Source organism: Mesorhizobium xinjiangense, assembly GCF_009749525.1.
Taxonomy (GTDB): domain Bacteria; phylum Pseudomonadota; class Alphaproteobacteria; order Rhizobiales; family Rhizobiaceae; genus Mangrovimarina; species Mangrovimarina xinjiangensis.
In genome coordinates this window covers 1-55,065 of sequence record NZ_WOAC01000017.1, presented here as the reverse complement: position 1 = coordinate 55,065, position 55,065 = coordinate 1, and the positions used below count along the sequence as shown (strand labels likewise).

Annotated in this window: 55 protein-coding genes and 1 riboswitch (1 of these 56 only partly in view); of the genes, 30 read left to right on the top strand and 25 right to left on the bottom strand. The window is 64.3% G+C overall.

Annotated elements, in window-relative coordinates:
• Positions 1–526: the 3' portion of a GNAT family N-acetyltransferase gene (locus tag GM909_RS18125; protein ID WP_157018437.1), read on the top strand. The gene continues 65 nt to the left of window position 1, outside the view; 526 of the gene's 591 nt are visible here — the last part of the coding sequence; the start codon falls outside the window, past its left edge; it ends in the stop codon at positions 524–526.
• A gap of 51 nt (positions 527–577) precedes the next feature.
• Here the strand turns inward: GM909_RS18125 and GM909_RS18120 are convergent, their stop codons facing one another.
• Entirely contained in the window at positions 578–1,444 is an 867-nt protein-coding gene (locus GM909_RS18120) for an endonuclease/exonuclease/phosphatase family protein (protein WP_157018435.1), read from the bottom strand.
• 122 nt (positions 1,445–1,566) lie between these two features.
• On the opposite strand from GM909_RS18120, the gene obgE reads away from it, so the two are divergent.
• From obgE to GM909_RS18070, 10 genes are all read left to right on the top strand, one after another.
• On the top strand, positions 1,567–2,616 hold the full coding sequence (gene obgE / locus GM909_RS18115; RefSeq protein ID WP_157018433.1) for a GTPase ObgE: 1,050 nt from the start codon (positions 1,567–1,569) through the stop codon (positions 2,614–2,616).
• Positions 2,617–2,633: 17 nt separating this feature from the next.
• Positions 2,634–3,782: a glutamate 5-kinase gene (gene proB, locus GM909_RS18110; RefSeq protein WP_157018431.1), complete on the top strand. Its 1,149-nt coding sequence runs from the start codon at positions 2,634–2,636 to the stop codon at positions 3,780–3,782.
• 3 nt (positions 3,783–3,785) lie between these two features.
• Positions 3,786–5,072, top strand: a complete 1,287-nt coding sequence (locus GM909_RS18105) for a glutamate-5-semialdehyde dehydrogenase (RefSeq protein WP_157018429.1) — start codon at positions 3,786–3,788, stop codon at positions 5,070–5,072.
• A gap of 47 nt (positions 5,073–5,119) precedes the next feature.
• Entirely contained in the window at positions 5,120–5,803 is a 684-nt protein-coding gene (locus GM909_RS18100) for a nicotinate-nucleotide adenylyltransferase (protein WP_157018541.1), read from the top strand.
• A gap of 122 nt (positions 5,804–5,925) precedes the next feature.
• Entirely contained in the window at positions 5,926–6,300 is a 375-nt protein-coding gene (gene rsfS / locus GM909_RS18095) for a ribosome silencing factor (protein WP_157018427.1), read from the top strand.
• A 17-nt stretch (positions 6,301–6,317) separates the two neighbouring features.
• Positions 6,318–6,800, top strand: coding sequence for a 23S rRNA (pseudouridine(1915)-N(3))-methyltransferase RlmH (gene rlmH, locus GM909_RS18090; RefSeq protein WP_157018425.1), 483 nt, complete (start codon positions 6,318–6,320; stop codon positions 6,798–6,800).
• A 146-nt stretch (positions 6,801–6,946) separates the two neighbouring features.
• Positions 6,947–8,290 carry a murein hydrolase activator EnvC family protein gene (locus GM909_RS18085; protein ID WP_157018423.1) on the top strand — a complete coding sequence of 448 codons (1,344 nt, stop codon included), beginning with the start codon at positions 6,947–6,949 and terminating at the stop codon, positions 8,288–8,290.
• A complete protein-coding gene (locus GM909_RS18080) occupies positions 8,280–9,605 on the top strand; it encodes a S41 family peptidase (RefSeq protein WP_157018421.1) in 1,326 nt (441 codons plus the stop codon). The genes GM909_RS18085 and GM909_RS18080 overlap by 11 nt, the downstream gene beginning before the upstream one ends.
• 71 nt (positions 9,606–9,676) lie before the next feature.
• Positions 9,677–10,822, top strand: a complete 1,146-nt coding sequence (locus tag GM909_RS18075; RefSeq protein ID WP_157018419.1) for a divergent polysaccharide deacetylase family protein — start codon at positions 9,677–9,679, stop codon at positions 10,820–10,822.
• A gap of 2 nt (positions 10,823–10,824) precedes the next feature.
• On the top strand, positions 10,825–11,340 hold the full coding sequence (locus GM909_RS18070) for an RNA pyrophosphohydrolase (RefSeq protein WP_157018417.1): 516 nt from the start codon (positions 10,825–10,827) through the stop codon (positions 11,338–11,340).
• A gap of 189 nt (positions 11,341–11,529) precedes the next feature.
• On the opposite strand, the gene GM909_RS18065 is transcribed toward GM909_RS18070, so the two are convergent.
• The 3 genes from GM909_RS18065 to GM909_RS18055 all read right to left on the bottom strand — a co-directional run bounded on the left by GM909_RS18065 (position 11,530) and on the right by GM909_RS18055 (position 14,682).
• A complete protein-coding gene (locus GM909_RS18065; RefSeq protein WP_157018539.1) occupies positions 11,530–13,191 on the bottom strand; it encodes an alpha/beta hydrolase in 1,662 nt (553 codons plus the stop codon).
• Positions 13,192–13,358: 167 nt separating this feature from the next.
• Complete coding sequence (locus GM909_RS18060) at positions 13,359–13,715, bottom strand: ArsC family reductase (protein ID WP_157018536.1); 357 nt, start codon at positions 13,713–13,715, stop codon at positions 13,359–13,361.
• 88 nt (positions 13,716–13,803) lie between these two features.
• Positions 13,804–14,682 (bottom strand): LysR family transcriptional regulator, encoded by an 879-nt coding sequence (locus GM909_RS18055; RefSeq protein ID WP_157018415.1) that lies wholly within the window; start codon positions 14,680–14,682, stop codon positions 13,804–13,806.
• Positions 14,683–14,791: 109 nt separating this feature from the next.
• Between GM909_RS18055 and GM909_RS18050 the strand changes: the two genes are divergently transcribed.
• On the top strand, positions 14,792–15,337 hold the full coding sequence (locus GM909_RS18050) for a hypothetical protein (protein ID WP_157018413.1): 546 nt from the start codon (positions 14,792–14,794) through the stop codon (positions 15,335–15,337).
• Between the two features lie 34 nt (positions 15,338–15,371).
• Here GM909_RS18050 and GM909_RS18045 read toward each other — a convergent pair whose 3' ends face one another.
• Entirely contained in the window at positions 15,372–15,725 is a 354-nt protein-coding gene (locus GM909_RS18045; protein WP_157018411.1) for a DUF423 domain-containing protein, read from the bottom strand.
• 148 nt (positions 15,726–15,873) lie between these two features.
• On the opposite strand from GM909_RS18045, the gene GM909_RS18040 reads away from it, so the two are divergent.
• Entirely contained in the window at positions 15,874–16,443 is a 570-nt protein-coding gene (locus GM909_RS18040; RefSeq protein ID WP_157018409.1) for an AAA family ATPase, read from the top strand.
• A 31-nt stretch (positions 16,444–16,474) separates the two neighbouring features.
• On the opposite strand, the gene GM909_RS18035 is transcribed toward GM909_RS18040, so the two are convergent.
• The 8 genes from GM909_RS18035 to GM909_RS18000 form a co-directional block, all read right to left on the bottom strand.
• Positions 16,475–16,882 (bottom strand): F0F1 ATP synthase subunit epsilon, encoded by a 408-nt coding sequence (locus GM909_RS18035; protein ID WP_157018407.1) that lies wholly within the window; start codon positions 16,880–16,882, stop codon positions 16,475–16,477.
• A 120-nt stretch (positions 16,883–17,002) separates the two neighbouring features.
• A complete protein-coding gene (gene atpD / locus GM909_RS18030; protein WP_157018405.1) occupies positions 17,003–18,580 on the bottom strand; it encodes a F0F1 ATP synthase subunit beta in 1,578 nt (525 codons plus the stop codon).
• 22 nt (positions 18,581–18,602) lie between these two features.
• Complete coding sequence (locus GM909_RS18025; RefSeq protein ID WP_157018403.1) at positions 18,603–19,487, bottom strand: F0F1 ATP synthase subunit gamma; 885 nt, start codon at positions 19,485–19,487, stop codon at positions 18,603–18,605.
• Between the two features lie 24 nt (positions 19,488–19,511).
• Positions 19,512–21,041: a F0F1 ATP synthase subunit alpha gene (gene atpA, locus GM909_RS18020; protein WP_157018402.1), complete on the bottom strand. Its 1,530-nt coding sequence runs from the start codon at positions 21,039–21,041 to the stop codon at positions 19,512–19,514.
• On the bottom strand, positions 21,041–21,601 hold the full coding sequence (locus GM909_RS18015) for a F0F1 ATP synthase subunit delta (RefSeq protein WP_157018400.1): 561 nt from the start codon (positions 21,599–21,601) through the stop codon (positions 21,041–21,043). Before GM909_RS18015 ends, atpA begins: the two co-directional genes overlap by 1 nt.
• Positions 21,602–21,809: 208 nt before the next feature.
• Positions 21,810–22,205, bottom strand: a complete 396-nt coding sequence (locus GM909_RS18010; RefSeq protein ID WP_157018398.1) for an AGROH133_08824 family phage infection protein — start codon at positions 22,203–22,205, stop codon at positions 21,810–21,812.
• Positions 22,206–22,450: 245 nt separating this feature from the next.
• Positions 22,451–22,804 (bottom strand): DUF1428 domain-containing protein, encoded by a 354-nt coding sequence (locus tag GM909_RS18005; RefSeq protein ID WP_157018396.1) that lies wholly within the window; start codon positions 22,802–22,804, stop codon positions 22,451–22,453.
• 127 nt (positions 22,805–22,931) lie between these two features.
• On the bottom strand, positions 22,932–25,115 hold the full coding sequence (locus tag GM909_RS18000) for a primosomal protein N' (protein ID WP_157018395.1): 2,184 nt from the start codon (positions 25,113–25,115) through the stop codon (positions 22,932–22,934).
• Between the two features lie 90 nt (positions 25,116–25,205).
• Here GM909_RS18000 and fsa point away from each other — a divergent pair, with 90 nt between their 5' ends.
• Positions 25,206–25,859 (top strand): fructose-6-phosphate aldolase, encoded by a 654-nt coding sequence (gene fsa, locus GM909_RS17995; protein ID WP_157018393.1) that lies wholly within the window; start codon positions 25,206–25,208, stop codon positions 25,857–25,859.
• Between the two features lie 56 nt (positions 25,860–25,915).
• Here fsa and GM909_RS17990 read toward each other — a convergent pair whose 3' ends face one another.
• From GM909_RS17990 to leuS, 3 genes are all read right to left on the bottom strand, one after another.
• Positions 25,916–26,827, bottom strand: coding sequence for a GNAT family N-acetyltransferase (locus GM909_RS17990; protein WP_157018391.1), 912 nt, complete (start codon positions 26,825–26,827; stop codon positions 25,916–25,918).
• 99 nt (positions 26,828–26,926) lie between these two features.
• A complete protein-coding gene (lptE, locus tag GM909_RS17985; protein ID WP_235911964.1) occupies positions 26,927–27,442 on the bottom strand; it encodes an LPS assembly lipoprotein LptE in 516 nt (171 codons plus the stop codon).
• 46 nt (positions 27,443–27,488) lie between these two features.
• Positions 27,489–30,107 (bottom strand): leucine--tRNA ligase, encoded by a 2,619-nt coding sequence (leuS, locus tag GM909_RS17980; RefSeq protein ID WP_157018387.1) that lies wholly within the window; start codon positions 30,105–30,107, stop codon positions 27,489–27,491.
• Between the two features lie 136 nt (positions 30,108–30,243).
• Here leuS and GM909_RS17975 point away from each other — a divergent pair, with 136 nt between their 5' ends.
• The 5 genes from GM909_RS17975 to GM909_RS17955 all read left to right on the top strand — a co-directional run bounded on the left by GM909_RS17975 (position 30,244) and on the right by GM909_RS17955 (position 35,328).
• Positions 30,244–30,906 (top strand): YggS family pyridoxal phosphate-dependent enzyme, encoded by a 663-nt coding sequence (locus GM909_RS17975; RefSeq protein ID WP_157018385.1) that lies wholly within the window; start codon positions 30,244–30,246, stop codon positions 30,904–30,906.
• Positions 30,907–31,120: 214 nt separating this feature from the next.
• The gene (gene ugpB, locus GM909_RS17970) at positions 31,121–32,443 is read left to right on the top strand and encodes a sn-glycerol-3-phosphate ABC transporter substrate-binding protein UgpB (RefSeq protein ID WP_157018383.1); all 1,323 of its coding nucleotides are present in this window, start codon (positions 31,121–31,123) and stop codon (positions 32,441–32,443) included.
• A 62-nt stretch (positions 32,444–32,505) separates the two neighbouring features.
• Positions 32,506–33,387: a sn-glycerol-3-phosphate ABC transporter permease UgpA gene (gene ugpA / locus GM909_RS17965; protein ID WP_157018380.1), complete on the top strand. Its 882-nt coding sequence runs from the start codon at positions 32,506–32,508 to the stop codon at positions 33,385–33,387.
• Between the two features lie 10 nt (positions 33,388–33,397).
• Positions 33,398–34,234, top strand: coding sequence for a sn-glycerol-3-phosphate ABC transporter permease UgpE (gene ugpE, locus GM909_RS17960; RefSeq protein WP_157018378.1), 837 nt, complete (start codon positions 33,398–33,400; stop codon positions 34,232–34,234).
• A 17-nt stretch (positions 34,235–34,251) separates the two neighbouring features.
• The gene (locus GM909_RS17955; protein ID WP_157018376.1) at positions 34,252–35,328 is read left to right on the top strand and encodes a sn-glycerol-3-phosphate import ATP-binding protein UgpC; all 1,077 of its coding nucleotides are present in this window, start codon (positions 34,252–34,254) and stop codon (positions 35,326–35,328) included.
• A 6-nt stretch (positions 35,329–35,334) separates the two neighbouring features.
• On the opposite strand, the gene GM909_RS17950 is transcribed toward GM909_RS17955, so the two are convergent.
• Positions 35,335–36,315, bottom strand: a complete 981-nt coding sequence (locus GM909_RS17950) for a LysR family transcriptional regulator (protein ID WP_157018374.1) — start codon at positions 36,313–36,315, stop codon at positions 35,335–35,337.
• 137 nt (positions 36,316–36,452) lie between these two features.
• Between GM909_RS17950 and GM909_RS17945 the strand changes: the two genes are divergently transcribed.
• Together GM909_RS17945 and GM909_RS17940 are read left to right on the top strand one after the other, a co-directional pair.
• Positions 36,453–37,649: an MFS transporter gene (locus GM909_RS17945; protein ID WP_157018372.1), complete on the top strand. Its 1,197-nt coding sequence runs from the start codon at positions 36,453–36,455 to the stop codon at positions 37,647–37,649.
• Between the two features lie 28 nt (positions 37,650–37,677).
• Positions 37,678–38,712, top strand: coding sequence for an aldo/keto reductase (locus GM909_RS17940; protein WP_157018370.1), 1,035 nt, complete (start codon positions 37,678–37,680; stop codon positions 38,710–38,712).
• Between the two features lie 57 nt (positions 38,713–38,769).
• Here GM909_RS17940 and GM909_RS17935 read toward each other — a convergent pair whose 3' ends face one another.
• Together GM909_RS17935 and GM909_RS17930 are read right to left on the bottom strand one after the other, a co-directional pair.
• Positions 38,770–39,054, bottom strand: coding sequence for an usg protein (locus GM909_RS17935; RefSeq protein ID WP_157018368.1), 285 nt, complete (start codon positions 39,052–39,054; stop codon positions 38,770–38,772).
• Between the two features lie 144 nt (positions 39,055–39,198).
• Positions 39,199–39,471: a hypothetical protein gene (locus tag GM909_RS17930; protein WP_157018366.1), complete on the bottom strand. Its 273-nt coding sequence runs from the start codon at positions 39,469–39,471 to the stop codon at positions 39,199–39,201.
• A 232-nt stretch (positions 39,472–39,703) separates the two neighbouring features.
• Here GM909_RS17930 and acs point away from each other — a divergent pair, with 232 nt between their 5' ends.
• A complete protein-coding gene (acs, locus tag GM909_RS17925) occupies positions 39,704–41,659 on the top strand; it encodes an acetate--CoA ligase (RefSeq protein WP_157018364.1) in 1,956 nt (651 codons plus the stop codon).
• Positions 41,660–41,895: 236 nt separating this feature from the next.
• Here acs and GM909_RS17920 read toward each other — a convergent pair whose 3' ends face one another.
• The 4 genes from GM909_RS17920 to thiB form a co-directional block, all read right to left on the bottom strand.
• Complete coding sequence (locus GM909_RS17920; RefSeq protein ID WP_157018362.1) at positions 41,896–43,353, bottom strand: M48 family metalloprotease; 1,458 nt, start codon at positions 43,351–43,353, stop codon at positions 41,896–41,898.
• Between the two features lie 216 nt (positions 43,354–43,569).
• Positions 43,570–44,331, bottom strand: coding sequence for a thiamine ABC transporter ATP-binding protein (thiQ, locus tag GM909_RS17915; RefSeq protein WP_268890781.1), 762 nt, complete (start codon positions 44,329–44,331; stop codon positions 43,570–43,572).
• On the bottom strand, positions 44,328–45,962 hold the full coding sequence (gene thiP / locus GM909_RS17910; protein ID WP_157018360.1) for a thiamine/thiamine pyrophosphate ABC transporter permease: 1,635 nt from the start codon (positions 45,960–45,962) through the stop codon (positions 44,328–44,330). The genes thiQ and thiP overlap by 4 nt, the downstream gene beginning before the upstream one ends.
• Positions 45,938–46,933 (bottom strand): thiamine ABC transporter substrate binding subunit, encoded by a 996-nt coding sequence (gene thiB, locus GM909_RS17905; RefSeq protein ID WP_157018358.1) that lies wholly within the window; start codon positions 46,931–46,933, stop codon positions 45,938–45,940. The genes thiP and thiB overlap by 25 nt, the downstream gene beginning before the upstream one ends.
• A gap of 40 nt (positions 46,934–46,973) precedes the next feature.
• Positions 46,974–47,089: riboswitch (TPP riboswitch) on the bottom strand.
• A gap of 296 nt (positions 47,090–47,385) precedes the next feature.
• Here thiB and GM909_RS17900 point away from each other — a divergent pair.
• The 6 genes from GM909_RS17900 (at position 47,386) to GM909_RS17875 (ending at position 51,411) form a co-directional block, all read left to right on the top strand.
• Complete coding sequence (locus GM909_RS17900; protein WP_157018356.1) at positions 47,386–48,030, top strand: thiamine diphosphokinase; 645 nt, start codon at positions 47,386–47,388, stop codon at positions 48,028–48,030.
• Between the two features lie 9 nt (positions 48,031–48,039).
• Positions 48,040–49,869 (top strand): ABC-F family ATP-binding cassette domain-containing protein, encoded by a 1,830-nt coding sequence (locus tag GM909_RS17895; protein WP_157018354.1) that lies wholly within the window; start codon positions 48,040–48,042, stop codon positions 49,867–49,869.
• Positions 49,824–50,354, top strand: coding sequence for a GNAT family N-acetyltransferase (locus GM909_RS17890; RefSeq protein ID WP_157018352.1), 531 nt, complete (start codon positions 49,824–49,826; stop codon positions 50,352–50,354). The genes GM909_RS17895 and GM909_RS17890 overlap by 46 nt, the downstream gene beginning before the upstream one ends.
• A gap of 135 nt (positions 50,355–50,489) precedes the next feature.
• Complete coding sequence (locus GM909_RS17885; protein ID WP_157018350.1) at positions 50,490–50,744, top strand: hypothetical protein; 255 nt, start codon at positions 50,490–50,492, stop codon at positions 50,742–50,744.
• A gap of 97 nt (positions 50,745–50,841) precedes the next feature.
• Positions 50,842–51,093 (top strand): type VI secretion system-associated protein TagO, encoded by a 252-nt coding sequence (locus GM909_RS26505; RefSeq protein WP_157018348.1) that lies wholly within the window; start codon positions 50,842–50,844, stop codon positions 51,091–51,093.
• A gap of 21 nt (positions 51,094–51,114) precedes the next feature.
• On the top strand, positions 51,115–51,411 hold the full coding sequence (locus tag GM909_RS17875) for a hypothetical protein (RefSeq protein ID WP_157018346.1): 297 nt from the start codon (positions 51,115–51,117) through the stop codon (positions 51,409–51,411).
• 82 nt (positions 51,412–51,493) lie between these two features.
• Here the strand turns inward: GM909_RS17875 and GM909_RS17870 are convergent, their stop codons facing one another.
• Both GM909_RS17870 and GM909_RS17865 read right to left on the bottom strand, forming a co-directional pair.
• On the bottom strand, positions 51,494–51,817 hold the full coding sequence (locus GM909_RS17870) for a DUF1244 domain-containing protein (RefSeq protein WP_157018344.1): 324 nt from the start codon (positions 51,815–51,817) through the stop codon (positions 51,494–51,496).
• A gap of 10 nt (positions 51,818–51,827) precedes the next feature.
• Positions 51,828–52,625 carry an N-formylglutamate amidohydrolase gene (locus tag GM909_RS17865; RefSeq protein WP_157018342.1) on the bottom strand — a complete coding sequence of 266 codons (798 nt, stop codon included), beginning with the start codon at positions 52,623–52,625 and terminating at the stop codon, positions 51,828–51,830.
• A gap of 223 nt (positions 52,626–52,848) precedes the next feature.
• Here GM909_RS17865 and GM909_RS17860 point away from each other — a divergent pair, with 223 nt between their 5' ends.
• Together GM909_RS17860 and pyk are read left to right on the top strand one after the other, a co-directional pair.
• Positions 52,849–53,337, top strand: coding sequence for a DUF1036 domain-containing protein (locus tag GM909_RS17860; protein ID WP_157018340.1), 489 nt, complete (start codon positions 52,849–52,851; stop codon positions 53,335–53,337).
• A complete protein-coding gene (gene pyk, locus GM909_RS17855; protein ID WP_157018338.1) occupies positions 53,334–54,770 on the top strand; it encodes a pyruvate kinase in 1,437 nt (478 codons plus the stop codon). The genes GM909_RS17860 and pyk overlap by 4 nt, the downstream gene beginning before the upstream one ends.
• The last annotated feature ends 295 nt before the right edge of the window (positions 54,771–55,065 follow it).

The window sequence follows — 55,065 nt, the reverse complement described above, 5'->3', positions numbered from 1 at the left end:
CGAGCGACTGGTCCTGCGCCCTCCGCACGCGGACGACATGGCCGAACTCGTCGAACTGGCCAATGACAGGCGCATCGCCGAGATGCTGGGGCGCCTGCCGCACCCTTATGACGAGAACGATGCGCGCAGCTTCATTGCCGGCGTCCGAAATCGTCATGCGCCGGGCTGTGCCTATGCGATCACCAATTCCGACACCGGCGCCTTCATCGGCTGCGCCGGCCTGAACGCGACGCCGCGCGGGCTGGAGGTCGGCTACTGGATCGGCCAGCCCTACTGGGGACGCGGCTATGCCACGGAGGCGGCCCACGCACTGGTCGACCTGGCGTTCCGGGCCACCGCCATCGACGTGCTGCATGCCTCCTGCCGCGTCATCAACACGGCCTCGCGCCGTGTCATCCACAAATGCGGATTCCAGTATGCCGGACAGGGCATGCTGAATTCGCTGGCCGCCGGGCGCGTACCGGTGGAGCGCTATCGCCTCGACCGCAAGACCTGGGTCAGCCTTCGCACATGGGGCCAGAGCTGAAATGGGGCCAGGGCTGAAAATGTGAGTGCGGGTGGTGCCCGCCATTCGCACTCATTCGAGCTCCAGCCATACCGGGCGATGGTCGGAGCCGACGGCTGCCGTGTCGATCCAGCACGCCTTCACGTGCAGAGCGAGCCCCGCATGGACGAAGCAATAGTCGAGGCAGCGCCGGCGCGCCGGATCGTCAGGTTTCCGTATGTCGATCCAGGTGACGCGCTCGTCGGCGGCGCCGGCAAGCCGTGCCGCATCCACCGGCAGGCGCGTGCGCAACGTGACGCCGAATTCGGCATCGACCGGCCCCGTCATCTCGACATATTCGGGCGAGCCCGGCTGCATGTTGAAGTCGCCCATCAGGACGAAGCCTTCCGGCAGCGGCGGCTCGGGATAGCCATGCTCGGAAACGCCCGTCACCGCGCCGCCCTCGACCGGATAGGCGAGCGCCTTGTCGACCAGGAAGCGCACTTGCGCCATGCGCTCGGCCGGACTGGTATGGTCGAGATGGACCGAATAGAAGCGCAGCGGACCGAACGGCGTGTCGATCATCGCCTCGAGCGCCCCGCGCTGCAGGTTGAGGCGGTCGAAGGTGCGCATGCGCGGCAGGAGAAGGTTGCGCGAGGACAGGATCGGCGTTTTCGCCAGCACCATGTTGCCGAACTGGAAATGGCGGTTGACGGCGCGCCCATCCTCCACCGCCGAGCCCATATCGACCCTGAACGGCGCGTCGTAGACGAAGAAATAGTCCGGCAGCAGGTCTGCGATCTCGGCCACCATGTCACGGCCGCCATTGTCGGGGCCGTTGCGGGTGACCTCCTGAAGCGCGATGACGTCGGCGCCGCGCACGGCATCGGTGATGCGCGCCAGATCGTATTTGCCGTCGAGCCCGATGCCGTACTGGATGTTGTAGGTCACGCATCTCATGCCGTGAGGTCCCGCTTCCTGGACAAAGATTCTTTTCTCGCACTCCACCAGCCGATGCGATAGGAGGAGCACCACGTGACTTACACCGACCAGATGACTAACACTGGAATGACGTCGGTCCCATGAAATTTCTCGACCAGGCAAAAGTCTATATCCGTTCCGGCGACGGGGGCGCAGGCAGCGTCTCCTTCCGTCATGAGAAATACCTCGAATTCGGCGGTCCCGACGGCGGCGACGGTGGACGTGGCGGCGACGTGTGGGTCGAGGCCGTCGACGGTCTCAACACGCTGATCGACTACCGCTACCAGCAGCATTTCCGGGCCAAGACGGGCGTGCACGGCATGGGCCGCAACCGCACCGGCGCCAAGGCCGCCGACATCGTCTTGAAGGTGCCGGTGGGAACGCAGGTCTTCGAGGAAGACAACGAGACGCTGATCTATGACCTCACCGAGATCGGGCAGCGTTTTCGGCTCGCCGCCGGCGGCAATGGCGGCTTCGGCAACACGCATTTCAAGTCCTCGACCAACCGGGCGCCGCGGCGCGCCAATCCCGGCCTGCCCGGCGTGGAGATGACCGTCTGGCTGCGCCTGAAGCTGATCGCCGATGCCGGCCTTGTCGGCCTGCCCAATGCCGGCAAGTCGACATTCCTGGCAACCGTTACCGCCGCCAAGCCCAAGATCGCCGACTACCCCTTCACCACGCTGCATCCGGGTCTCGGCGTGGTGCGCATCGACGCGCGCGAATTTGTCCTCGCCGACATTCCGGGCCTGATCGAGGGCGCGCATGAGGGTGCCGGCATCGGCGACCGCTTTCTCGGCCATGTCGAGCGCACGCGCGTCATCCTGCATCTGGTCTCGGCGCGCGAGGACGACCCCGCCCTGGCCTACCGGACGATCCGCGGCGAGCTCGAGGCGTATGGCCACGGCATCGCCGAAAAGCCTGAGATCGTGGCGCTCAGCCAGGTCGACACGGTGGACGAGACGGAACGGCGGGAAAAGGCCGCCGCGCTCGCCGGGGCCGCCGGCACGGAGCCGCTGCTTCTTGCCTCAGCCACGCGCCAGGGCGTGGAAGACGTCCTGCGCGCGCTGATGGCGGTGATCGAGGAGACACGCGCGGCAGACGGCGCGAGCGACGCGCCGCCCGACCTGCGCTGGCAAAAGGCAACGGACTGAGCCGCCATGGCAGCGCAATGACCCTCCAGCCCCTTGCCTCATACCGCCGGATAACGGTGAAGATCGGCTCGGCCCTACTCGTCGACCGTGAAAGCGGGTTGAAGCGCGAATGGCTCGCCTCGCTCTCGAGCGACATCGCGGTTCTGGCGAAAGCCGGCGTGGAGGTCTGCGTCGTCTCATCCGGCGCGATCGCGCTCGGCCGGACGATCCTTGGCCTTGGCCGCCGCGCGCTGAAGCTGGAGGAAAGCCAGGCGGCAGCCGCCGTGGGACAGATCGCGCTTGCCGAAGCATGGTCGGACGCGCTCGGCCGCCGCGGGTTGAAGTCGGGCCAGGTGCTGGTCACGCTCGGCGACACCGAGGAGCGCCGGCGCTACCTCAACGCGCGCGCCACCATTTCGACGCTGTTGAAGCTGAAGGCGGTGCCCGTCATCAACGAGAACGACACAGTGGCCACGAGCGAGATCCGCTACGGCGACAATGACCGGCTGGCCGCGCGCGTCGCCACCATGATGGGCGCCGACCTGCTGGTGCTCCTGTCCGACATCGACGGGCTCTATTCGGCGCCGCCGGGGCGCAACCCGGCCGCGCGCTTCGTGCCGGTGGTCGAACACATCACGCCGGATATCGAGGCGATGGCGGGAGCGGCGGCGTCGGAACTGTCGCGCGGCGGCATGCGCACCAAACTCGATGCCGGCAAGATCGCGACCACCGCAGGAGCCGCGATGATCATCACCGCCGGCACGCGCATGAATCCGCTCGCGGCGATAGACCGCGGCGAGCGCGCGACATTCTTCCGGCCGAGCGAAACCCCGGTGCGCGGCTACAAGACCTGGATCGCCGGCAATCTCGAGCCTGCCGGCCGACTTGTCGTCGACGAGGGCGCGGTCCGCGCGCTTTTGTCGGGCAAATCGCTGCTGCCGGCCGGCGTGCGCGCCGTCGAAGGTGCGTTTTCGCGCGGCGACACGGTGGCCGTCCTCGCACCCGAGGGAAGCGAGGTCGCCCGCGGGCTGGTTGCCTACGATGCCGATGATGCCGTAAAGATCGCCGGACTGAAGAGCGCCCGGATCGCCGAGGTGCTCGGCTATGAGGGCCGGGCCGCGATGATCCACCGCGACGATCTGGTGGTCACCCATGCGACGCGGATGCTGGCCGCGTCTGGAGACTGACAAATGCTAACGACCAACGAAACGGCGCGGAACGATATCGCGGGGCTGATGGCGGATATGGGCGCCAGGGCGCGTGCCGCCGCGCGACCGCTTGGGTTCGTCCGGGCGGAGCAAAAACATGTCGCCCTGATGGCCATGGCCGATGCTCTGGAGCGCAATGCCGATGCCATCCTGCAGGCCAATGCGGTCGACATGGCAAATGGCGAGGAGCACGGGCTTGCCGCATCCTTCATGGACCGGCTCAAGCTGACGCCAGAGCGCATCGCGGCGATCGCGACGAGCATCCGCGACATCGCCGCGCTGAAGGATCCGGTCGGCGACGTGATCGCCGCCTGGAAGCGGCCGAACGGGCTCGAGATCGAGCGCGTGCGCACCCCGCTCGGCGTCATCGGCGTCATCTTCGAAAGCCGGCCCAACGTGACGGCGGATGCCGGGGCGCTGTGCCTGAAGGCGGGCAATGCGGTCATATTGCGCGCCGGCTCGGATTCGATGAATTCATCGGCTGCCATCCACGCCTGCCTCGTCGAGGGGCTGCGGGTGGCCAGCCTGCCCGAGAACGCGATCCAGCTCGTGCCGGTCACCGACCGCGCGGCCGTCGGCGAGATGCTCAAGGGGCTCGGCGGCAATATCGACGTCATCATCCCGCGCGGCGGCAGGAGCCTCGTCGAACGCGTTCAGCGCGAAGCGCGCGTGCCGGTCTTCGCGCATCTGGAAGGCATCTGCCATCTCTATATCGACAAATCGGCCGACCTCGACATGGCGGTGTCCATCGCCGTCAATGCCAAGATGCGGCGCACCGGCATCTGCGGCGCGGCCGAAACGCTGCTCGTCGACCGCGCCGTGGCCGAAACGCATCTCGTGCCGGCGCTGACCGCCCTGCGCGAAGCCGGCTGCACGATCCGCGCCGAGGCGGATGTGCGCGCAGTCTTCCCCGATGCCGAACCGGCGAGCGACGCCGACTGGGTGACGGAATATCTCGACGCCATCATTTCGGCAAAACTGGTCGACGGCGTCGGCGGCGCCATCGACCATATCGAGGCCCATTCCTCGCACCACACCGAGGCCATCGTGGCGCAGGACGCCGGCGCGGTCGAGCGCTTCTTCAACGAGATCGATTCGGCGATCCTGCTGCACAACGCCTCCACACAGTTCGCCGATGGCGGGGAATTCGGCATGGGCGCCGAGATCGGCATCGCCACAGGCAAGATGCACGCGCGCGGACCGGTCGGGGTCGAGCAATTGACGTCGTTCAAGTACCGCGTGCGCGGCTCGGGCCAGACGCGGCCTTGATCGTTCCGGCCTTGACCCGGGCGGACGTTCCGCCGCGTTATCTGCGCATGCCGCATGCCGAGCCCGGCATGACGGTTGGGCTGTTCGGCGGCTCGTTCAATCCCCCGCACGCCGGCCACGCCCTGGTCGCGGAGATCGCGCTGCGCCGCCTGCGGCTCGACCAGCTCTGGTGGATGGTCACGCCCGGCAATCCGCTGAAGGATCCGCATGCGCTGGCACCGCTCGCCGAGCGCATCGCACTGTGCGAAAAGATCACCGCCGACCCGCGCAACAAGGTCACCGCCTTCGAGGCGAGCCACAATGTGCGTTACACCGCCGACACGCTGGCGCTGGTGAGGCGGCGCTATCCGCGCGTTCACTTCGTCTGGGTGATGGGTGCCGACAATCTGAAGGATTTCCATCGCTGGCAGCGCTGGCGCGAAATCGCCGCAACCGTCCCGATTGCCGTCATCGACCGGCCGGGTTCGACGCTGTCCTTTCTCTCCTCCAAGATGGCCAAGACCTTCGAGCGGGCGCGCATCGATGAAGCCGGGGCCCCGATGCTTGCACGCCTCACGCCGCCGGCATGGACCTTCATACACGGGCCTCGATCCTCGCTGTCATCGACCGCGCTGCGCAGTGCGGCCGAAGCAGCGGAAGGTCAAAGGTTCGGCACGCAGCAGGCGGTTTCGGGGGGGGTGAGCCGTCGGCGGGACGAATTGTCTACACCATCACTTTTGTTTGATAGGTAGCCACGTCTTGAAACTGACAATGGTCTCGTCCTATCTTCATAGGGTCACCTTCGGGTGATTTGGTTGTTCTTGCTTTGAAAGGAAAGACACTGAGAACAGCACTAGGCAGGAAGGCCGACATCATGCCTTCGCCGGCAGGTTTGAACCGCAGCGGTCCCGACCTCGCCCTCAAGATCGTCCTTGACTCTCTGGAAGATTCCAAGGCCGAAAACATCGTCTCCATCGACATTCAGGGGAAGTCAAGCCTCGGCGACTACATGGTCGTCGCGTCCGGCCGATCGAACCGCCATGTCAGCGCCGTGAGCGATCATCTTCTCAAGACGCTCAAGGATGCCGGTCTCGGCGGCCTGCGTGTGGAAGGTCAGGCAAGCGCCGACTGGGTGCTTATCGACGCCGGAGACATCATCGTCCATATCTTCCGTCCAGAGGTCCGCGAATTCTACAACATCGAGAAGATGTGGCAGGCGCCCGACCTGGAAGACGAGACGGTTCACTGAACCGCTGAAGCAAGGCCGTGCGCATTACCGTTCATGCCGTGGGCCGGATGAAGGCCGGGCCGGAGCGCGAGCTGGCGCAACGCTATTTCGACCGCTTTTCCAAGTCCGGCCCGCCGGTCGGACTTGAATGGGGCGGCGTGAAGGAGACGCCCGAAAGCCGGGCGCAAAGCGCGGCCGAGCGCAAGCGCGACGAGGCCGGGCGCGTACAGGCTTTCGTGAACGGCGGTGCGCTACTGATCCTGCTGGACGAACGCGGCAAGACCATCGATTCAGCAGCCTTCGCGCAGAGGCTCGCCGCCACTCGCGATCAGGGGTGCAGGGACCTTGTCCTGGCCATCGGCGGCCCTGACGGCCATGATCCCGGCCTGCGCAGTTCCGCTGCGCTCGTCCTGTCCTTCGGCGCACTCACCTTTCCCCATCAACTGGCGCGCATCCTTCTGGCCGAACAATTGTACCGGGCTTCGACCATCCTCGCCGGCCACCCCTATCACCGGGCGTAAAATCCCCCCGGCCCTGCCGTTTCGGCCCCACCACCGCAGGCAGCCCCATCTTTCGACATATTGTCGGGCCAAAGGAGTGCAGATCGCAGCAGACCGGGCCATTATGGTTGATGCTTCCTTAACTGGCCGAGCACTATCGTGGCGCAATGACAATTCTCGCGGGGTTCACACATGCCGGCAGCAATCGGCGCCGCCTGAGGGCGGTGCTTGTCGGTCTGTGCCTGACCGCCGCACCCGCCCTCGCGCTGGCGCAGATGGGACCGGAGCTTGAAATCCGCCGGGCCGAAAGCGCCAGCGAGTATGACCGCGTCACGGAACGGATGGAGCTGTCGGATCGGCGGCTGGCCGAACTGACGCAGGAAATCCAGGCTGTCCGCAAGGACAATGCCAGCATTACCGCGGCCCTCATCCAGGCCGCCAAGACGGAAAAGAAGCTGGCGCAGGAGATCGAAGACATCGAGGAGCGCCTGGCCAGGCTGAAGGAGCGCGAGGACGCCGTCACGATTTCGCTGCGCGCCCGTCGCGGCGTCCTGGCGGAAGTCCTGGGAGCCTTGCAGCGCATGGGGCTCAACCCGCCCCCGGCGATCCTAGTGAGGCCGCAGGACGCACTGTCGTCCGTGCGCACGGCGATCCTGCTCGGCGCGGTGGTGCCGGAACTGCGTTCCGAGACCCGGGCGCTCGCGGAAGATCTTCAGGAACTGGCGAGCCTGCGCGCGTCGATCGACGATGAGCGCAAGCGTCTGTTCGCCACGGTTGAGGAACAGGCCGCCGAAAAGCATCGCCTGTCGCTGCTGCTGGAAGAAAAGCAGAAGCTTCTGGCGCAATCCGAGGCCGAGGCCGAGGCCGAGCGCGCACGCGCCGCCGAACTCGCCGCCAAGGCGAATTCTCTCAAAGATTTGATTACCTCGCTGGAAGGGGACATCGAACAGGCCCACCTGGCGGCCGAAGAGGCGCGGCGCGTCGAGGAGGAGCGGCGCCGGCGCGAGGCGGAAGCGGCCAATCGCCCGGTCCCCGAAGGCAACAGGCTGACGCTGGGACTGCCCTTCGACAGCCTGACCGGCAAGGTCTCCTTGCCTGTTTCCGGCCGCGTCGTGCGGCATTTCGGCGAGCCCGACGGGCTGGGCGGCCACATGATGGGGAACACCGTTCAAACACAATCGGGAGCTATCGTAACCGCGCCCTCGGACGGCAGTGTTTTGTATGCGGGACCCTTCCGATCCTATGGACAACTCTTGATCCTCGACGCCGGCGGCGGCTATCATATTGTCCTGGCGGGAATGGGGAAGATCAACGTCTCGCCTGGACAGTCGGTGTTGGCCGGAGAACCCGTCGGATCAATGGGCGAAGCCAGATTGGCCAGCGCCGCCGCGTTCGAGGGAACGAGCAGCAAGCCGGAACTCTATGTCGAGTTCCGCAGGAATGGGAAACCCGTCGATCCGGCTCCTTGGTGGGCGGACCGCAATTCTGGAAGGACGAGAAATGATTCGTAAGGTGTCGCTTCTGTTTGCCGGTGCCCTCATGGGCGCTACAGCGATGAGCGCCATTTACGGGACCGCGGGTTCGATGGCGAACGCGGCCGCATCCGATACCTACCGCCAGCTCGCGATCTTCGGAGACATATTCGAACGCGTGCGGGCGCAGTATGTGACGCCGCCGGAAGACAAGGAGCTGGTGGAAAGCGCCATCAATGGCATGCTCACATCGCTCGACCCGCATTCGTCCTACCTCAACGCTGAGGACGCCAAGGACATGCGGGTGCAAACCAAGGGCGAGTTCGGCGGTCTCGGCATCGAGGTCACGATGGAGAACGAACTCGTCAAGGTCATCACGCCGATCGACGACACGCCCGCTTCGCGCGCCGGCGTTCTGGCCGGCGACCTGATCTCGCAGATCGACGGAGAGAATGTGCGTGGGCTCACCCTGTCGGACGCCGTCGACAAGATGCGCGGTGCCATCGACACCTCGATCGAGCTGACGATCCTGCGCGAGGGCGCCTCCGAGCCGATCAAGCTGACGATCGTCCGCGACATCATCAAGGTCAAGGCGGTCAAGTACCGCGTCGAGAACGACGTCGGCTACATGAAGATCACCTCCTTCACCGAAAAGACGTTCGATGACCTGAACAGCGCCATCGAGGAGATCGAGAGCGAGGTCCCGGACGACAAGCTCAAGGGCTATGTTCTCGATCTGCGGCTCAATCCCGGCGGCCTGCTCGACCAGGCGGTGAGCGTCTCCGACGCCTTCCTCGACCGCGGCGAGATCGTCTCCACGCGCGGCCGCGATCCCAAGGACATCACGCGTTTCGATTCCAGACCGGGCGATCTCATCGGCGGCAAGCCGTTGATCGTTCTCGTCAACGGCGGTTCGGCCAGCGCGTCGGAAATCGTTGCCGGCGCGCTTCAGGATCATCGCCGGGCTGCCGTCGTGGGCACACGCTCCTTCGGCAAGGGATCGGTGCAGACCATCATCCCGCTGGGCGAAAACGGCGCACTCAGGCTGACGACGGCGCTCTATTACACGCCGGCCGGCGTCTCCATCCAGGGCAAGGGCATCACGCCCGATATCAAGGTCGACCAGCCATTGCCCGACGAGTTGCTGGGGCGCGACGTCAGCCGCGGCGAATCCGATCTGCCCGGCCATATCAAGGGCACGGAGGAAAGCGAAGAGGGGTCCGGCTCCTCGGCCTATGTGCCGCCGGATCCGGAAGACGACCTGCAGCTCAACTACGCGCTGGATCTCTTGCGCGGCGAAAAGACCGATCCGGCCTTCCCGCCCAATCCCGATCAGGCTGTTCTCCAGCAATGACCAGCCGCCGCACGGGGCCACGTGTCCCGTGCGGCATTTCCGCAAAATACGCGCAACGGGCCGGACGGTAACTGCCGATCGTGGACAAGGAAATCGAACGACCGCTGGGCGCAAATGTGAAGACCGGGCCGCGGCGGCGTCGAGGCGCGCCCCGCATCCTCGCCCTGACGGTCGTGGTCGCAGCCCTCGCCGGGGCCGGCCTTTTTGCCGTCTTCGACAAGGATGCGCTGCGCACACCCCGCCCCGCCACGGACGCCACGGTCAGTGTCGAGCCGGCCGAGGCGGAACCGGGCACGACGCCAAGCGAAATCGAGGCCAGGTCGGACAGTCCGTCCGTCATCAGCGTGGAGCCGGACGGCGCTGCGCAGAACGTGATCGTCATCCGCGACCCCTCGGCCCTCGGCCAGGATCAGCGGGTGGCCCATCTCCCCGACAGGGCCCTCATCGAGCAATCGGAAATGGGTCCGCTGCCCGTACGCGCTGCCGACGGGCGGCGGCCATTCGACGTCTACGCCCGGCCCTGGTCCGGCAGCGGCGGAACCAAGATCGCGCTGGTCATCGGCGGTCTCGGCCTGTCGCAGACGGGGACACAGACGGCCATACGGAAATTGCCCCCGGAGGTGACGCTGGCATTCGCCCCGCAGGGCAATTCGCTCGATCGCTGGATGCGCGAGGCGCGGCGGGCCGGGCACGAGATCGTCATGCAACTGCCGCTCGAGCCGTTCGACTACCCGCATGTCAATCCGGGGCGCAACACGCTGACCATTGCAGGATCGGACGAGCAGAACCTGGGCAATCTGCGCTGGGTGCTGTCGCGCACCACCAACTATACCGGCGTCATGAACTATATGGGCGCCCGCTTCTCAGCCGACGAGGCGAAGTTTGCCCCCGTCATGGCGGAGATCGGCGAACGCGGCCTGCTCTACCTCGACGACGGCGCCTCCGCCCGCAGCCTGGCGCCCGACCTCGCCCGCGCCAACAAGACGCCCTTCGCCGTGGCCACCACAACAATCGACGGCGAGCGCGACCGCGCCAGCATCCTGAAGAAGCTCGACGAGGTGGAAGCGACGGCCCGCGCAAAAGGCTCGGCGCTCGCCACCGGATCGGCTTTCGAGACCACCGTCGATGCCGTAACCAACTGGGTCGCAGAGGCGAAGCGGCGCGGCATCGAGATCGTGTCGGTTTCGGCCCTGGCCGCCGATCCGGAGAAAAAGTGAGCATGACGAAGACAAGGAACCCCGAGGATCTGCCGTACCGTCCCTGCGTCGGCATCATGGTGCTCAACCGGGAGGAGCTGGTGTGGGCCGGCCACCGGCTGCGTGAAGAAAACGACGAGACCGACGGCTCGGACCGGCTCTGGCAGATGCCGCAAGGCGGGATCGACAAGGGCGAGGAGCCCTACCCCGCCGCCCTGCGCGAGCTCTACGAGGAAACCGGCATCGAATCGGTCTCGCTGCTGGCCGAGGCGCCGCAATGGATCAATTACGACCTGCCGAGCCATCTCGTGGGCGTGGCGCTCAAAGGCAAATATCGCGGACAGACGCAGAAATGGTTCGCCTTCCGTTTCGATGGCGATGAAAGCGAAATCCGCATCAATCCGCCGCCGGGCGGTCACAAGGCCGAGTTCGACCAATGGGCCTGGAAGCCGATGGACGAGTTGCCCGAACTCATCATCCCCTTCAAGCGCGGCGTCTACGAACAGGTGGTCGCCGCCTTCCGCCATCTTGTGTCATAGTCGTACGGGGCGGCCGACAGGATTGCGACGTTCATCCGGAGACTGAGCCGTTGCTGGAGCATGTCCCGCTCAAACGGAATCGTTTGAGCGAAAGACACATGCTCCAACATATTGATCTGGCGCGCATATCTTTGCTTCAAACGTTTTCGTTTGAAGCGAATGCGCGCTGAAGCGTCCGGCGCTGCGCCTTCAATTCTGCCCGAAATCGGCGAACTCTTCCTTCAGCCGCGCAATGTCGGCCGCGCTCCAGCCGTCGGGCTGCATCACCTGCATCCACGCGTCGATATAGTGATCGGGTGCATAGACATGACCGTAGCCGATCGGCGAGGTCGTCGCCATCGCCAGGTCGAGGGCGAGTTGCAGGACGGTGACGATCGGGTACCAGCGCAATTCGTCCGACACGTCGGGGCCGCGCTCGCCGCGCATCCATTGCGGTTCGCGATACGCCGCATAGGGGTCGAAGAAGACCACTGGATCGCTGCCATATTGCAGATAGACGATGCGCATCGGGCCCCATTCGGCCCCGGGGATGTCGAGCACTTCGGTTTGCTGATTGGCGAAACGGAACAGCGATCCGTCGCGATAGCGCGGCAGCCAGAACGGACTGTCCTCATTGCGGCTTGCCGTGATGTGGTTCCATAGCCGGCTGGTGAAGGGCGGTCCGGCCCACAGCGCCCCGTCAAACGGATCGCCGATCACGTCGAACAGTTCGGCCGACAATTGCGAATTCATCGCGCCGAGGCTGAGCCCGTAGAGATAGAGCTTCGGGCGCTCGTCCTCCGGCAGGCTTGTCCAATGGTCGTAGACCTCTGCAAACAGCGCTTGTGCGGCTTCCGCGCCGTAACCCGGCTCGACCAGCAGCGACAGCCAGCTCGTCAGGTAGGAATACTGGATCGCCACGCTCGCCACGTCGCCGCCATGCAGATAGTCCAGCGTATCCATGCCGGCCGGATCGAGCCAGCCCGTCCCGGTGGGAATGGCGATGACGAGTGCGGAGCGTTCGAAGGCGCCGACGCGCTTGAGCTCCTCCAGGGCGAGCCTTGCCTGCGCCTTGGTGGTGTCGGCCGAACGCAGCCCGACATAGACGCGGATCGGCTCCAGTGCCGGGCGCCCCAGAAAGGTGGCGATCTCCTGCTTGTCCGGCCCGTTGGCGATGAACTCGCTGCCGCGGCGCCCGACGCTATCCCAGTCGATCAGCGACTGGCTGCTGCCCGTCTTCAACGGGTCCGTCGGCTGCTCCATGCCGTCGTCGATCAGCGCGTCCATCCTGGCGAAGGAGGAATCGGCGGCGCGCAGCGCATAGCGGAAGATGACGCCGTCGATGACCAGGGCGAACAGCCAGATCGCGATGGCCGCGCCCACCACCTGAGCCACCCGCCGCGGCACGAAGCGGTCGAGCCAGCGCGTGAGGAGGCGGAAGACGAACGCGAAAAGACGCCCCAGGCCGATCAGCACCAGGGCCACGGCCAGGGCGATCATGCCGACATAATAGGGACGCGCGGTCTCGACGCGCTCGAGATGCATGAGGTCGCGGATCGAGTTCTGCCAGCCGGACGCTCTCCAAAGGAAAGCGAAGGCTACCGCCGCGCAGACCATCGCGCTGATCAGGACCAGATTGCGCCACACACGCTGCGAGGGTTGCGGCAGCTCGAGAAATCTCCACAGCACCGAACCCAACACGCCGATCCCGTAGCCGGCGGCGAACAAACAGCCCGACAGGATCCCTTGCATGGCGTAGCCGCGCGGCAGCAGGGAGGGCGTCAATGAGGCGGCAAAGAACAGGGATCCGACGAGCAGGCCGACAACGGAGAAGTTGCGTTCGATCCATGTGCCCGACTTCTCGAGGATCATGATCGTCCAGGCTCGAGCCACGCTGTCCCTCCGTTCGCCGCTTCGCCGCGCTCACTATGACATGGCGCCCGACCTCCCGCCACCATTGCGGGACTTGACTGACAAGCCCGCAAAGGCGCGAGGAGTGAACCGCGACTCGGGCAGCCTATCCTCCGGCCGACGCGTCGTCAGGCCCTGCCGTCGAACAGCGCTTCATAGAGGTCCGGCTTGAAACCGACGGTGAGTTGGCCGTCGACGTCGAGCACCGGGCGCTTGATCATCGACGGCTGCGCCGCCATCAGATCCACGGCCTTCTTCGCATCGAGGTCCTGCTTTTCGGCCTCGTCGAGCTTGCGGAAGGTCATGCCGGCCCGGTTCAACAGCACCGTCCAGCCCAGTTCGTCGCACCAGGACTGCAGCCGATCACGCTCGATGCCGGACGACTTGTAGTCGTGAAAGGCATAATCGATGCCTTTGCTGTCGAGCCAGGCCCGCGCCTTCTTCATCGTGTCGCAGTTCTTGATGCCGTAGATGGTGATGGCCACCATGACCTCCTGTTCCATGTCCCGGTTCGCCGGCTATCTTCAGTCGCCGCCGGTGCAACGACACGGCGATGCCGAGCGAGTGGCCGGTTTAGCCGAGTTCGCCGACCAGTTCCAGAAATCGCCGGGCCGTTGGGGAAGGTTCGCTGCCGTGCCAGGCGGCGGCCATGGGCACGCTTGGCGGTTCCGGCTCCACGGGACGGAACGCCACGCCGGGTCGCGGCGCCGTTGCCACGCCGGCGGTGACGAAGCCCATGCCGGCCCCCGTTGCCACGAGGCCCGTCAGCGTTGTCATGGGGGAGACCTCCTGGACGATGTTGGGACTGACCTCCGCATCGCGAAACAACGCGATGATTCGGTCATAAAGGCTGGGGCCGATTACACGCGGTGCGACGAGGAAGGGTTCATCGGCAAGGTCGCAAACGGAGACGGCCGCTTTGGCGGCAAGCGGATGCCCGGCCGGCACCGCCAGGACGAGGGGCTGGTCGGCCAGGCTTTGCATGCCGAGCCCCGGCGTCTCCAGGGGCGGGTGCACGACACCCAGGTCGATCTCGCCGGCCAACAGTGCCGCCTCGAGAAGCGGCGAATTCATCTCGACGAGGTCGACTTCGACGTCGCGGTAGCGCGTGCGGAAGAGCCGCACGGCCTCCGGCAGGATGCCGTAGAAGGCGATGACCGTGAAGCCGAGACGCAAATGCCCCGCCTGCCCGCGAGCCGCCCTGAGCGCCAGCGCCTTGGCCGCCTGGGCGCTGGCCACGGCCTGGCGGGCCGGTTCGACAAAGGCCTGACCGGCCGCGGTCAGCGCTACGTGCCGGCGATCGCGCTCGAAGAGCTCGGCACCGATTTCCTGCTCGAGGCGCCGGATACGCTGACTGAGAGAGGGTTGCGTGAGATTGAGCCTCTGGGCGGCGCGCCGAAAATGAAACTCTTCGGCCACCACGAGGAAACAGGAGAGCGAGCGAATATCCATGGGCACTGTGATTTAGATTGCCTATCAATATCAGCAAAATTTCGATTGGACGTCAATCAGCATCGTCGGCATTCTGAGCCAGAGGTAGCATTCACGGGGAGCACGCGGCATGCCGGCAATCACGAGGGTTCACCACCGACAAAGATCGGTATCGCAGCGCAGCCGCACACTCGTCATGCTGGTCCTCGCGGCGACGGTTCCGTGCGGTGCCGCCGCCCTGGCGGCCAACGAGCACACAGCGGGTTTTTCACGTTACGCCAGAGTCGAGCGGAGCGACGGCAGCTATCGCGAGATGCTGATCGACGAGGCGAGCCTCGCAGCGCTGCGTGCCGGTGCGGGGCTCGGCGAGGGCGCAACCATCCTCATGGAAAGCTACTACCGCCCCGGCGAAATCGGCACAGTCTTTGCCAAACAGTTCAACGGCGGACGCTGGCTCTACGGATCCTTCCGGCCGGGCGGCAGCCCTGCATCCTTTGCGCCACGCCCGCAATGCGCCGGCTGCCATCTCCGGGCCCAGGATCATCGCGGCGGCACGTTCACCGGCCCGATGCTCAACGCCTTCGCTGCGACAGACACAGTGCAGGAAACGGTTTGCGACCGGCCGGGTCGCACACCCTGTTCCCCGGAAATCTACGCAACGGGAAAAAGCCGGTAGGATAGGGAGAACCACACGATGCCGCCGGATCCCGTCAGTCCGCGGTATCCTCCCGGCCAAAACAGGCCCACGCTGCGATGGCAAGCCACCCCGCGATCATCGCAATGCCGCCTGCCGGGGCAGCCATAGCAAAGAGCCGGTCGCCGAGATAGGCTCGCCACAACAGATCGCCGCTGAACAGCAAGAGGCCGATGGCGAGCAGGCCCACGCTCCACAACCCGAGGCGCTTGACACCATAAAGACCTGTTGCGACAAACAAAGGCGCGTGCATCAGCAGCATGGTCGCCGCGGTCGCGGCATTCCCGCCGCCCATATGTGCTGCTGCCGCCGAGAGCGAAACGCCCGCGGCTCCGCACAATCCTCCGAATACCGTCAGTGCGCGGTTCATAACCAATCCCCAGTACCGAAATGACGCCGTCCGGCAATAGACCGTGCCGGTCGTCGAGCCGCAAGGCCGCGCGCGGCGCATATCGCCGCACCGCGGTTCCATCTCATCCAATGCAAATCCAACGCGCATTCAGAGAGGCAAATGATCAGTGAACCCCGAAACGAACCGATTCTTCGTCGTCACGGGCGGTCCCGGATCGGGCAAGTCGACACTTCTTGATGCCATGGCGAGCCGGGGCCTGCGCCTCATGGAGGAGGCCGGACGGAGCATCATCCAAAGCCAACAGGCAATTGGCGGCACCGCCCTGCCATGGGACGACCGCGCGCTCTTCGCCGAGCTGATGCTGGGCTGGGAGATGCGCTCCCACGAGATGGCTGCCCGGCAGGCCGGTGTGACGATGTTCGATCGCGGGATAGTCGATGTCATCGGCTACCTGACGCTCTGCGGGCTGCCGGTGGCGGACCATATCAGCCGAGCGGCGAAGCTCTATCGATACAACCGAACCGTCTTCATCGCGCCGCCCTGGCGGGAGATCTACGTCAACGACCACGAGCGCAAGCAGGATTTCGCCGAGGCCGGGCGCACCTATGACGCGATGCGCCATGCCTATGAGAATTACGGATATAGCCTGCGTGAGATTCCAAGACTGGCAGTCGAAGCGCGCGTGTCGTGGATCCTGGCAGAAATGCAGGAAGCCGGGCAAGGCCCGGCTTCCTGACGTTCAGCGCATATCTTTGCTTCAATGCGCGCTAGGCCGGGATGATCGCGCCTTCCAGCGTCGTCAGCTGCGCCAGATAGGATTCGGCGTTGGCCCGCATCTCGTCATCCTTTGCGTCAGCCACGTCTTCGCGCGCCTCCTGAATCCGCCGGGCAAGATCCTCGCGGTCGATGTCGTCGACATGCGTCGCCGATTCGGCCAGCAGCGTGCACACATCGGGCAGGATGTCGACGAAGCCGCCGAATACGACATAGCGATCCGCCTTGCCGGCTGCCGTCTTCACCGTCACGACGCCCGGCTGCACCGTGCTCATCACCGGCGCGTGCTTGGCCATGACGGTCATCTCTCCGTCAGCGCCGGGGATGATCACGGATTCGATGTCTTCCGACACCAGGAGCCGTTCCGGCGAGACGAGTTCGAACTTGAAGCTTTCAGCCATTTCAAACTAGTGAATAGTGAATGGTGAATGGTGAATGGTCGAAAACGACCGGCCACCATTTCATCATCTGCTATTCGCTACCTCCATTCACCATTCACTATTGACCATTCACAGGCCGCGTTACGCGGCCTCGGCAGCCAGCTTCTGTGCCTTCTCGACCGCCATTTCGATCGAACCGACCATGTAGAAGGCAGCTTCCGGAAGATGGTCATATTCACCTTCGCACAGTCCCTTGAAGGAGCGGATCGTGTCTTCCAGATCGACGAACAGGCCCGGCGAACCGGTAAAGACCTCGGCGACGTGGAAAGGCTGCGACAGGAAGCGCTCGATCTTGCGCGCGCGGGCGACCGTGATCTTGTCCTCTTCCGACAGTTCGTCCATGCCCAGGATGGCGATGATGTCCTGAAGCGACTTGTAGCGCTGCAGCACTTCCTGCACCTGGCGGGCAACGTTGTAGTGCTCCTCGCCGACAATCATCGGATCGAGCATGCGCGAGGTGGAATCCAGCGGATCGACGGCCGGATAGATGCCCTTCTCGGCAATCGAACGGTTGAGCGTCGTCGTCGCGTCGAGGTGGGCAAACGACGTCGCCGGCGCCGGGTCGGTCAAGTCGTCAGCCGGCACGTAGATGGCCTGCACCGATGTGATCGAGCCCTTGGTGGTGGTGGTGATGCGTTCCTGCAGCGCGCCCATGTCGGTAGCGAGCGTCGGCTGATAGCCGACCGCCGAGGGGATGCGGCCGAGAAGCGCCGACACTTCCGAGCCCGCCTGCGTGAAGCGGAAGATGTTGTCGACGAAGAACAGAACGTCCTGCCCCTTGTCGCGGAAATCTTCGGCGATCGTCAGGCCGGAGAGCGCAACGCGGGCACGTGCGCCGGGCGGCTCGTTCATCTGGCCGAACACGAGAGCGCATTTGGACCCTTCGGCCGAACCGTTGTTCTCCTTTGGATCCTTGTTCACGCCCGATTCGATCATCTCGTGATAAAGGTCGTTGCCCTCGCGCGTGCGCTCGCCGACGCCGGCAAATACCGAGTAGCCGCCATGCGCCTTTGCGACGTTGTTGATCAGTTCCTGGATCAGAACCGTCTTGCCGACGCCGGCGCCGCCGAACAGGCCGATCTTGCCGCCGCGAGCGTAAGGCGCCAGAAGGTCGACGACCTTGATGCCGGTGACGAGGATCTGCGCCTCGGTCGACTGCTCGACATAGGTCGGCGCGTCCTGGTGAATGGCACGCCGCGCCTTGGACTTGACCGGACCGGCTTCGTCAACGGGCTCGCCGATCACGTTGAGGATGCGTCCCAGCGTCTCGTCGCCGACCGGAACCGAGATCGGCTCGCCGGTGTCGCTGACCGATTGGCCGCGCACCAGGCCCTCTGTGGAGTCCATGGCGATGCAGCGTACGGTGTTCTCGCCAAGATGCTGCGCCACTTCGAGTACCAGGCGGTTGCCGCCATTGTCGGTCTCGAGCGCATTCAGAATTGCCGGCAGGTGCTCCTCGAAGGCCACGTCGACGACGGCGCCGATGACCTGCGTGACCGTGCCGGTCGCCTTGCCGCTTGCCGCCTTGCTCGCCGCGGCAACGCTCTTGCTCGCTGCCGTCTTGGCCGGTGCCTTCTTGGCGGCACTGGCCTTGGTGGATGCGTTCTTGGCGGCGGGCGCCTTGGCCGCCGCTGTCTTCGGGGTAGCTGCTTTAGCCATTTACCTTACCCTCATGTGTCCTTTAGAGCGCTTCGGCGCCGGAAATGATTTCGATCAGTTCTTTGGTGATCTGCGCCTGGCGCTGACGATTATAGGTGATCGTCAGCCGGTTGATCATGTCGCCTGCGTTGCGTGTCGCATTGTCCATGGCGCTCATCTTGGCGCCCATCTCGCCGGCCGCGTTTTCAAGCAGGGCCCTGAAGATCTGGACGGCGATGTTGCGCGGTATGAGATCGGCGAGAATCGCGCCGGCTTCCGGCTCGTACTCGTAGACCGCCGCGCCGTCATTTGCCTCGGCAACTTCGGCATTGCCGGGTGACGCCGGGATGATCTGCTGGGCCGTCGGGATCTGGCTGATCACCGACTTGAACTCCGAGTAGATCAGGGTGCAGACGTCGAACCCGCCCTGCTCGAAGAGTGAAATCACCTTCTTGGCAATGTCGTCGGCGTTGGCAAAGCCGATCTTCTTGATCTCGCGCAACTCGATGCGCTCGATGATCAGGTCGTTATGGTCGCGGCGCAGAATATCCGCGCCCTTCTTGCCGACCGTGATGATCTTGACCTGCTTGCCTTCGCCCTGCAGCTTGCGCACCTGCTCGCGCGCCAGACGGGCGATCTGCGAGTTGAAGCTGCCGCACAGCCCGCGTTCGGCCGTGCAGACGACGAGCAGATGCACGTCGTCCTTGCCGGTGCCCGTCATCAGCGCCGGCGCCTCGCCATTGTTTCCGACGGCCTGGGCGATGTTGGTCAACACGGCGCCCATGCGCTGCGAATAGGGGCGTGCGGACTCCGCCGCCTCCTGTGCGCGGCGCAGCTTCGCCGCGGCGACCATCTGCATCGCCTTGGTGATCTTCTGCGTCGCCTTGACGGAGGCGATGCGGTTGCGCAGATCCTTGAGAGAAGCCATGCCCCTACCTTGCTACCGTATCGTTCAGACGAACGTCTTGGCGAAGGCGTCGATCTGCGCCTTCAACTCGGCACGCAACTCGTCGGAAAGCGCCTTTTCGGTGCGGACCGCATCGAGAACAGACTTGCCTTCGGAACGCATGTGAGCCAGCAGCCCCTGCTCGAACTTGCTGACCTGATTGAGCGCCAGCTTGTCGAGATAGCCGTTGACGCCGGCAAAGATCACCGCCACCTGCTCTTCCGTCTTCAGCGGCGAGAACTGCGGCTGCTTCAGGAGCTCCGTCAGACGCGCACCACGATTGAGCAGGCGCTGCGTTGCCGCATCGAGGTCGGAGCCGAACTGCGCGAAAGCCGCCATCTCGCGGTACTGGGCAAGCTCGCCCTTGATCGATCCGGCGACCTGCTTCATCGCCTTGACCTGGGCGGCCGAGCCGACGCGCGACACCGACAGGCCGACATTCACGGCCGGTCGCACGCCCTGAAAGAACAGATTGGTCTCGAGGAAGATCTGTCCGTCGGTGATCGAGATCACATTGGTCGGGATATAGGCCGACACGTCGTTGGCCTGCGTCTCGATGATCGGCAGGGCGGTCAGCGAGCCGGCGCCATTGTCCTCGTTGAGCTTGGCCGCACGCTCGAGCAGGCGCGAATGCAGATAGAAGACGTCGCCGGGATAAGCCTCGCGGCCGGGCGGACGGCGCAGAAGCAGCGACATCTGGCGATAGGCGACGGCCTGCTTGGACAGATCGTCATAGGCGATCACGGCATGCTTGCCGTTGTCGCGGAAATACTCGCCCATGGCGCAGCCGGCGAACGGCGCCAGGAACTGCATCGGCGCCGGATCGGATGCGGTCGCGGCGACGATGATCGAATAGTCGAGCGCCCCGCGCTCCTCCAGCACCTTGACGAACTGGGCGACGGTGGAGCGCTTCTGGCCGACGGCGACATAGACGCAGTAGAGCTTCTGGCTCTCGTCGTCACCGTCGTTGAGCGGCTTCTGGTTGAGGAAGGTGTCGAGAACGATGGCGGTCTTGCCGGTCTGGCGGTCGCCGATGATCAGCTCGCGCTGGCCGCGGCCGACCGGGATCAGCGCGTCGACGGCCTTGAGGCCGGTCGACATCGGCTCATGCACAGACTTGCGCGGGATGATGCCCGGCGCCTTGACGTCGACGCGGCGACGCTCGGCAGCCTTGATCGGGCCCTTGCCGTCGATCGGATTGCCGAGCGCGTCGACGACGCGGCCGAGCAGTCCCGGACCGACCGGCACGTCGACGATGGCGCCGGTACGCTTGACGGTGTCGCCTTCCTTGATGTTGCGGTCCGAACCGAAGATCACGACGCCGACATTGTCGCTTTCGAGGTTCAGCGCCATGCCCTTGATGCCGCCGGGAAACTCGACCAGCTCACCGGCCTGGACGTTGTCCAGTCCGTAGACGCGGGCGATACCGTCACCGACCGACAGCACCTGACCAACCTCGGAGACCTCGGCCTCCTTGCCGAAATTCTTGATCTGATCTTTCAGGATTGCGGAAATTTCCGCGGCGCGGATGTCCATCAGCCGACCTCTTTCAGTGCAAGCTTGAGCGAATTGAGTTTCGATTTGAGCGACGTGTCGATCTGGCGCGAACCCATCTTGACGATCAGACCTCCCAGGATGGAGGGATCGACCGTCAGCGCGATCGACACGTCCTTGCCGGCGACACCCTTGAGCGTAGCCTTCAGTTCATTTTCCTGCGCCGCTGTCAGCGCATGGGCGGAGACGACCTGCGCCGTCGTCTCGCCGCGCTTGTCCGCGGCAATCTGGCGGAACGCGCGGATGATGCCGGGGATGGCGAACAGCCGGCGATTCTTGGCCACCACGCGCAGGAAATTGCCCACCAGACCGCCGATCTTCGCCTTGTCGGCGATCGCGGAAATGGCGCGGCACTGCTCTTCTGCGGAAAAGACGGGGCTTTCGACGAGGCGCTTCAGATCCTCGCTCTCGGCCAGCAGCGTCTCGAATTCGCCGAGCACGGCCTCCACCTCGGAAACGCTCTTGTTCTGCTCGGCGAGCTCGAACAGCGAGCGCGCATAGCGCTCTGCGACATCGGATATCGGCGAAGTAGACTGTGCCACGTACGGTCTTCTCTTCCTGGAGGGGTCGGCAGATTTCGGCGCGAGCGCAAGGCTCTGGCTAAATCTTTGACCTTATTGAGCGTTTTCGAACATCTGGACCCCTCGCGGAACCGTCGGTTCGAAAGTTGAATGCCGTCTAGCACAGCCTCCTTTTGACCGCAACATGGGCAAAGCACCGCTTTGCGGCTGATTTGTCGCAGTCTCGGCGTCAGGCCACGAATCCAAGCACATAAGCGAGCGGCAGACAGCCGAGCGCCAGTTCGACGACGAGCCAGAACCAGTTGCGAACCGTGTTGCCTCGGTCCGATAGCATCGAGATCAGGCGGCCGAATGCGGTCAGGATCCACGAGACGCCGAGGGTGAGATAGATGAAGGGCTGCGCCAGCAGAATGCAGCACAATCCAACACCGAGATAGAAGCCGGCGATCGTGGAGCGCGGCACGCCAACGGCCTCCGGATGGTTTTCCGCCGGCTGCAGCCCGTGCAGCCGTAACGTCAGGCCTGGGGCAAACAGGAACAGCAGGCCGAACAGCGTCGTCGCGGCGGCCGCGCTCCACGCCATCCATTCGCCGGTACTGGCCGGCCAGGGAAGTGCGAAATCCATGGGTCCCCTCACAGCGCTTGCGCCGAATCGTGATCATACTAGCGTGTACAATAGATGATGCCAGCGCATGGCGCGTCCCTGGCCGGAAAATACCCGGACCGTCTTCCGCTGCCGCGCGAAGCAAGGTGGCGTCGCTGGTGGCCGCCAACCTTGCGGCAGGCGGCTTCGTTATCGACGCGGTCGATGACGGCGTTGCCGGCAAGAGCTTGCTATCCGTTCACGCCCACCTTGAATAAGGCGCAGCCTCAAAGTTCGACGATCGTATCGAACCCGCCATAGATCATGCGCTTGCCGTCGAATGGCATGTCCTTCATGTCGCCTTCCAGCCGCGGGTCGGCCATGACTTTGGCGTTGATGGCATCGCGCTCGGCGCGCGAACTGTAGACGATCCAGGAAAAGATGACCGTTTCGTCGTCCTTGGCCTGAACGGCGCGTGGAAATGACGTCAGCTCGCCATAGGGCACGTCGTCGGCCGCGCATTCGACAAAGGCGAGCGCTCCGTATTCCTTCCAGATCTCGCCCGCCCTGCGCGCCATGGTCTTGTATTTCTCGATGTTCGCTTTCGGCACGGCGACCAGGAATCCGTCGACATATGGCATGATGTCCTCCTTTGCTGACCGCCCCAAGGACGGTCCAGGCTTCCTCCGCCCGACAGTGCCATGCAAGAATTTGCGCCTCGACATGCTCGTGTCCAGTCGCCATTGCGAACCGTCCTGACAGGACCTGTCACAGAAAGCTCTGCGGATCGATGTCGATCTGAATGCGCACCGAACCGCGCGGTCGCGGCGCAGCCCTGACCATGGCGCGGATGAAATCCTGGATGGGCGCGCCCCGGCTGGCCTGGATGAGGAGACGGAAACGGTGACGCCCGCCGATCAACGCCAGCGGCGCTTCGGCCGGACCCAGAACCTCGATTTTCGCGGTCGCCGGGGCGGCCCGGCGCAGTGCCCGGGCGTGCCCCTCTGCCTCGCCGCGTGTCGCAGCACTCACGATGATGCCGGCGAGCCTGCCAAAGGGCGGCAGGCCGGCGCGCTCGCGTTCGGCGGTCTCGCGTTCATAAAACGCTTCGCTGTCGCCGGAAACGATAGCCCGCATGACCGGATGGTCCGGCTGATAGGTCTGCAACAGGCCGAGGCTCTTCTTGCCTGTGCGCCCGGCACGTCCCGTCACCTGGCTCAAGAGCTGGAAGGTGCGTTCGGCGGCGCGCGGATCTCCATTGGCCAGCCCCAGATCGGCGTCAACGACGCCGACCAGCGTCATGTTGGGAAAATTGTGTCCCTTGGCGACAAGCTGCGTGCCGATGACGATATCCGCCTCGCCCTTCGCGATCGCCTCCAGCTCCAGCCTCAGCCGTTTGACCCCGCCCATCATGTCGGACGACAGCACGATGGTGCGCGCATCGGGGAAATGCTGAAGCGTTTCTTCGGCAATGCGCTCGACCCCCGGTCCGCAAGCGACCAGATGGTCGAGCGTGCCGCATTCCGGGCAGGCCTCGGGCCGTCTTTCGGCATGGCCGCATTGATGGCACATGAGCTGGCCGCGAAAGCGGTGTTCGACCAGCCAGCTCGAACAGTCGGGGCATTGGAAGCGATGGCCGCACACGCGGCACAGCGTCAGCGGCGCATAGCCGCGGCGGTTGAGAAACAGGAGCGCCTGCTCGCCCTTCGACACTGTCTCTTGAACTGCCTCGATGAGCGCCGGCGACAGAAAGCCGCCGCGCCCCGGCGGCGCGCGCCTGAGATCGACGGATTTGAGCTCCGGCAGGGCGGCCTCGGCGAAGCGGTCCGGCAGGACGACCCGTGAATAGCGCCCCTTGAGCGCGTTCACCCGGCTTTCGAGCGACGGCGTCGCGGAGGCGAGCACGGTGGGGAAGCCGCCGAGATGGGCCCGCACCACGGCCATGTCGCGGGCGTTGTAGAACACGCGATCCTCCTGCTTGTAGGCCGGGTCATGCTCCTCGTCGACAACGATCAGGCCGAGTTCACGGAAAGGCAGGAAGAGCGCCGAACGGGCGCCTGCAACCACCCTGACGCGGCCCTCGGCGACCTGACGCCAGACCCTCTCGCGCGTTCTGGGCGCCAGCTCGGAATGCCATTCGGCAGGCTTTGCTCCGAATCGCTCCTGGAAACGCTCCAGAAAGGCATGGGTCAACGCGATTTCAGGCAAGAGGATCAGAACCTGCCGGCCCTTTTCCAGCGCCGCGGCAACAGCCTCGAAATAGACCTCCGTCTTGCCCGAACCGGTGACGCCGTCGATCAGCGTGACGCCGAAACCGCCCTTTTCCACCTGTGTGCGCAGATGCGCCGCCGCCGACGCCTGGTCGGCGGTGAAGGCCGGCGCCGCATAGGCCGGATCGGGCCGCGCCACGACCGGGCGTGGCGGCAGCATCACGGTTTCGAAGACGCCCTGGTTCTTCAGCCCGTCGACGACGGAAAGCGACACGCCCGCCGCATGTGCAAGGCCCGAGCGGGTCCAGGCCAGGCCGTCGCCGGTCAGTTCCAGCACCCGGGACCGCGCCGCGGTCATGCGGTCGGGCAGGTCTTGCGTCCGCTGCAGTCCCTCGATCAGCGGCTCCGGCTCGAAGGCCGTCGGCGCGCGCAACAGCATGCGCGCCACCATGCCGGGCGGCGACAGGGTGTATTCGGCAATCCAGTCGACAAAACGGCGCATCTCCGGCTTGACCGGCGGACAATCGAACGCCTCCGCGATCGGCCTGAGCTTGCGCGCCTCGACCGGACCGCACGGACCGTCCCAGACGATGCCCGCCACCTGCCGCGGCCCGAGCGGGACGCGGACGATCGAGCCCGGCTCGACGGTCATTCCCTCCGGCACGCTGTAGGAGTAGGCTGTCTCGGCCGGCATCGGCACGAGAACCGGCACGGTCTTTAAATCGCGCGAATCTGTCGTCATGACCCGTGACCTTGCCCCGACTTTGCTTTAGAGCAAAGGCCGACCAACATGACGGCGCGCGCCGCCGGCACCGAACGCCAAGGAGATGCCATGAAATTCTTCGTCGACACCGCGGACGTCAAGGAAATCCGCGAACTCAACGAGCTCGGTCTGCTTGACGGCGTGACCACCAATCCTTCGCTGGTCATGAAGTCCGGGCGCGACATCATCGAGGTTACGAGGGAGATTTGCGACATTGTCGAAGGTCCGGTTTCGGCAGAGGTGACGGCGACCGAATATTCCGAAATGATGCGCGAAGCCAAGGTGCTCGCCACGATCGCCGACAATATCTGCATCAAGGTGCCGCTGACGCTCGACGGGCTGAAGGCCTGCAAGGCGCTGACTTCCGATGGCCGGCAGGTCAATGTGACGCTGTGCTTCTCGGCCAACCAGGCGCTTCTGGCCGCCAAGGCCGGCGCCACCTTCATCTCGCCCTTCATCGGCCGTATCGACGACATGGGCATTGACGGCATGGAGCTGATCTCCGAGATCCGCACCATCTACGACAATTACGGCTTCAAGACCGAGATCCTGGCCGCCTCGATCCGCACCGTGAACCATGTCAGGCAGGCAGCCCTGATCGGCGCCGATGTCGCCACCGTGCCGCCGTCAACGCTCAAGGCGCTGGTCAAGCATCCGCTGACCGACAAGGGCCTGGAGGCCTTTCTCGCCGACTGGGCCAAGACCGGACAGAAGATCGGCTGAACCGCGCCGCGCAAATCGGATGAACGGCCCGCCTCGCGCGGGCCGTTTGATTTGGCTCAGCTCCCCGGGCAAAACTCCGCCGCAGGATCCGCGGCCAGGCGGACCACGGTGTGATCCTGCAAGCGTCCCGTCATCTCGGCCGTATCGCCGTCGAGATCGCTTGCCGGTATCGGCTTGCCGAAGGCAATGGAAAAACGGAAGCGCTCCTTGTTGAGAAGCTCGTAGAACACCGTCATGTCGCGCAATTCGGTCGAATGCTTGGCGAGAAAATAGAACAGGCCGGAATTGCGCGCGGAAATATGCGCCGGCACGATCGGCACGTCGTAGCGCCTGGCAAGCGCGGCAGCCGAGCTCTGCCATGGCCGCTCGGTCAGCCGACCCTCGTGCCAGTAGGCGATGCGGCCGGCCGGAAAGAGCACCAGCGCCTTCTTCTCGGTGAAGGCGCGCGACGTCATTTCCAGCGTGTCGCGGCTCTTGGCATGCGATTTTTCGCCGGCTCGCCACTCGACCGGGATGATCATGTCACGGAAACCGGCCGAAACCCTGAGCGCATCGCGATTGGCGAAGATCGCCATGTCGGCGCGGTGCCGCTTCATCGCGTCATAGACGGCAATGCCGTCCGCGATGCCGGTCGGATGATTCGGTGCCAGGATGAAGGAGCCCGTGCGCGGAATGTTCTCCACGCCGGTCACCGACAGGTCGAGCGCAAGCAGATTGCTCAGATATTCGAACGCGTCGTGACCCGACATCGCCGCGACGTCGTCGGCCATGCGCACGGCGTCGCGGTAGCGGAACACCCGGTAAAGGAGAGGCCGAAAGACAGGCCACAGCGGATGGCGCGAAATCTTCAACGAGCGTTCGCGAATCAGCTGGTCGACAATGTGCGTATCCTCGTCCAAAGCGTCGCCATACAGTGCCTTGCTGCCGAAAAGCCTGGCGATCGAGGAAGGCGATGTCTGCAGGTCCATGGTCTTCCACTCCGGTCGCATTCTGTTTGGCCGAAATCTATGACGCAACAATGACGCCGCAAATTTAGCCGCGGAAAATGCTTTACCCCCGGCAAACGATCAACGAGCGGAAATTTTCCCGAGATTCTGCGCCAATGCAAGGCGAAGTTGTTCGGCCAGCTCACGCGCCGCGCGATCTTCCGCATCGCGTTCGGCGCGCAGGGCGGCAAAACGCTGGCGCGGAATGTCATAGGACGAGCGCACGGAACGCTCGCCGCTGGCGACGATCTCTCCTGTCGCCGTGTCGGTCAGCGTGTATCGCGAGCGAAGCCTGACGGCGCCGGCAGTCGGCTCGTTGTCGCTGGTCGTCCTTTGCACGCTAACCACCGATTCCCGTCGGCTCGTGACGCCAAGATCGAGCGAATAGCGGGATGCGGAAGGCTCGCCCGCCCCGCCGCCGAACATGAAGACGAGATGGTTGCGAACTTCCTGTTCATAGCGCGTATTGGCCGGTTTGATGGCAATCGCGGCCAGACCGGCCGTCGCCCCGGAGGCCGGACCGAAGGATTGTACCGTTACCCCGTAAAGCGGACGCACGGTGCAGCTCGAAAGGGCCAGCAGGCCCGCCGCAGCCACAAGCAAACCCGCCCTGCCGGCAACCCGGCTCGACCGAATAATCCGCTCAGACAACAACATTCACGATCCTCTGCGGGACGACGATGACCTTGCGCGGCGACTTGCCTTCGAGCGCCTTGCGCACGAAATCGAGTTCAAGCACCGCCGCCTCGACTGCACCTTGATCCGCGTCGCGCGCAATTGTCAAATCGCCACGCTTCTTGCCGTTGATCTGGACCGGCAGCACGACCTCCTCGTCGATGACGAGCGCCGGATCGAATGCCGGCCAGGCGCGTTCGGCAGCCATGCCCTCCCCATCGATCGCCGCCCACAACTCTTCCGCCAGATGCGGCATCATCGGCGCGATCATGGAGATGAGGAACTCCATGGCCTGGCGCGCCGCACCGGCGAGCGCAGGTTCGCCATCGCCCGAAGCGAGCCTGGCGAACGCCGGCTGCAGCACGTTGGCAAATTCGTAGATGCGCGCCACCGCCTTGTTGAAGGCGAGCTTCTCGATATCCTCGCCCACCGCCTTGAGCGTCTTGTGGGCCGCCTTCGACACGTTGCCCGCAACGCCTTCGGACCCGGCGGCCGATTCGGCCGCCTTGAGCGGTTCGGCCGCCTCTGCCACCATGCGCCACAGGCGCTGGACGAAGCGGTGCGCGCCTTCCACGCCGGCCTCCGTCCAGATCACGTCGCGATCGGGCGGTGAATCCGACAGCATGAACCAGCGTGCCGTGTCGGCGCCGTAGCCGGTAATGATGTCGTCGGGGTCGACAACGTTCTTCTTCGACTTCGACATCTTCTCGATCGAGCCGATCTGCAGCTCCTCGCCGCCGGCAATGGTGAAGGCGCGCCGCGTCCCCTCGCCTTCCTCGACGCGCACCTCGGCCGGCGTCAAATAGCCTTCGCGCCCCTTATAGGTCTCGTGCACCACCATGCCCTGCGTGAACAGGCCCTTGAACGGCTCGGCCAGATCGACATGTCCGGTGTCGCGCATGGCGCGGGTGAAGAAGCGCGAATAGAGCAGGTGCAGGATCGCATGCTCGATGCCGCCGATATACTGGTCGACCGGCAGCCAGGCATTGGCGGCTTCGCGGTCTGTCGGCTGATCCTCCCACGGGGCGGTAAAGCGGGTGAAATACCACGACGAATCGACGAAGGTGTCCATCGTGTCCGTCTCGCGCCGGGCCGGCTTGCCGCATTTCGGGCAGTCCACATGGCGCCATGTGGGATGACGGTCGAGCGGATTGCCCGGCCGGTCGAACTCCACGTCGTCGGGCAGCTTGACGGGCAGATCGGCCTTCGGCACCGGCACGACGCCGCAATCCTCGCAATGGATCATGGGGATCGGGCAGCCCCAATAGCGCTGACGCGAAATGCCCCAGTCGCGCAGGCGGAAATTGACCTTGCGCTCGCCCTGCGGCCGGTTGCCGAGCGACACCGCCGAAAGCCGGTCTGCAACCTCGTCGAAGGCTTGCGCCGGCTTCATGCCGTCGAGGAAGTGCGAATTGATCATCACGCCGTCGTCGACATAGGCTTCCTCGGTGATCTGGAAGGTCGCCGGATCGCCGCCCTCCGGCATGACCACCGGCACCACCGGCAGGCCATACTTGTTGGCGAAATCGAGGTCGCGCTGGTCGCCCGACGGGCAGCCGAAAATGGCGCCGGTGCCGTAGTCCATGAGCACGAAATTGGCCACATAGACCGGCAGCGTCCAGTTCGGGTCGAAGGGATGGACGACGCGCAGCCCCGTGTCGAAACCTTTCTTCTCCGCCGTCTCGAGCGCCGCAACGGACGTGCCCATGCGCCGGCATTCCTCGATGAAGGCGGCAAGCTCGGCATTGCCTTCGGCAACCGTCTTGGCCAGCGGGTGGTCGGCGGCGATCGCCATGAAGGAGGCACCGAAGATCGTATCGGGACGGGTCGTGTAGACCTCCAGTTCACCGACGCCTTCGGGCGCGGTCTTCGTGTCGAGCGCCCAGCGGATCAGCATGCCATCCGAACGGCCGATCCAGTTGCGCTGCATCAGCCGCACCTTTTCCGGCCATTCGTCCAGACGATCGATCGCGTCCAGGAGATCCTGGCTGTAGTCGGTGATCTTGAAGACCCATTGCGCCAGCTCGCGGCTCTCCACCTCGGCACCGGAACGCCAGCCGCGGCCGTCGATCACCTGCTCGTTGGCCAGCACCGTCTGGTCGACGGGATCCCAGTTGACCTTGGAGACCTTGCGGCCGACCAGCCCCTTGCCGAAGAAATCGAGGAACAGCATCTGCTGGCGGTGGTAATAGTCGACGTCGCAGGTGGCGAATTCGCGCGACCAATCGAGCGACAGACCCATCGACTTGAGCTGTGCGCGCATCGTGTCGATGTTCTGATAGGTCCATTGGGCCGGATGGACCTTGTTCTGCATGGCGGCATTCTCGGCCGGCATGCCGAAAGCGTCCCAGCCCATCGGATGCAGCACGTTATAGCCGGCGGCCCGGCGGTAGCGTGCCACCACGTCGCCCATCGCATAGTTGCGGACATGGCCCATATGGATGCGTCCCGACGGGTAGGGGAACATCTCGAGCACGTAATATTTCGGGCGCGGATCGTCGTTCTTCGTCTCGAAGAGCTTCGCCTCCGCCCACTGCTTCTGCCAGCGCGGCTCTGAGACCCGGGGATTGTATCGTTCGGTTGCCATGACCGTGATTTCGCTCGATAAGGTGCAGGAATTTGCCGGGCGGACCTTCACCACGTATTGCGGGAAGCGTCAACTCTCGCAGTGCCGCCGGGACGCCGGCGGCAGGCGCCCGACACACCGGATCTGGAGCGATTGAATGACGAATGCGGTCGAGGGGCTGAACGAGGTGAAGCGCAGGATCGCCGCTGCTGAGACCGAAGCCGGCCGCCCCTCCGGCGCCGTCACCCTGGTCGCGGTGTCAAAGACCTTCGATGCGGATACGATACGGCCAGTCATCGAGGCTGGCCAGCGCGTCTTCGGCGAGAACCGCGTGCAGGAGGCGCTGTCCAAATGGCCGGCGCTGAAGGAGGGGTTTCCGGATCTCGTGCTTCATCTCATCGGGCCGCTGCAATCCAACAAGGCCAAGGAGGCGGTGGCGCTGTTCGACGTCATCGAGACGGTCGACCGCGAGAAGATCGCCGCCGAACTGGCCAAGGAAATGAACAGGCAGGACCGGCGGCCGCGTCTGTACGTCCAGGTCAATACGGGTTCCGAGCCGCAGAAGGCCGGCATCGACCCGCGCGAAGCGGTCGCCTTCGTCGAGCGCTGCCGCACCCGGCACGGGCTGACGATCGACGGGCTGATGTGCATCCCGCCGCTCGACGAGAATCCGGGCCCGCATTTCGCGCTTCTGGAAAAGCTCGCCCGCCAGGCCGGCCTCGACCGGCTTTCCATGGGCATGTCGGGCGATTATGAGCTGGCCGTCGCCTTCGGCGCGACGCATGTGCGCGTCGGCTCGGCGATCTTCGGCGCGCGTTAACGCGCGTTCACTTCAAACGGAGAACCGCTCCAACCGCGGTTTTCGAGTCTGCGTCTACGCATCCCATTTTCGATCCGCTTTCAACCTGTTTCGTATTATTTTCAGCCTGTGGAAAATCGAATTGCCAGCTTGTGTCATTTGCCCGTAACATGAGCCGACCAATAACGACCGGCATATTTGAACCGGCGATTTGAGCCACTAGGGAGAACAGCAAATGAAATTTCGTACAATGATTCCTGCAGCAACCGCGCTCGCGGTCGTGCTTCCCTCCATGATCGGTACGGCGCAGGCGCAGACCCAGATCCAGTTCTGGCATGCCATGCAGGGCCGGCTCGGCGAGCTGCTCAACGCCCAGGTCGAAAAGTTCAACGCCAGCCAGGACGAATACGAAGTCGTCGCCGCCTACAAGGGCAATTATTCGGAGACGCTGAATGCCGGCATCGCCGCCTTCCGCGCCGGCGAGCAGCCCCACCTCCTGCAGGTTTTCGAGGTCGGCACGGCAACGATGATGGCGGCCAAGGGTGCGATCAAGCCCGTTTACGAGATGATGGCCGAAGCGAAAGCCGAATTCGATCCGAGCGCCTATCTGGCGGCCGTCACCGGCTACTACACCACGGCCGACGGCGAGATGCTGTCGCTGCCCTATAATTCCTCGACCCCGGTCCTCTACATCAACAAGGATGCGCTGGAAGCGGCCGGGCTCGATCCCGAAAGCAAGCCGGCTACCTGGCCGGAAGTGGAGGAAATCCTTGTCAAGCTGAAGGAATCCGGCTCCGAATGCCCCTTCACTACGGCCTGGCAGTCCTGGGTGCATCTGGAAAATCTGAGCGCCTATCACAACACCCCCTTCGCCACGAAGGCCAACGGCTTCGGCGGCACCGACACCGAATTGGCCTTCAACGGCGATCTGCAGGTCAAGCACATCTCGAAACTGGCCGAATGGGCCAAGGATGGCCTCTTCAGCTATTCCGGCCGTCGCAACGAGGGCGGCGCGCGCTTCCGCTCCGGCGAGTGCGCAATGTTCACCGAATCGTCTGCCGGTTATGCGGGTGTCAAGGCGGAAGCCGATTTCCCATTCACGGTGACCAACCTGCCCTACTGGCCGGATGTCGAGGGCGCACCGCAGAACACGATCATCGGCGGCGCTTCGCTTTGGGCCATGTCCGGCCACGAGGCGGAGGAATATTCCGGCGTGGCCGATTTCCTCAACTTCCTGTCGAGCGCCGAGATCCAGGCGCAGTGGCACCAGGACACGGGCTATCTGCCGATCACCACGGCCGCCTATGAGCTGACCAAGGAACAGGGCTTCTACGAGGAGAACCCGGGCACCGACGTCGCCATCATCCAGATGACCGGCAAGGCGCCGACGGAGAATTCCAAAGGCATCCGGCTCGGCAACTTCGATCAGATCCGTGCCATCATCGACGAAGAATTGGAAGCGGTCTGGCAGGGCGACAAGGAAGCCAAGGCAGCGCTCGACGAGGCTGTATCGCGCGGCAACGAACTGCTGCGCCGTTTCGAGCAGTCCACCCGCTGACCCAATGAGGCTGCAGGGCCGGCGCGGATGAGCGCCGGCCCTGCGCCAGCAGATCCCGTATCATGGAAAAGCGCGTCACCTTCGACAACCGGCTGCTGCCGTATCTGCTTCTTACGCCGCAGCTTCTGGTCACCATCGTCTTCTTCTTCTGGCCGGCGGCGCAGGCGCTTTATCAGTCGCTGTTGCTGCCCGATCCGTTCGGCCTCGGCGCGCGCTTCGTCTGGTTCTCGAACTTCGAATATCTTTTCGGCGACTCCTACTATCTCCAGTCCTTCATCACGACGGCGGTCTTTTCCTTCTTCGTCACGCTGGCCTCCATGTCGTTCGCGCTCCTGTTCGCCGTACTCGCCGATCAGGTGATCAAGGGCGAGGGCGCCTACAAGACGCTTCTCATCTGGCCCTATGCGGTGGCGCCGGCGGTCGCAGGCGTCATGTGGCTGTTCATGTTCCAGCCGTCCATCGGCGTTCTGGCCTTCTATATGAAGAAGGCCGGCATTCACTGGGACCCGCTGCTCAATGGAACCCACGCCATGACGCTGGTCGTCGCGGCGGCCGCCTGGAAGCAGATCAGCTACAATTTCCTGTTTTTCCTGGCCGGCCTGCAGGCGATCCCGAAAAGCCTGATCGAGGCCGCGGCCATCGACGGCGCGGGGCGGTGGCATCGTTTCCGCACCATCATCTTCCCGCTCCTGTCGCCGACCACCTTCTTCCTTCTGGTGGTCAACATCGTCTACGCCTTCTTCGAGACCTTCGGCATCATCCACACCATGACTCTCGGTGGACCCGGCCAGTCGACCACCATCCTGGTCTACAAGGTCTATGCCGATGGCTTCGTCGGCCAGGATCTCGGCTCCTCGGCCGCACAGTCGGTCATCCTGATGGTCGTCGTCGGCCTGCTCACCGTCATCCAGTTCCGCTATATCGAGCGGCGCGTGCATTATTGAGGTCGTAGCCATGGTGGAAAAGCGCGGTATTGGGACGATCCTGATGCACGTGGTGCTGATTTCCGGCATCGCGATCGTCTGCTTCCCGATCTATCTCACCTTCGTCGGCTCGACGGTGACCCATTTCGAGATCATCCGCCCGCCCATGCCGCTGGTGCCGGGCCCGCATCTCATCGACAATTACAAGGAAGCGCTCGCCTCCGGCATCAACGCCCCGGTGAGCCGGATGCTGTTCAACTCCTTCATCATGGCGATGGGCATCGCCGTGGGCAAGATCGCCATCTCGATCATCTCGGCCTATGCCATCGTCTATTTCCGCTTTCCCTTCCGCATGCTCGCCTTCTGGGCGATCTTCATGACGCTGATGCTGCCCGTCGAAGTGCGCATCGTGCCGACCTACGAGGTCGCGGCCTCCCTCAACCTGCTCAATTCCTATAGCGGCCTGATCCTGCCGCTGATCGCGTCGGCCACCGCCACCTTCCTGTTTCGCCAGTTCTTCATGACCGTGCCCGACGAATTGGTGGAAGCCGCACGCGTCGACGGGGCGGGGCCGATGCGCTTTTTCAAGGACATCCTTCTGCCGCTCTCGGTGACCAACATCGCGGCCCTGTTCGTCATCCTGTTCATCTATGGCTGGAACCAGTTTCTCTGGCCGCTGCTGATCACCACCAAGCCGGAGATGAACACCATCGTCATGGGGCTGAAGCAGATGATCCCGACGGCCGACGATTACGGCAACTGGCCGGTCACCATGGCCGCGGCGATGCTCGCCATTCTGCCGCCGGTGGCCGTCGTGATCTTCATGCAGCGGCTCTTCGTCAAGGGTCTGGTCGAGACCGAGAAATAGAAAGGCAGCCCATCGCCATGGCGACGATATCCCTTCGCGATGTCAGGAAGAACTACGGAAACACCGAAGTCATTCACGGTGTGAGCCTCGACGTGGCCGATGGCGAATTCATCGTCATCGTCGGACCCTCGGGCTGCGGCAAGTCCACGCTCCTGCGCATGGTCGCCGGACTGGAGCGCATTACCGGCGGCACGATCGAGATCGGCGGCAGGGTGGTCAACGAGCTGGAGCCGCGCGAGCGCGACATCGCCATGGTGTTCCAGAACTACGCGCTCTATCCGCATATGAGCGTGTTCGACAACATGGCTTACGGCCTGAAGATCGCCGGCAAGTCGAAGGCCGAGATCCGCGAGCGCGTCGACAAGGCCGCCACGATGCTGCAGCTCGAACCCTATCTCGCCCGAAAGCCACGCGCGCTTTCCGGTGGCCAGCGCCAGCGCGTCGCCATGGGAAGGGCGCTGGTGCGCGATCCCTCCGCCTTCCTGTTCGACGAGCCGCTTTCCAATCTCGACGCCAAGCTCAGGGTGCAGATGCGCCTCGAAATCAAGCAGATGCAGCAGTCCGTCGGCACCACCTCGCTCTATGTCACGCATGACCAAGTGGAGGCGATGACGCTGGCCGACCGGCTGGTGGTGATGAATGCGGGCGTGGCCGAGCAGATCGACACGCCGATGGAGGTCTACCGCAAACCGGCGACAACTTTCGTCGCCGGATTCATCGGCTCGCCGGCCATGAACATGTTGCGCGGCGCGGCCAACGGCACAGGCTTCGCGCTCGACGGCGGCGGCAGGATCGCGGTGCGGGCGGATGAGCTTGCCGGGCACGACCGGCCCCTGCTTCTCGGCGTGCGTCCCGAGCATCTCGTGCTCGCCGGTGATCGCGACCCCGAATTCGAGCTGTCCGTCATTGCGGTGGAAACGCTGGGCGCCGACACGTTGGCCCATGGCCGGCTTGCTGGCGCCAATGGTACGGGTGACGCGTTCGTCGCACGTCTGCCGGGAAGCGCCCGCGTGTCGGCGGGCGACCGCCTCCCGCTCGTCATCGAGCCGGGCACGGCGCATGTCTTCGACGCCGAGAGCGGCCAGCGCCTGTAGACCCAATCATCCTCTCGCCGGAAGTAGGGGCCGGTCGATTGTCCCCTTCACCATCGCTTCGGGTGGAAGACGCGGCGCCCCGTCGGAGGTGATATTATCAACGAGGAAATCGAGAAAGGCGCGCACGCGCGCGGGCAGATGCTTTCCCTGCCCGACATAGACGGCATAGAAGGTCTCCTCGTCGCCGGGATTGAACTCTTCGAGCAGCGGCACCAGGCGGCCCGACGCGATGTCGTCACGCAGATGCCAGGACGACAACCGCGCGATCCCCATGCCGGCGATGGCGGCCAGGCGCATCGTCTCCCCGTCATTGACCAGTGAACCGCCGACCGGCGGCACGATGATTGGCCGGCCGGCGGGATCGACGAACGGCCAGCCCTCGAAGGCGCGCGAAAAGCAGAAGCCAAGCAGCCGGTGGCGCTCGAGCTCGGCGGGTGTTTGCGGACGGCCATGCGCCTCCAGATAGCTCGGCGCTGCAACGACGGCCATGCGGGTGCGAAGCAGCCTGCGGGCAACCAGATCCGGCGTGCTCAGCGGACCGGTGCGGATCGCCACGTCCGCCCGTTCCTCGATCAGGTCGACGACATGGTCGGTCAGGGCGATGTCGACGGCAACCTCGGGATAAAGCGCCTGGAATTTCGGCAGCAGCGGGATCAGCCGGTGATGGCCGAAGGGCACGTTGGAGTTGACGCGCAATCGCCCGCGCGGCGCGGCGCCCGCCGCAGCCTCGCGTTCGGCGGCGGCGAGCTCGGCCAGGATGCGCACGGAGTTCTCGTAAAACGCATTGCCCTCCGCCGTGACATGCAGGCGCCGCGTCGAGCGGCGGATAAGCGGTATGCCGAGGCGCTCTTCGAGCCGTGCAATGAGCTTCGAGACGGCGGACGGCGTCATGGCGAGGTTGCGGGCTGCGGCAGAGAAGCTCTGCGCCTCGACGACGCGGACGAACACCTCGATCTCGCGGAAGCGATTGGTCTGGTCGATGTTCATCTGTGAATTCATTTCATGGGTAATGTTCCAAATGAATATCTAGCTCATCAATTGCGCGGAGTCCATCTGATGGAGACGGCAGCGCACCACGCCGCCGGTCATTTCCCGAGTTCACCTCCCAGATTGCGGACACTGCCATGCCACCTGCACTCTATGCCCTGACAGCCGGCGCCTTCGGCATCGGCGTCACGGAATTCGTCATCATGGGCCTGCTGCTCGATGTCGGCGCCGACCTCGGCGTCTCCATCTCCGCCGCCGGCCTGCTCATTTCGGGCTATGCGCTTGGCGTTGTCGCCGGCGCACCGCTTCTCGGCGCGCTGACCGGCCGCTGGTCGCGCAAGTCCCTTCTGCTGATGCTGATGGCGGTCTTCACCCTCGGCAACCTCGCCTGCGCTTTGGCTCCCGACTACTGGACGCTGATGGCGGCGCGCGTCTTCACCGCCTTCGCCCACGCCTCCTTCTTCGGTGTCGGCTCCGTCGTCGCCACCGGGCTGGTGGCAAAGGACAAGAAGGCGTCGGCCATCGCCATCATGTTCACCGGACTGACCGTCGCCAATATTCTGGGCGTGCCGTTCGGAACCTGGCTCGGCCAGGCCTTCGGCTGGCGCTCCACCTTCTTCGCCGTGACCCTGCTCGGCCTTGCCGCACTCGCCATCATCGCGCTCCTCGTGCCGCGCGACGAACCAGGCGGAGCCGGGCAGGCGGAGGAATCGGAAGGATCGCTGGCCGTTCTGGCCCGCCCACAGGTGCTGCTTGGCCTTCTGACCACGGTCCTGAGCTGGGTCGGCGTCTTCGCCGCCTTCACCTACATCGCGCCGATGCTCACCCGGATCACCGGATTTGACGAAGCCGCCGTCTCGCCCATCCTGCTCGTTTTCGGCGCCGGGCTCGTCGCCGGCAATCTGGCGGGCGGGCGGCTGGCCGACAAGCACTTGGTCCCGACCGTGCTCGGCAGTCTCGTCGCACTCAGCCTGGTGCTGTTCGTCCTGACCTTCGCCCTCCACGACCGCACTCTCGCCGTCGCAGCGGTCGGCCTGCTCGGCGCGGCGGCCTTCGCCACGGTAGCGCCTTTGCAAATGTGGGTGCTGGAGAAGGCCGAGGGCGCCGGGCAGGGCCTCGCCTCGTCCTTCAACATCGCCGCCTTCAATCTCGGCAACGCCACCGGCGCGTGGCTCGGCGGCGTGGTCATCGATCACGGGCCGGGCCTCGGCGCCCTGCCGCTGGTCGCCTCCTTCGTACCTGTGGCCGCGCTGGCCGTGGCTCTCGTCAATCTTCGCCTCGATCGCGGCCGAAGGCTTGCCGCGGCCGCCTGCGCGCCATTGTCGGCCGATTGAGTTTCACCAACCAACAGGAGCATTCATCATGGATTATCGACGTCTCGGCGCATCCGGCCTCAAGGTTCCCGCGCTCAGTTTCGGCACCGGAACATTCGGCGGATCCGGCCCGCTTTTCGGCGCCTGGGGCAACACCGACGAGAACGAGGCACGACGCCTCGTCGACATCTGCCTGGAGGCCGGCGTCAATCTCTTCGATACGGCGGACGTCTATTCCAACGGCGCGTCGGAGCGCGTTCTCGGCGAGGCGATCCGCGGCCGGCGCGGCGAAGTGATGATCTCGACCAAGATGGCACTGCCGATGGGCGAAGGCCCCAACGATGCCGGCACGTCGCGCGACCGTCTTCTGCGCGGCGTCGACGACGCGCTGAAGCGGATCGGCACTGATTATATCGACCTGTTTCAGCTCCATGCCTTCGACGCCGAGACTCCGATCGAGGAGGTCCTGTCGACCCTCGACCAGCTCGTGCGCGACGGCAAGCTGCGCTATGTCGGCGTGTCGAACTTCTCCGGCTGGCAGATCATGAAGTCGCTCGCGCTCGCCGAGCGCCACGGTTGGCCGCGCTACGTGGCCCATCAGGTCTATTATTCGCTCATCGGGCGCGATTACGAATGGGACCTGATGCCGCTCGGCCTCGACCAGGGCATCGGCGCGCTGGTGTGGAGCCCGCTCGGATGGGGCCGGCTGACCGGCAAGATCCGCCGCGGCCAGCCATTGCCGCAAGGCAGCCGGCTGCACGACACGGCCGATTTCGGACCGCCGGTCGACGACGAACGACTGTTCGGCGTGGTCGACGCCCTCGAAGAAGTGGCGCAGGAAACGGGAAAGACCGTGCCCCAGGTCGCGATCAACTGGCTTCTGCAACGCCCCACCGTATCGTCCGTCATCATCGGCGCGCGCAACGAGGATCAGCTTCGCCAGAATCTCTGCGCCGTGGGCTGGACGCTGTCGGCCGAACAGGTCGCCAGGCTCGACCGGGCAAGTGCGGCCGAAGCGCCCTATCCGCATTTCCCCTATCGGCGCCAGGAAGGCTTTGCCCGGCTCAACCCGCCCGTGGTGTGACGATCGTCATACATGCACGGTAAAACCGAGCCCGTCGGCCTCGGCCGGCGGGCGCAATCAATGCAGGACGAGTTCGCCCTTCACGCTGCGCCATTCGTTCGGCGCGATCAATCGGCGATGGGTAAAGCAGATCGAATGCAGCGGCCCCTCGAGCTTCTCCTTCCAAAAGTCGATAAAGTCGAAAAGAACCGGAAAATCCGGCGCAACGTCGTAGTCCTGCCAGATATAGGTCTGCAGAAGGTGCGGATGATCGGGCATATGGTAGAGGATCTTCGCCGTCGTCAGGCCGTAGCCTTGCAGCATCATCCCCAGATCCGAGGTCTGTTGCCTGCTTTCACGCATGCCAACCCCCAAGCTGTCATTCCTCCCGATGCTCAGCGTGCCCGAACTTTGCTTATCCGTCTACTGAAAAATCTCCGATACGCAAAAAACATCACGCGATATCAGCATGTTAGCAGCACATCGCGGCAAGTGCTGACAGCGGTGTCAGCGAGCGCGCGGCCGGGGCCTCGGGCGCACCGGCATCGGGCGATAGACGATCCAGGGATCGTCATAAAGATCGAAGCGCGCGGCCGCAGCACGGCTCGCCGCCCGGCGATCGAGCTCGAGGCTGAGAAGGCAGTCGGCAAAAGCGTCGGTGCCCGGCCTGAAACCGAACGACCGGCAGTTCTCCTCGTCCTCTGCGCGGCGTTCCTCCGCGGTCACGCATCCGGCAAGCACGGCCGCAACCAGCAGCACGGGTAGAAGGCTAATTCGCATTGCTCGCATTCGTCGCATGGCGGCTCATTCTTAGCTGAAATGACGAAATCGCACCACCGCGTGAAGCGGCGTCGCGTCGCAGCGGAAAATTCGACGGCAGGGAATGCCATCCGGCCAAAGGTCTAATATTGTGGTGCGGCGCGAATTGATAATAATGCGCCCCAATCGGCCGCGTCGCGGGGCAACCTACTGGCGATCGGCGGCCTCTGACAATCCGTTTCGGGAGGGAAGAATGTCCGACGTCCATGTCCATCGCGTGAAATCCGAATGGAAGAAAGACGCGCTGATCGACAAAGATACCTACTTGAAATGGTACAAGGACAGCGTAAAGGATCCGGACAAGTTCTGGGGCAAGCACGGCAAGCGCATCGACTGGTTCAAGCCCTACACCAAGGTCAAGAACACCTCCTTTACCGGAAAGATTTCGATCAAATGGTTCGAGGATGGCGTGACCAACGTCTCCTACAACTGCATCGACAGGCATCTCAAGAAGCGCGGCGACCAGGTGGCCATCATCTGGGAGGGCGACAATCCCTATGACGACAGGAAGATCACCTATAGGGAGCTTTACGGCCATGTCTGCCGTCTCGCCAACGTCCTCAAGTCGAACGGCGTCAAGAAGGGCGACCGCGTCACCATCTACATGCCGATGATCCCGGAGGCGACCTATGCGATGCTCGCCTGCGCGCGCATCGGCGCCGTTCATTCGGTCGTCTTCGGCGGCTTCTCGCCCGATTCGCTGGCCGGGCGCATCGAGGACTGCCAGTCCGACTTCGTCATCACCGCCGACGAGGGCCTGCGCGGCGGCAAGAAGATCCCGCTGAAGGAAAACACCGACAAGGCCATCGCCATCGCCGAAAAGGCCGGCGCCAAGGTGCGCAACGTGCTCGTCGTGCGCCGTACCACCGGCAAGATCGACTGGGTCGACGGGCGCGACCTCTGGTACGACGAGGAGACAGCCAAGGCGAAGGCCGAGTGCAAACCCGAAAAGATGAAGGCCGAGGACCCGCTCTTCATCCTCTACACGTCAGGCTCGACCGGCAAGCCGAAGGGCGTTCTGCACACCACCGGCGGCTATCTGGTCTATGTCTCGATGACGCACCAATATGTCTTCGACTATCATGAAGGCGACGTCTACTGGTGCACGGCCGATGTCGGCTGGGTGACCGGCCACAGCTATATCGTCTATGGTCCGCTCGCCAACGGCGCGGTCACGTTGATGTTCGAAGGCGTGCCGAATTATCCCGACGCCTCGCGCTTCTGGCAGGTGATCGACAAGCACCAGGTCAACATCTTCTATACCGCGCCGACGGCGATCCGGGCACTGATGGGGGCCGGCGACGAGCACGTGAAGAAGACCTCGCGCAAGTCACTGCGCGTGCTGGGCACGGTGGGCGAACCGATCAACCCGGAAGCCTGGGAATGGTATTACAACGTCGTCGGCAACAAGAAATCGCCCATCGTCGACACCTGGTGGCAGACCGAGACCGGCGGCATCCTGATCACGCCGCTGCCCGGCGCGACGGACCTCAAGGCGGGATCGGCGACACGGCCCTTCTTCGGCGTCCAGCCCGAATTGGTGGACGCCGACGGCAAGGTGCTGGAAGGGGCGGCCAGCGGCAATCTGTGCATCGCGGATTCCTGGCCGGGCCAGATGCGCACCGTCTATGGCGACCATGAGCGCTTCATCCAGACCTATTTCTCCGCCTACAAGGGCAAATACTTCACCGGCGACGGCTGCCGCCGCGACGAGGACGGCTATTACTGGATCACCGGCCGCGTCGACGACGTGCTCAATGTGTCCGGCCACCGCATGGGCACGGCGGAAGTGGAATCGGCCCTGGTCAGCCACGACAAGGTGTCGGAAGCCGCCGTGGTCGGCTATCCGCACGACGTCAAGGGCCAGGGCATCTACTGCTATGTCACGCTGATGGCCGGCGAGAGCGGCTCGGACGAGCTCAAGAAGGAGCTGATCGCCCATGTGCGCAGCGAGATTGGCCCGATCGCCTCGCCCGACAAGATCCAGTTTTCCCCCGGCCTGCCGAAAACGCGCTCCGGCAAGATAATGCGCCGCATCCTGCGCAAGATCGCCGAGGACGATTACGGCGCGCTGGGCGACACCTCGACGCTCGCCGATCCGGCCGTCGTCGACGACCTGGTGGAGAACCGGCAGAACAAGCGCGGGTGAACCGCGCCGCACCGAGATCGATGAACCGATCCAACATCTTGAAGACGGCAGGCGTTTGACTGGAGCGCCTGCCGTTGGCTCCTGAAGGCGTGGAACCTTCTTTTCCGTCCGAAACCCCGCCGCTTAGAACATGTCCCGCTCAAACGGAATCGTTTGAGCGAAAGGTACATGTTCCAGCATATTGATTTGGCGCGCATATCTTTGCTTCAAACATTTCCGTTTGAAGCGAACGCGCGCTAGCGGTCGGTGACGATCTTGACCCGATCGCCGGCCGAGACACCGCCGCCGGGCGGCAGGGCGTTGATCAGCCGGAACAGTTCCTGCGCCCGCCCGACGCCTTTCATCTGCGCGGCGAGCGAGGCGACGTTCTGCCCCGGACGCACGGTCACCACGCGCACCCGCAACGGCTTGAGCGCCCGGCGCTCGGCAGCGCTCAGCAGGTGGAAGCTGTTGCCGACCAGTTGCGCGGTCGGCTCGAGCGCCGAGCTCGACGCGGGGGCGGCCGTCAAGAGGCGGTAGACCCGGTCGTCGGCCCTGACCACGGTGACGGCGAACTGCCAGCCATCCGAGCGCGCGCGCGCCGTCGCCGCCTCGTTGCCGTTGATGGTCACGGCGCGCACGCTGTTCCCGTCAAGCCCACCGACCCAGCCGCTCTGGAGATAGTCGGTGAGCTTGATATTGCGGCGCAGCGCCACGCCGTCGAAGCGAATCGCGACATCGCCCGGGCCGGCCGCCGTGACGGCCGTGGCCGAATTGTCGATGACGAAGCCTTCGGGAACCGAGAAGCTGATCCCGAGGCCCGGATGCTGGAAAGTATTGCCGCGCACGTAACCTTCTTCCGGCTTGTCGCCGAACAACAGGCCGTCCACGCCCTCGAGAAAGCTGTCGCGGTCGCGCCGGCCGGTGCCTTCCGGCCCGTATTCGCGGGCATGGCGCCGCGCCAGATCGATGCGCTGCGGCGCATTGGGGTGGGACGCCAGGAAGTCGAGGCTGGTGTCATGCGCGCCGCTGACCGAACGAAGGTCCGAATAGGCCGCCATGGCCTGCAGAAAGCGGGCCGCGGAATAGGCATCATAGCCGGCCTTGGCGGTGGTGCGGATACCGATCTCGTCGGCCTGCAGCTCCTGGTTCCTGGAAAATTGCGCCAGGCGCAGCTTGCCGCGCACCAGGCTCGCCTGGGCGACCGAACCGCCGCCGCCGAGAACCTCGCCGACCACGCGCGAGGCGAGCTGTTCCTCGGCTTCCTTCTTCTGGCGCTGGATACCGTGATTGGCCGTGACATGCCCCATCTCGTGGGCGATCACCGTGGCCAGCTCCGCCGAATCATTGGCCAGCGCCAGCAAGCCCCGGGTCACGTAGAGATAGCCGCCGGGCAGGGCGAAGGCGTTGATGTTGGGCGAGTTGAGAATGGTGATGCGGTAGGTCTGGTCCGGATCGCCCGACGCCGTCGTCAGATTGCCGACGATCTTGGCCACCATGCGCTCGAGTTTGGGGTCGGAATACTCGCCCCCATAGGTCGCCAGGATGCGCGGATGCTGGGCCCGTGCGATCTCCGCCAGCCGGTCGTTGCGCGTCACCGTCTCGACGGTCACCGGATTGTTCGACGGCGTGAACGCGGACTCGCTGATCGGGCCGTTCGCCATCTGGCAGGCGGCGGCAAACGCGCACAGACATGCAACGGCAAGAATACTCATCGCTCGACGCGCGTTCCACGCGCCGTCTGCCCGACCTTCAATTGCAGACATCAGATAGCCAGTCCGAATCCTTCCCGCGACCATGCGACCGGTGCCCACTTCTCCTGGAATTGCTCTAAGACAAGCGACAAACGCCGCCTTGGTTCCGGCCCTGATGCAAACCAATCGCGCTGATTTGGTGAATACTTGGTTACGCTGGCGCCTTCTGCCCAAGAATTATGTCTCCTTCCGGGCAATTGTGTCCCCGGCATCACGAACTTTGCCGCCGAGATAGCGCTGCACCTGCGCCGGCGCCTTTCCCGAGAGCATCGTTGCCGTGTCACCGCTTGCGACGACACACCCATTTTCCAGGAAAATCGTATGCGCGGCAATGCGCAATGCATCGGCCGGATCGTGCGTGACCATCAACACCGTCATGGCGCGGGAACGCTGCAATTCGCCCACCAGGTCCAGCATGTCCCGGCGCAGCGACGGGCCGAGCGAGGCAAACGCCTCGTCGAGCAGCAGCACCGGACGGTTTCTGACCAGAACTCGGGCCAGCGCCACCCTCTGGCGCTCGCCGCCCGAAAGTTCGCGCGGCAGGCGCTTGTCCTTGCCGGCAAGTCCCACCCTCTCGAGCGCGGTGGAAATGTCGTCACGGTCCGCCTCGTCGAGCTTCAAGGACGGTGAGCGCCCGAGCCCGACATTGGCGGCGACGTCGAGATGGGCAAACAGGTTGTTTTCCTGAAAGACCATGGAGACCGGGCGTTCGGCCGGAGCGACGGCCGTATGGTCGCGTCCGGCAAAAAGGATGCGCCCCTGCGACGGCGTCTCGAAGCCTGCTATCAGGTTGAGCAGGGTGGATTTGCCCGACCCGCTCGGCCCGATCAGCGCCGTTATCGCATTGGCCGCGATCGTCGCATCGAAGTGCATCGGCGCGCCGTCATAGCTGAAGCGCACCTTGTCGATCGTGATGTCGAATATTTCCGCTCCGCTCACCGTTTCTCGCCTCCCAGCCTTTCGGCCAGCATGATGAGCAAAAAGCAGAAGACGGCAAGGATGAGGGCGATGCCGGCCGCATCGGCGGTGCGATAGCTGCTCATGCGGGCAAGCAGCAGATAGGGCAGCGTCTGCACCTGCTCGCTGCCGAACAGCGCGATAACGCCGAGATCGCCGATCGAAAGCGCCATGGCAAAGGCGAAGCCGGTCGCCAGCGGCCGGCGCATCACCGGCCAGTCGACGAGCCTCAGCCGCGCCATGCCCGTTATGCCGAGTTGCCGGCAGAGCCTGTCATGGCGGTCGAAGGCCGAATCATGGGCCGGACGAATCGCCCGCACGACGAACGGTATCGCCATCACCGCATTGACGCAGACCACCATGACCGGCGCGAAGGCGAAGGCATCGGCGAACAGGCGCAAAAGCAGGAACCATCCCGCACCGATGATGATAGGCGGCACGACCAGGACGAGCGCCGTGCCGCTGTCCATCAGGCGCTCGGCCAATCCGGCCGGCGAAGAGCGCCGCCGCGCCTCCAGCCGCTTGCGCCCGGAAACGAGCCCGAAGGTGAGAAGGCAACATAGAATGGCGGCGACGAAGGCCAGGACGAGGCTGGTGGCAAGCGCGGCGCGCACCGCGTGTTCCCCGATGAGGCGACCGAGATCGGCTTCCAGCCCGCCTGCGACGATGGCAGCAATGGGGCCACCGACAAAGGCGAGCGCGAGCATGAGCACGGCGGCGTTGAACAGCGTCTCTACCCCTCCGATGGCGGCGTATCGGCGCCGCGAGACGGCAATCGATGTCTCGCCTGCCAGGTCGGCGCCGAGCCGCGCCAGCAGCCAGACGATCGCAATGGTCAGTCCAAGCTGCAACGCGGTCAGAACCAGCGCCCGCGCGGGATCGAAGTCGAAGCGCAAGGCCTGGTAGATCGCCACTTCCAGCGTCGTCGCCGCCGGGCCTCCGCCGAGTGTCAGGACAATGGTGAAGGATGTGACGCACAGCATGAAGACGAGGCCCGCAATGCCGGGCAAGGCGGCGCGCATCGCCGGCCATTCGATGAGACCAAAGGTCGACCATGGCGCCATGCCAAGCTGGCTCGCCAGACGCCAATGATCGGCCGGGATCGTATCGAGCGCCTGCAGAAGAAGGCGAGCGGCGAGCGGGACGTTGAAAAAGGCATGGGCGATCAGGATGCCCGAAAGCCCGTATATGCTCGGCCAGTGCCCCAGCCCCGACGCGCTCGCGAGATCGGCCAGCAGCCCGGCGCGCCCGAAGAGCGCCAGAACGCCGAGCGCCGCCACGATCTGCGGCAGGGCGAGAGGAACGGAGAAAAGCCGCAGCAAGAGCCCGCGGCCGCGAAAGGCGCCGTGCCGCGAAAGGGCGCGCGCCACGACGATCGCCGGCAGAACCGACGCCAGCGTCGACAGGATCGCCTGCAGAAGCGTGAAACGCACCACCCGGGCGAGATAGGGATCGAAGGCGTCGCGAGCGCCCGAAGGATCGCGCGCGCCTTCGGCCACGAGCCCGAGCAGCGCCCCGCCGATCAGAAGGCCAATGAATGCCAATCCGGCGAGGCCGCGCCATTCATGGACCGCGCCGCGCGGCCGTGTCAGCGGCTCATCGCGGACAGCCATTCATCCACCCAGGCCTGGCGGTTGGCCTCCACGGTTTCGGCATCGATCAGCAGCGTCTCTTGCGGCTTCACCAGCTTGGAAAAGGCCGGGTCGAGCGGCTCGCTGGTCTTGCCCGCCGGAAACATCCAGTTGGTCTCCGGTATGACATCCTGGAAGGCCGGACCGGTCATGAAGGCGAGAAACTGCCGCGCAAGCGGGTTCTCGGTTCCCCTCGTCGTCAGGCCGGCGAGCTCGATCTGCAGATAATGACCTTCCGAAAAACCCGCCGCCTGATAGCGCTCCGTGTCTTCGGCAATCATGTGATAGGCCGGCGAAGTGGTGTAGGACAGCACCATCGGCGCCTCGCCGCTGGTGAACAGCCCGTAGGCCTCGCTCCAGCCGGGCGTGACGGTGAGGATACGGTCGCTGAGCTCGGCCCAGGCCTCGCCCGCCTTATCGCCATAGACGGCCTTCATCCACAACAGGAGGCCGAGACCCGGCGTCGAGGTGCGGGGGTCCTGAATGACGATCTTTTGGCCCGCGTCGCCCTCGACCAGTTCCTTCAGGCTGCCGGGGGGCGTGGTCATCTGCTGGGTATCGTAGATGACGGCGAAATAGCCGTAGTCGTAAGGCACGAAGACGTCGTCCGACCAGCCGCCGGGAACGGTGATCGCTGCCGTGTCGATGTTGTGCTCGGCAAATAGCCCCGTCGCCTTTGCCGCGGTCGTCAGATTGGTGTCGAGCCCCAGCACGATGTCGGCCTTGGTCGCTTCGCCTTCCAGCCTGACGCGGTTGAGAAGCGCCACGCCGTCGGCGACCGCGACGAATTCCAGGTCGCAGCCGCATTCCGCCTCGAAGGCCTTTTCGACCTGCGGGCCGGGGCCCCATTCGGCGGTGAAGCTTTCATAGGTGTAGACGGTGAGCGTGTCGGCCGACGCGACCTGCGCGAATGCCGCGGTCGCGGCGGCTGTCAGCAATGTAAATATCCGCATATACGCCTCCTCTCATGCGTTGAAGGGAAATCGAGGCGCTGCTGGTGAAGCGTCTAATCCCTCCGCCGGTGCAAACCGGTTCAGGTTCAGCGGGTTGGCCGGGTCGTCCCGTCAGCCTCTCAGCCGCGCAGATGCGCGGCACCCCGTTAGAGCGGGCCGACCATAGTGTGGTGGTTGCGGCGGTGCAAGGGAGTAGGGGAGTAGGGGAGTAGGGGAGTAGGGGAGTAGGGGAGTAGGGGAGTAGGGGAGTAGGGGAGTGAGATTGATAGGGGCCATAACGCTGTCAAGCGATGCCGACAAAAACCGGTCATTCCGGAAATCGATGTTCGATCATTCGCTTTCCCTGTTGCTCCACGACCTTGCTGCCCTGTTCCCTTACTCCCCTATTCCCTTGCTCCCCTATCTCCCTTCCCTATTCCCCTCCTCCCGCCCACAATGCTATGGCCCCGGCCATGAGCCTTTTCGCGATCCTGTTGGGCGGCGACCTCGTGCGCACGTCCCGCCTCGAAGCCCAGCTTGCCGGCGCCCACGTCATCGCCGCCGATTGCGGCATGCGCCATGCGCCGGGCCTGGGCGTGACGCCCGAACTCTGGGTGGGCGATTTCGATTCCGTCAGCGAGGCCGACATTGCCGCCGCGCCGACCATCGAGCGGCAGGTCTTTCCGCGCGAAAAGGACAAGACCGACGGTGAACTCGCCGTCGAAACCGCCATCGAGCGCGGCGCAACCTCGCTTGTCCTTGTCGGCGCCTTCGGCGGCGAGCGCGCCGACCACGCCTTCTTGCACCAGACCGCGGCCATCAGCCTGGCCGAGGCCGGCACACCGGTCATCCTGACGAGCGGCGACCAGGAGGCCACGCCCCTGCCGATCGCAACGAAGCGCTTCGACTATCCAGACGGCACGGTATTCAGCATCCTGGCCTTCTCAGCGCTCTCCGGGCTGAGCGTCACTGGAGCGCGGTGGCCGCTCGACAATGTCGAGATAGCCTTCGGCTCCTCGCTCACCCTATCCAACGCCGTTTCCGGCGAGCTTGAAATAACGCTCGGCGCCGGACGCGCGTTGCTGCTCGCTCATCTTTCTCCCGACACCAACCGCTGAACCGACACGATGGCGCCTCCGCTTCTCAATCTCGATGATATTCATCTGACCTTCGGCGGCACGCCGCTGCTCGACGGAGCGGCGCTCTCCGCCCAGGCCGGCGACCGCATCGCGCTGGTCGGGCGCAACGGCTCGGGCAAGTCGACGCTCCTGAAGATCGCCGCCGGCCTGATCGAGCCGCAGGACGGCGAGGTCTTCCGCCAGCCGAGCGCGACGGTGCGCTATCTGCCGCAGGCCCCCGACATGGAAGGGTTCGACACCGTTCTGGCCTATGTCGAGGCCGGACTGGGACCAGCCGACGACCCCCATCGCGCCAGCTATCTGCTGGACAATCTCGGCCTGACGGGCGGCGAGCTTCCCGACACGCTGTCGGGCGGCGAGGCGAGGCGCGCCGCATTGGCCCGCGCACTGGCGCCGCGGCCCGATATCCTGCTTCTCGACGAACCGACCAACCATCTCGATCTGTCGACCATCGAATGGCTGGAAGACGAACTCATGCGCGGCTCCTCGGCCCTGGTCACGATCTCGCATGACCGCCGTTTCCTCGAGCGCGTCACCCGGGCAACCGTCTGGCTGGACCGCGGCCGGACCCGCCGGCTCGACAAGGGCTTCGCCCATTTCGAGACCTGGCGTGACCAGGTTCTGGAAGAGGAAGAGCGCGAGCAGCACAAGCTCGGGCGTCAGATCGTGCGTGAGGAGCACTGGCTGCGCTACGGCGTGACGGCAAGGCGCAAGCGCAACATGCGCCGGCTCGGCGAGCTCAACGCCATGCGCCAGCGCCACCGCACGCATCGTCATGCCGAAGGACTGGCGAAGATCGCCGCCGGCGATGCCGCCGATTCCGGCAAGCTGGTGATCGAGGCGAAGGGCATTTCCAAGACCTATGGCGACCAGCCCGTGGTCAGGGATTTCTCGATCCGCATCCAGCGCGGCGACCGGCTCGGGCTCGTCGGCCCCAACGGCGCCGGCAAGACGACGCTTCTGCGCATGCTCATTGGCGACCTCGCGCCGGACGAAGGCAGGGTGCGGCTCGGCGCCAATCTGGAAATCGCCACGCTCGACCAGAAACGCGCCAGCCTCGACCCCGACGAGACGCTGCAGCATTACCTCACCGACGGGCGCGGCGACAGCGTTGTCGTCAATGGCGAGGAGCGCCACGTCGTCTCCTACATGAAAGATTTCCTGTTCAAGCCGGAACAGGCGCGCACGCCGGTGCGTGAGCTGTCGGGCGGCGAACGCGCGCGGCTCGTCCTGGCGCGCATCCTGGCACGGCCGGCCAATCTGCTGGTGCTCGACGAGCCGACCAACGATCTCGACATGGAAACGCTGGACCTGTTGCAGGAGCTCGTCGCCGGGTTCAATGGCACGGTGATCCTCGTCAGCCACGACCGCGATTTTCTCGACCGCACGGTGACGAGCACGCTGGCGCCCGACGGCGAGGGACGCTGGGTCGAATATGCCGGCGGCTATTCCGACATGCTCGCCCAGCGCGGAACCGCCCGCCTCGGCGCACGGGCGGAAAAACCGAAGGTCGACAGCAAGGGCCGGGCGCAGCCTGATAGCAACGCGGCGGCCAAGGGCCAGACGAGGAGCCCGTCCAGAAAACTCTCCTACAAGCAGAAGTTCGCCCTCGAAACGCTGCCCGGCCGGATCGAGGAAGCAACGGCGACGATCGCCCGGCTTGAAACGCGTCTTGCCGATCCCGACTTCTATTCGCGCGACGCCGCCGGCTTTGCCAAGATCACAGGCGAGCTCGACACGAAGCGCGCCGAACTGGCGGCGATGGAGGAGGAATGGCTGGAGCTCGAAATTCTACGCGAGGAACTGCAGGAAAGCTGACGGCCCGCGAGCCCGGCGGCATCCGGCTTCGTCCGCCCCTGCCCGGCGAAAGCGCCGCGCTGACCGCGCTTTGCCTGCGCTCCAAGGCGCATTGGGGCTATTCCGAAACCTTCATGCGCGCCTGCACCAACGAACTGACCTTGCGCGAGAACGACCTCGCCACGGAAACGATCCGGGTTGCCGAAGCGGACGGCACACCGGCCGGCATGGCCGAAATCTCGGTCGCCGGGCACGAAGCATGCCTCGAAAAACTGTTCGTCGAGCCGGGTTTCATGGGCCGCGGCGTCGGGCGGTTGCTCATGGCCTGGGCCAGGGACGAGGCCATGAAACGCGGCGCGACGACGATGACCATCGACGCGGATCCGGACGCGGCCGGCTTTTATCGCCGCCACGGGGCGCAAGATGCTGGCAGAACGCCGTCCGGTTCCATCCCCGGGCGCATGCTGCCGCGGCTGGTGCTCGATCTCGACCTGCGACGACAATAATAGCGCTTATCCCCCGCTTGCCCTCAGCATTCGTTCCTGCCCACAACTATTATAGAGACGCCACAACTCAAAGCTCGTAGTGGTTGATCCAACGGTAATCTTGCGCCACGATGACAAGGCAAGTGGAGGGGGGAAATGAGAGCGGTATTTGTTATTGTTGCCACTGTGGCGAGCGGAAGTGCCGTTGCGGCTCAAAGTGCCTGCATTACCATAGAGAACGATTTGGGCCGTCTGGCATGCTACGATAAGCAAGCCGGCCGCACACCAAGCCAAGAGCAAGTTTCCACACCATCAGGTAGGTGGCAAATTCGAAAAGAGACGTCAAAACTTACTGATCAGACAAACGTATACATAACAATCAAGTCAGAAGAAGAAATCAATTGCGGCTGAAACCGCGGCAAGAAGATAGACGTTACTGTTCGATGTTTTGAGAATACGACTTCACTAATCTTTTCAACGGGCTGCCATATGACATCGAGCCAATACAATGATTATGGGGATATTACATTTAGGATCGACCAAGAAAAAGCTCGCACCGTACGTGGCAACGAATCTACAAACAATCGCGCTAGGATTATGGAACGGCAGTCGATCCATTCCTGTCATTAAGCAGATGCTTGGTAAGTCGCGAATGATCGTCCGTATGACTCCTTATAACGAGAACCCGTTTACAGCGACATTTGACATTACAGGGCTCGAAAATGAAATTGCGCCGCTGCGCGATGCTTGTCAATGGTAAGAAAACAAGGAATCCAAAGCAATGGCAACCACTGTTAGAAAAGAGATTCGGAAGCGCGGCTTCTTTGGCTGGTTTTTTCTTATAGTTTTTTTGGCCTTCAACGGCCTAATGCTACTTTGGCTAGTCAGCTATTGGCAGATGATTGGCGACGGAATATCGAGCAATGATAGTGCTGTTGCGGCTGCTACCGCAATCGGCGGCACAATCGGTACAGGGATGTTGATGTTTATTTGGGTACTGGGTTCTATCATCACAGGTCTACTCGCGCTCGTAACCCGGGGCAGAAAGACAGTCATTACCGAATCTGTTCGAGATTAGCTCACGCACCACGCCTCAATGGGCCTTCAAAGAGACACACTACATACGCGATGTATATCCGAACAAGCGCACAGTGAGTGAATCAGCGCTTTCCCTGTTGATGATCCTTCGGCCGGTTCTGCTCGAAAGCCGCCTTTTGCGCGCCCGAGGCCTCGCTCTGGTGTTTCGCCTGCCATTCGCCGTAGGGCATGCCGTAGACGATCTCGCGCGATTCCTCCTTCGACAGGGCCACGCCCTCGGCCTCGGCCGCCTCGCGATACCAGTTCGACAGGCAGTTGCGGCAGAAGCCGGCGAAATTCATCAGGTCGATATTCTGCACGTCGGTGCGGCCGCGCAGATGCTCCAGCAGCCGGCGGAAGGCGGCTGCCTCGAAATCGCGCTGCTGCTCTGGGGTCAGGTCGGCCATTGCGCTCTCCTCAAACCGGTCCCGTGCGGGATCCGAAAAACTTCACCTCGTGGATATCGGGCTGCTTGTTGATCTCGTCAAGGATCGGCGCCAGTCGCGCGGCCCATTGATGTGCCCCCTCCTCGGTCGCGATCAGGTCCTGGCGGATCTCGATCAGCACATGCGCAAACCCGTTGACGATGGCATGGCGGAACATCGTGTCGCCGCGCAGCGCCCCGTCATAGGGCTCGTTGTCGCCGACGACCAGCATCGGATCGCTGCCGAGCCCCGCCAGCATCGGCTTCACGGCGCGGTCGTCGCTGTCCCAAAGAATGCCGACATGCCACGGCCGCGCCTTGCCCTGCATGGTCGGCGTGAAGGAATGAACCGACACGACGAACGGCGCGCAATTCGATGCTTCGGCGACCGAGGCGATCATCGAGGCGGCCGCATCGTGATAGGGCTGGTAGAATCGCTCGAGGCGCGTTTGCCGCTCCTGCGGCGCCATCGGATAGTTGCCTGGAATGATCGTGCCGTCATAGAGCTGGCGAATCAGCGTCGGATCGTCTTCGCCGCGATTGGGATCGATCAGCAGGCGGGAAAAATTGGCCATGAGCGCCGGTGCATCGAGCAGTTCGGCGAGCCGGCGCGTCACCGTCTCCACGCCGATATCATAGGCGATATGACGCTCGAACTCCGTCGCCGGCAGGCCGAGATCACCATAATCGTCCGGCAGATTGCGGCGCGCGTGATCGGCCAGAATGACGAGCCCGCGATCGCGCGGCCGGTCAATGATCTCGAACGGCGCAAAACTCGGTGAACGGGTCATGGTGGGTTGCCGGATTGTGGAGGATTGGCGAGAAGGACATCCATATCCGCGCGCGGCGCGCCGGCGCAACGCGTTTTTCTCCAAAGATGCACAGACATGCCCAATAAAAGCCGGACGGCGTGCCAGGATCGAGTTGCCGCACGCCGACGCGTTGACATGGTGAGCGACTTTGCCGAAAAGGAACAACGAATGAATGATTTGTCGAGCGAGAAGGGGAGCCGGCATGAGGCTTTCGGGTGCAAGTAGCGCGTCCCGCCTGGTGATCTCGCCCCTCCTTGCTGTATTTGCCGCATTTTTCGTGATATCGGCGCCGTCGACGGCCCATGCTGATTTTCGCGTCTGCAACGCCACGCAGAATCTGGTCGGCGTGGCGATCGGCTACCGGGCGAACTCGGGCTGGATCACCGAGGGGTGGTGGCATGTCGAAGGCTCGACCTGCAAGACCCTGCTCGAGGGGCCGCTGTCGTCGCGCTACTATTATCTCTATGCCGAGGACGCCGAGCGCGGCGGACGTTGGGACGGCCCGATCAATATGTGCATCGCGGAGAGCGAATTCAAAATCACCGGGGTGGAGAACTGCATTCCACGCGGCTTCCAGCGCGCCGGGTTCCAGGAATATGACACGGGGGAGCAGGCAAGCTGGATGGTTCAGTTGACCGACGAACCCGCAACAGACGGCCCGCCGGCCGCCACGGGAACAGGTAGCCAATGAAACGCAGCCGCAAGGTCAGGATTCTCGCCACGCTGGGGCCGGCTTCCTCCGACGAGGCGACCATACGCAAGCTCTTCGAAGCCGGCGCCGACGTCTTCCGCATCAATATGAGCCATGCCGACCACGACCTCATGCGCAGTCTCGTCGGCCGCATCCGCGCGGTGGAGCGCGCCGTTGAGCGCCCGATCGGCATTCTGGCCGATCTTCAGGGGCCGAAGCTGCGCGTCGGCACCTTCAAGGACAAGTCCGCCGCACTCAAGCCGGGACAAACCTTCACGCTCGACGACAGGGACGAGCCCGGTGATGCCACGCGCGTCCACCTGCCGCATCCAGAGATCCTGAAATCGGTGAAGCCCGGAGAGCGGCTGCTCATCGACGACGGCAAGTTGCAGCTGGAAGCGGTCAAGTCGAACGGCAAGGCGATCGAATGCGTGGTCGTCGCCGGCACGAAGATTTCCGACCGCAAGGGCGTGGCGCTGCCCGACACCGAACTGCCCGTCGGCGCGCTGACCGACAAGGACCGGCGCGATCTCGACGCGGTGCTGCAAACCGGCGTCGACTGGATCGGGCTTTCCTTCATCCAGCGCCCGGAGGATCTCGCCGAGGTGCGCAAGGTCGCGCGCAACCGCGCCGCGCTGATGTCGAAGATCGAGAAGCCGCAGGCCGTGGCCCGGCTGAGCGAGATCATCGAACTGTCGGATGGGCTGATGGTGGCGCGCGGCGATCTCGGCGTGGAGATGCCGCTGGAGGCCGTCCCCGGCCTGCAAAAGCAGATCACCCGTGCGGCGCGACGTGCCGGCAAGCCGGTGGTCGTCGCCACGCAGATGCTGGAATCGATGATCACAGCCCCGGCGCCGACACGCGCCGAGGTCTCGGATGTCGCCACGGCCGTCTTCGAGGGCGCCGACGCCATCATGCTGTCTGCCGAATCGGCGGCCGGGCAATATCCGGTCGAAGCCGTGACGACCATGAACGCGATTGCCGAGCAGGTCGAGCGCGACCCGACCTATGCCGGCATCGTCTATGCGCAGCGCACCGAGCCCGAAGCGACTGGCGCCGACGCCATATCGCTGGCGGCGCGCCAGATTGCCGAGACGCTCAACCTGTCGGCGATCATCTGCTACACGGCGTCCGGCACGACCGGGTTGCGCGCAGCACGCGAGCGCCCGCAGGTGCCGATCATCACGCTGTCGCCGGTTGTCGAGACGGCGCGCCGCCTGTCGCTCGTCTGGGGCACGCATTGCGTGGTCACGCCGGACGCCGCCGATCTCGACGACATGGTGGACCGCGCCTGCCGCATCGCCTTCGCCGAAGGTTTCGCGCGGCCCGGCGATCGCGTCATCATCACTGCCGGCGTACCGCTTCGCACGCCCGGCGCGACCAATTTGCTCCGCATTGCCTATATCGGGTCGGACGGTCTGAGCGGAATTTGAAGGTATTGGAGCAATTCCAGGAGAAGTGGGAACCGGTTCTCCGTCCGGAATTGCGTCAAATCAAAGCATTGGGTCGGCGAACCGATTCCGTGAAGGGTGAGCGGATCTAGAGCAATTCCAGGAGAAGTGGAAACCGGTTCTCCGTCCGGAATTGCGTCAAATCAAAGCATTGGGTCGGCGAACCGATTCCGCGAAGCGGTGAACCGATCTAGCAGGTTGCTGAAGAAGCCGCCAATTTTGCCGGCATTTCTTTGATGGGCGTTTTCTGGCGTGTCTTTACGTGATCCTTGCGATG

What these genes read in the sequence shown, in the direction of transcription:
- GM909_RS18120 (WP_157018435.1), bottom strand. Translation starts at nt 1,444, where the DNA reads ATGAGATGCGTGACCTACAACATCCAGTACGGCATCGGGCTCGACGGC.
- obgE (WP_157018433.1), top strand. Translation starts at nt 1,567, where the DNA reads ATGAAATTTCTCGACCAGGCAAAAGTCTATATCCGTTCCGGCGACGGG.
- proB (WP_157018431.1), top strand. Translation starts at nt 2,634, where the DNA reads ATGACCCTCCAGCCCCTTGCCTCATACCGCCGGATAACGGTGAAGATC.
- GM909_RS18105 (WP_157018429.1), top strand. Translation starts at nt 3,786, where the DNA reads ATGCTAACGACCAACGAAACGGCGCGGAACGATATCGCGGGGCTGATG.
- GM909_RS18100 (WP_157018541.1), top strand. Translation starts at nt 5,120, where the DNA reads ATGCCGCATGCCGAGCCCGGCATGACGGTTGGGCTGTTCGGCGGCTCG.
- rsfS (WP_157018427.1), top strand. Translation starts at nt 5,926, where the DNA reads ATGCCTTCGCCGGCAGGTTTGAACCGCAGCGGTCCCGACCTCGCCCTC.
- GM909_RS18085 (WP_157018423.1), top strand. Translation starts at nt 6,947, where the DNA reads ATGACAATTCTCGCGGGGTTCACACATGCCGGCAGCAATCGGCGCCGC.
- GM909_RS18080 (WP_157018421.1), top strand. Translation starts at nt 8,280, where the DNA reads ATGATTCGTAAGGTGTCGCTTCTGTTTGCCGGTGCCCTCATGGGCGCT.
- GM909_RS18070 (WP_157018417.1), top strand. Translation starts at nt 10,825, where the DNA reads ATGACGAAGACAAGGAACCCCGAGGATCTGCCGTACCGTCCCTGCGTC.
- GM909_RS18065 (WP_157018539.1), bottom strand. Translation starts at nt 13,191, where the DNA reads ATGATCCTCGAGAAGTCGGGCACATGGATCGAACGCAACTTCTCCGTT.
- GM909_RS18055 (WP_157018415.1), bottom strand. Translation starts at nt 14,682, where the DNA reads ATGGATATTCGCTCGCTCTCCTGTTTCCTCGTGGTGGCCGAAGAGTTT.
- GM909_RS18050 (WP_157018413.1), top strand. Translation starts at nt 14,792, where the DNA reads ATGCCGGCAATCACGAGGGTTCACCACCGACAAAGATCGGTATCGCAG.
- GM909_RS18045 (WP_157018411.1), bottom strand. Translation starts at nt 15,725, where the DNA reads ATGAACCGCGCACTGACGGTATTCGGAGGATTGTGCGGAGCCGCGGGC.
- GM909_RS18035 (WP_157018407.1), bottom strand. Translation starts at nt 16,882, where the DNA reads ATGGCTGAAAGCTTCAAGTTCGAACTCGTCTCGCCGGAACGGCTCCTG.
- atpD (WP_157018405.1), bottom strand. Translation starts at nt 18,580, where the DNA reads ATGGCTAAAGCAGCTACCCCGAAGACAGCGGCGGCCAAGGCGCCCGCC.
- GM909_RS18025 (WP_157018403.1), bottom strand. Translation starts at nt 19,487, where the DNA reads ATGGCTTCTCTCAAGGATCTGCGCAACCGCATCGCCTCCGTCAAGGCG.
- atpA (WP_157018402.1), bottom strand. Translation starts at nt 21,041, where the DNA reads ATGGACATCCGCGCCGCGGAAATTTCCGCAATCCTGAAAGATCAGATC.
- GM909_RS18010 (WP_157018398.1), bottom strand. Translation starts at nt 22,205, where the DNA reads ATGGATTTCGCACTTCCCTGGCCGGCCAGTACCGGCGAATGGATGGCG.
- GM909_RS18005 (WP_157018396.1), bottom strand. Translation starts at nt 22,804, where the DNA reads ATGCCATATGTCGACGGATTCCTGGTCGCCGTGCCGAAAGCGAACATC.
- GM909_RS18000 (WP_157018395.1), bottom strand. Translation starts at nt 25,115, where the DNA reads ATGACGACAGATTCGCGCGATTTAAAGACCGTGCCGGTTCTCGTGCCG.
- fsa (WP_157018393.1), top strand. Translation starts at nt 25,206, where the DNA reads ATGAAATTCTTCGTCGACACCGCGGACGTCAAGGAAATCCGCGAACTC.
- GM909_RS17990 (WP_157018391.1), bottom strand. Translation starts at nt 26,827, where the DNA reads ATGGACCTGCAGACATCGCCTTCCTCGATCGCCAGGCTTTTCGGCAGC.
- leuS (WP_157018387.1), bottom strand. Translation starts at nt 30,107, where the DNA reads ATGGCAACCGAACGATACAATCCCCGGGTCTCAGAGCCGCGCTGGCAG.
- GM909_RS17975 (WP_157018385.1), top strand. Translation starts at nt 30,244, where the DNA reads ATGACGAATGCGGTCGAGGGGCTGAACGAGGTGAAGCGCAGGATCGCC.
- ugpB (WP_157018383.1), top strand. Translation starts at nt 31,121, where the DNA reads ATGAAATTTCGTACAATGATTCCTGCAGCAACCGCGCTCGCGGTCGTG.
- ugpA (WP_157018380.1), top strand. Translation starts at nt 32,506, where the DNA reads ATGGAAAAGCGCGTCACCTTCGACAACCGGCTGCTGCCGTATCTGCTT.
- ugpE (WP_157018378.1), top strand. Translation starts at nt 33,398, where the DNA reads ATGGTGGAAAAGCGCGGTATTGGGACGATCCTGATGCACGTGGTGCTG.
- GM909_RS17955 (WP_157018376.1), top strand. Translation starts at nt 34,252, where the DNA reads ATGGCGACGATATCCCTTCGCGATGTCAGGAAGAACTACGGAAACACC.
- GM909_RS17950 (WP_157018374.1), bottom strand. Translation starts at nt 36,315, where the DNA reads ATGAACATCGACCAGACCAATCGCTTCCGCGAGATCGAGGTGTTCGTC.
- GM909_RS17945 (WP_157018372.1), top strand. Translation starts at nt 36,453, where the DNA reads ATGCCACCTGCACTCTATGCCCTGACAGCCGGCGCCTTCGGCATCGGC.
- GM909_RS17940 (WP_157018370.1), top strand. Translation starts at nt 37,678, where the DNA reads ATGGATTATCGACGTCTCGGCGCATCCGGCCTCAAGGTTCCCGCGCTC.
- GM909_RS17935 (WP_157018368.1), bottom strand. Translation starts at nt 39,054, where the DNA reads ATGCGTGAAAGCAGGCAACAGACCTCGGATCTGGGGATGATGCTGCAA.
- GM909_RS17930 (WP_157018366.1), bottom strand. Translation starts at nt 39,471, where the DNA reads ATGCGAATTAGCCTTCTACCCGTGCTGCTGGTTGCGGCCGTGCTTGCC.
- acs (WP_157018364.1), top strand. Translation starts at nt 39,704, where the DNA reads ATGTCCGACGTCCATGTCCATCGCGTGAAATCCGAATGGAAGAAAGAC.
- GM909_RS17920 (WP_157018362.1), bottom strand. Translation starts at nt 43,353, where the DNA reads ATGAGTATTCTTGCCGTTGCATGTCTGTGCGCGTTTGCCGCCGCCTGC.
- thiP (WP_157018360.1), bottom strand. Translation starts at nt 45,962, where the DNA reads ATGGCTGTCCGCGATGAGCCGCTGACACGGCCGCGCGGCGCGGTCCAT.
- thiB (WP_157018358.1), bottom strand. Translation starts at nt 46,933, where the DNA reads ATGCGGATATTTACATTGCTGACAGCCGCCGCGACCGCGGCATTCGCG.
- GM909_RS17900 (WP_157018356.1), top strand. Translation starts at nt 47,386, where the DNA reads ATGAGCCTTTTCGCGATCCTGTTGGGCGGCGACCTCGTGCGCACGTCC.
- GM909_RS17895 (WP_157018354.1), top strand. Translation starts at nt 48,040, where the DNA reads ATGGCGCCTCCGCTTCTCAATCTCGATGATATTCATCTGACCTTCGGC.
- GM909_RS17890 (WP_157018352.1), top strand. Translation starts at nt 49,824, where the DNA reads ATGGCTGGAGCTCGAAATTCTACGCGAGGAACTGCAGGAAAGCTGACG.
- GM909_RS17885 (WP_157018350.1), top strand. Translation starts at nt 50,490, where the DNA reads ATGAGAGCGGTATTTGTTATTGTTGCCACTGTGGCGAGCGGAAGTGCC.
- GM909_RS26505 (WP_157018348.1), top strand. Translation starts at nt 50,842, where the DNA reads ATGATTATGGGGATATTACATTTAGGATCGACCAAGAAAAAGCTCGCA.
- GM909_RS17875 (WP_157018346.1), top strand. Translation starts at nt 51,115, where the DNA reads ATGGCAACCACTGTTAGAAAAGAGATTCGGAAGCGCGGCTTCTTTGGC.
- GM909_RS17870 (WP_157018344.1), bottom strand. Translation starts at nt 51,817, where the DNA reads ATGGCCGACCTGACCCCAGAGCAGCAGCGCGATTTCGAGGCAGCCGCC.
- GM909_RS17865 (WP_157018342.1), bottom strand. Translation starts at nt 52,625, where the DNA reads ATGACCCGTTCACCGAGTTTTGCGCCGTTCGAGATCATTGACCGGCCG.
- GM909_RS17860 (WP_157018340.1), top strand. Translation starts at nt 52,849, where the DNA reads ATGAGGCTTTCGGGTGCAAGTAGCGCGTCCCGCCTGGTGATCTCGCCC.
- pyk (WP_157018338.1), top strand. Translation starts at nt 53,334, where the DNA reads ATGAAACGCAGCCGCAAGGTCAGGATTCTCGCCACGCTGGGGCCGGCT.